General features: G+C 60.8%; 55 protein-coding genes (1 of these 55 only partly in view). 31 read left to right on the top strand and 24 right to left on the bottom strand.

Annotation, left to right across the window (positions count from 1 at the left end; all coding sequences use genetic code 11):
* On the bottom strand, nucleotides 1-615 hold the 5' portion of the coding sequence (locus tag DW58_RS04710; RefSeq protein ID WP_024548750.1) for an EAL domain-containing protein. The gene continues 1,173 nt to the left of window position 1, outside the view; 615 of the gene's 1,788 nt are visible here — the first part of the coding sequence; the start codon lies at nucleotides 613-615; the stop codon falls past the left edge of the window.
* A 116-nt stretch (nucleotides 616-731) separates the two neighbouring features.
* Nucleotides 732-1,385: an epoxyqueuosine reductase QueH gene (locus DW58_RS04705; protein WP_024548749.1), complete on the bottom strand. Its 654-nt coding sequence runs from the start codon at nucleotides 1,383-1,385 to the stop codon at nucleotides 732-734.
* Between the two features lie 152 nt (nucleotides 1,386-1,537).
* Between DW58_RS04705 and DW58_RS04700 the strand changes: the two genes are divergently transcribed.
* A complete protein-coding gene (locus DW58_RS04700) occupies nucleotides 1,538-1,981 on the top strand; it encodes a hypothetical protein (protein ID WP_024548748.1) in 444 nt (147 codons plus the stop codon).
* A gap of 170 nt (nucleotides 1,982-2,151) precedes the next feature.
* Here DW58_RS04700 and DW58_RS04695 read toward each other — a convergent pair whose 3' ends face one another.
* The gene (locus DW58_RS04695; protein WP_024548747.1) at nucleotides 2,152-2,946 is read right to left on the bottom strand and encodes a MerR family transcriptional regulator; all 795 of its coding nucleotides are present in this window, start codon (nucleotides 2,944-2,946) and stop codon (nucleotides 2,152-2,154) included.
* Between the two features lie 357 nt (nucleotides 2,947-3,303).
* Here DW58_RS04695 and DW58_RS04690 point away from each other — a divergent pair, with 357 nt between their 5' ends.
* Complete coding sequence (locus DW58_RS04690; protein WP_024548746.1) at nucleotides 3,304-4,407, top strand: cobalamin-independent methionine synthase II family protein; 1,104 nt, start codon at nucleotides 3,304-3,306, stop codon at nucleotides 4,405-4,407.
* An 89-nt stretch (nucleotides 4,408-4,496) separates the two neighbouring features.
* Here the strand turns inward: DW58_RS04690 and DW58_RS04685 are convergent, their stop codons facing one another.
* Entirely contained in the window at nucleotides 4,497-5,537 is a 1,041-nt protein-coding gene (locus DW58_RS04685) for an NAD(P)-dependent alcohol dehydrogenase (protein WP_024548745.1), read from the bottom strand.
* A 342-nt stretch (nucleotides 5,538-5,879) separates the two neighbouring features.
* Here DW58_RS04685 and atzF point away from each other — a divergent pair, with 342 nt between their 5' ends.
* The 10 genes from atzF (at nucleotide 5,880) to DW58_RS04635 (ending at nucleotide 18,443) form a co-directional block, all read left to right on the top strand.
* Nucleotides 5,880-7,697 carry an allophanate hydrolase gene (gene atzF / locus DW58_RS04680; protein ID WP_024548744.1) on the top strand — a complete coding sequence of 606 codons (1,818 nt, stop codon included), beginning with the start codon at nucleotides 5,880-5,882 and terminating at the stop codon, nucleotides 7,695-7,697.
* A 9-nt stretch (nucleotides 7,698-7,706) separates the two neighbouring features.
* A complete protein-coding gene (gene uca / locus DW58_RS04675; protein WP_024548743.1) occupies nucleotides 7,707-11,324 on the top strand; it encodes an urea carboxylase in 3,618 nt (1,205 codons plus the stop codon).
* A 282-nt stretch (nucleotides 11,325-11,606) separates the two neighbouring features.
* Nucleotides 11,607-12,308, top strand: coding sequence for a GntR family transcriptional regulator (locus tag DW58_RS04670; protein WP_024548742.1), 702 nt, complete (start codon nucleotides 11,607-11,609; stop codon nucleotides 12,306-12,308).
* Between the two features lie 30 nt (nucleotides 12,309-12,338).
* A complete protein-coding gene (gene urtA / locus DW58_RS04665; protein WP_024548741.1) occupies nucleotides 12,339-13,610 on the top strand; it encodes an urea ABC transporter substrate-binding protein in 1,272 nt (423 codons plus the stop codon).
* Between the two features lie 87 nt (nucleotides 13,611-13,697).
* Complete coding sequence (urtB, locus tag DW58_RS04660; protein ID WP_024548740.1) at nucleotides 13,698-15,263, top strand: urea ABC transporter permease subunit UrtB; 1,566 nt, start codon at nucleotides 13,698-13,700, stop codon at nucleotides 15,261-15,263.
* Nucleotides 15,263-16,336, top strand: a complete 1,074-nt coding sequence (gene urtC / locus DW58_RS04655) for an urea ABC transporter permease subunit UrtC (protein ID WP_024548739.1) — start codon at nucleotides 15,263-15,265, stop codon at nucleotides 16,334-16,336. Before urtB ends, urtC begins: the two co-directional genes overlap by 1 nt.
* Nucleotides 16,336-17,133 carry an urea ABC transporter ATP-binding protein UrtD gene (gene urtD, locus DW58_RS04650; RefSeq protein ID WP_024548738.1) on the top strand — a complete coding sequence of 266 codons (798 nt, stop codon included), beginning with the start codon at nucleotides 16,336-16,338 and terminating at the stop codon, nucleotides 17,131-17,133. The genes urtC and urtD overlap by 1 nt, the downstream gene beginning before the upstream one ends.
* 26 nt (nucleotides 17,134-17,159) lie before the next feature.
* Nucleotides 17,160-17,858 carry an urea ABC transporter ATP-binding subunit UrtE gene (gene urtE, locus DW58_RS04645; protein ID WP_024548737.1) on the top strand — a complete coding sequence of 233 codons (699 nt, stop codon included), beginning with the start codon at nucleotides 17,160-17,162 and terminating at the stop codon, nucleotides 17,856-17,858.
* Nucleotides 17,859-17,920: 62 nt separating this feature from the next.
* A complete protein-coding gene (locus DW58_RS04640; protein ID WP_024548736.1) occupies nucleotides 17,921-18,169 on the top strand; it encodes a type II toxin-antitoxin system Phd/YefM family antitoxin in 249 nt (82 codons plus the stop codon).
* Entirely contained in the window at nucleotides 18,159-18,443 is a 285-nt protein-coding gene (locus DW58_RS04635; protein WP_024548735.1) for a type II toxin-antitoxin system RelE family toxin, read from the top strand. Before DW58_RS04640 ends, DW58_RS04635 begins: the two co-directional genes overlap by 11 nt.
* Nucleotides 18,444-18,488: 45 nt before the next feature.
* Here the strand turns inward: DW58_RS04635 and ydeE are convergent, their stop codons facing one another.
* Complete coding sequence (ydeE, locus tag DW58_RS04630) at nucleotides 18,489-19,688, bottom strand: efflux MFS transporter YdeE (RefSeq protein ID WP_024548734.1); 1,200 nt, start codon at nucleotides 19,686-19,688, stop codon at nucleotides 18,489-18,491.
* A 207-nt stretch (nucleotides 19,689-19,895) separates the two neighbouring features.
* On the opposite strand from ydeE, the gene eamA reads away from it, so the two are divergent.
* Entirely contained in the window at nucleotides 19,896-20,795 is a 900-nt protein-coding gene (gene eamA, locus DW58_RS04625; protein WP_024548733.1) for an O-acetylserine/cysteine exporter, read from the top strand.
* A gap of 33 nt (nucleotides 20,796-20,828) precedes the next feature.
* On the opposite strand, the gene marB is transcribed toward eamA, so the two are convergent.
* Genes marB through marR form a run of 3 tightly spaced genes read right to left on the bottom strand, consistent with a single transcriptional unit; the run spans nucleotide 20,829 to nucleotide 21,928 of the window.
* Nucleotides 20,829-21,044 carry a multiple antibiotic resistance protein MarB gene (marB, locus tag DW58_RS04620; protein ID WP_024548732.1) on the bottom strand — a complete coding sequence of 72 codons (216 nt, stop codon included), beginning with the start codon at nucleotides 21,042-21,044 and terminating at the stop codon, nucleotides 20,829-20,831.
* A 57-nt stretch (nucleotides 21,045-21,101) separates the two neighbouring features.
* Nucleotides 21,102-21,476 (bottom strand): MDR efflux pump AcrAB transcriptional activator MarA, encoded by a 375-nt coding sequence (gene marA / locus DW58_RS04615; protein WP_024548731.1) that lies wholly within the window; start codon nucleotides 21,474-21,476, stop codon nucleotides 21,102-21,104.
* A gap of 17 nt (nucleotides 21,477-21,493) precedes the next feature.
* A complete protein-coding gene (gene marR, locus DW58_RS04610) occupies nucleotides 21,494-21,928 on the bottom strand; it encodes a multiple antibiotic resistance transcriptional regulator MarR (protein WP_024548730.1) in 435 nt (144 codons plus the stop codon).
* A gap of 273 nt (nucleotides 21,929-22,201) precedes the next feature.
* On the opposite strand from marR, the gene DW58_RS04605 reads away from it, so the two are divergent.
* Nucleotides 22,202-22,870, top strand: a complete 669-nt coding sequence (locus DW58_RS04605; protein ID WP_024548729.1) for a MarC family NAAT transporter — start codon at nucleotides 22,202-22,204, stop codon at nucleotides 22,868-22,870.
* 45 nt (nucleotides 22,871-22,915) lie between these two features.
* On the opposite strand, the gene DW58_RS04600 is transcribed toward DW58_RS04605, so the two are convergent.
* A complete protein-coding gene (locus DW58_RS04600; RefSeq protein WP_024548728.1) occupies nucleotides 22,916-24,112 on the bottom strand; it encodes a sugar transporter in 1,197 nt (398 codons plus the stop codon).
* A 220-nt stretch (nucleotides 24,113-24,332) separates the two neighbouring features.
* Here DW58_RS04600 and DW58_RS04595 point away from each other — a divergent pair, with 220 nt between their 5' ends.
* Nucleotides 24,333-25,121 (top strand): PhzF family phenazine biosynthesis protein, encoded by a 789-nt coding sequence (locus tag DW58_RS04595; RefSeq protein ID WP_024548727.1) that lies wholly within the window; start codon nucleotides 24,333-24,335, stop codon nucleotides 25,119-25,121.
* A 30-nt stretch (nucleotides 25,122-25,151) separates the two neighbouring features.
* Here DW58_RS04595 and DW58_RS04590 read toward each other — a convergent pair whose 3' ends face one another.
* Nucleotides 25,152-25,574, bottom strand: coding sequence for a DUF2000 domain-containing protein (locus DW58_RS04590; RefSeq protein ID WP_024548726.1), 423 nt, complete (start codon nucleotides 25,572-25,574; stop codon nucleotides 25,152-25,154).
* A gap of 166 nt (nucleotides 25,575-25,740) precedes the next feature.
* Between DW58_RS04590 and DW58_RS04585 the strand changes: the two genes are divergently transcribed.
* Nucleotides 25,741-26,205, top strand: a complete 465-nt coding sequence (locus DW58_RS04585) for an Lrp/AsnC family transcriptional regulator (protein WP_024548725.1) — start codon at nucleotides 25,741-25,743, stop codon at nucleotides 26,203-26,205.
* A 15-nt stretch (nucleotides 26,206-26,220) separates the two neighbouring features.
* Here the strand turns inward: DW58_RS04585 and DW58_RS04580 are convergent, their stop codons facing one another.
* Nucleotides 26,221-27,165 (bottom strand): L-lactate dehydrogenase, encoded by a 945-nt coding sequence (locus tag DW58_RS04580; protein ID WP_024548724.1) that lies wholly within the window; start codon nucleotides 27,163-27,165, stop codon nucleotides 26,221-26,223.
* A gap of 74 nt (nucleotides 27,166-27,239) precedes the next feature.
* A complete protein-coding gene (gene ptrR / locus DW58_RS04575) occupies nucleotides 27,240-28,112 on the bottom strand; it encodes a putrescine utilization regulator PtrR (protein WP_024548723.1) in 873 nt (290 codons plus the stop codon).
* A 100-nt stretch (nucleotides 28,113-28,212) separates the two neighbouring features.
* On the opposite strand from ptrR, the gene DW58_RS04570 reads away from it, so the two are divergent.
* The 9 genes from DW58_RS04570 (at nucleotide 28,213) to DW58_RS04530 (ending at nucleotide 38,795) form a co-directional block, all read left to right on the top strand.
* Nucleotides 28,213-29,598 carry an aldehyde dehydrogenase family protein gene (locus DW58_RS04570; RefSeq protein WP_029592568.1) on the top strand — a complete coding sequence of 462 codons (1,386 nt, stop codon included), beginning with the start codon at nucleotides 28,213-28,215 and terminating at the stop codon, nucleotides 29,596-29,598.
* Between the two features lie 100 nt (nucleotides 29,599-29,698).
* Entirely contained in the window at nucleotides 29,699-31,300 is a 1,602-nt protein-coding gene (locus DW58_RS04565) for a methyl-accepting chemotaxis protein (RefSeq protein WP_029592566.1), read from the top strand.
* Between the two features lie 37 nt (nucleotides 31,301-31,337).
* Complete coding sequence (gene glsB, locus DW58_RS04560; RefSeq protein ID WP_024550947.1) at nucleotides 31,338-32,264, top strand: glutaminase B; 927 nt, start codon at nucleotides 31,338-31,340, stop codon at nucleotides 32,262-32,264.
* 12 nt (nucleotides 32,265-32,276) lie between these two features.
* The gene (locus DW58_RS04555) at nucleotides 32,277-32,645 is read left to right on the top strand and encodes a DUF4186 domain-containing protein (protein WP_024550948.1); all 369 of its coding nucleotides are present in this window, start codon (nucleotides 32,277-32,279) and stop codon (nucleotides 32,643-32,645) included.
* Nucleotides 32,646-32,787: 142 nt separating this feature from the next.
* Complete coding sequence (locus DW58_RS04550; RefSeq protein WP_029592564.1) at nucleotides 32,788-34,227, top strand: GGDEF domain-containing protein; 1,440 nt, start codon at nucleotides 32,788-32,790, stop codon at nucleotides 34,225-34,227.
* A gap of 353 nt (nucleotides 34,228-34,580) precedes the next feature.
* Nucleotides 34,581-35,573 carry a diguanylate cyclase gene (locus DW58_RS04545; protein ID WP_024550454.1) on the top strand — a complete coding sequence of 331 codons (993 nt, stop codon included), beginning with the start codon at nucleotides 34,581-34,583 and terminating at the stop codon, nucleotides 35,571-35,573.
* 70 nt (nucleotides 35,574-35,643) lie between these two features.
* A complete protein-coding gene (locus DW58_RS04540) occupies nucleotides 35,644-36,624 on the top strand; it encodes a sensor domain-containing diguanylate cyclase (RefSeq protein WP_024550455.1) in 981 nt (326 codons plus the stop codon).
* Nucleotides 36,625-36,705: 81 nt separating this feature from the next.
* A complete protein-coding gene (locus DW58_RS04535; protein ID WP_024550456.1) occupies nucleotides 36,706-37,227 on the top strand; it encodes a GNAT family N-acetyltransferase in 522 nt (173 codons plus the stop codon).
* 116 nt (nucleotides 37,228-37,343) lie between these two features.
* Entirely contained in the window at nucleotides 37,344-38,795 is a 1,452-nt protein-coding gene (locus DW58_RS04530; protein ID WP_024550457.1) for a tagaturonate reductase, read from the top strand.
* Between the two features lie 163 nt (nucleotides 38,796-38,958).
* Here the strand turns inward: DW58_RS04530 and DW58_RS04525 are convergent, their stop codons facing one another.
* A complete protein-coding gene (locus DW58_RS04525) occupies nucleotides 38,959-40,602 on the bottom strand; it encodes an alpha,alpha-trehalase (protein WP_024550458.1) in 1,644 nt (547 codons plus the stop codon).
* 469 nt (nucleotides 40,603-41,071) lie between these two features.
* Between DW58_RS04525 and DW58_RS04520 the strand changes: the two genes are divergently transcribed.
* On the top strand, nucleotides 41,072-41,629 hold the full coding sequence (locus tag DW58_RS04520; protein WP_024550459.1) for a sterol desaturase family protein: 558 nt from the start codon (nucleotides 41,072-41,074) through the stop codon (nucleotides 41,627-41,629).
* On the opposite strand, the gene crtB is transcribed toward DW58_RS04520, so the two are convergent.
* From crtB to DW58_RS04480, 8 genes are all read right to left on the bottom strand, one after another.
* Entirely contained in the window at nucleotides 41,544-42,470 is a 927-nt protein-coding gene (gene crtB / locus DW58_RS04515) for a 15-cis-phytoene synthase CrtB (protein ID WP_024550460.1), read from the bottom strand. The two genes, DW58_RS04520 and crtB, sit on opposite strands and share 86 nt — an antisense overlap.
* A complete protein-coding gene (locus DW58_RS04510; RefSeq protein WP_024550461.1) occupies nucleotides 42,470-43,948 on the bottom strand; it encodes a phytoene desaturase in 1,479 nt (492 codons plus the stop codon). Before DW58_RS04510 ends, crtB begins: the two co-directional genes overlap by 1 nt.
* Nucleotides 43,945-45,114 carry a lycopene beta-cyclase CrtY gene (gene crtY / locus DW58_RS04505; RefSeq protein ID WP_024550462.1) on the bottom strand — a complete coding sequence of 390 codons (1,170 nt, stop codon included), beginning with the start codon at nucleotides 45,112-45,114 and terminating at the stop codon, nucleotides 43,945-43,947. The genes DW58_RS04510 and crtY overlap by 4 nt, the downstream gene beginning before the upstream one ends.
* A gap of 31 nt (nucleotides 45,115-45,145) precedes the next feature.
* Entirely contained in the window at nucleotides 45,146-46,195 is a 1,050-nt protein-coding gene (fni, locus tag DW58_RS04500) for a type 2 isopentenyl-diphosphate Delta-isomerase (protein ID WP_024550463.1), read from the bottom strand.
* A 37-nt stretch (nucleotides 46,196-46,232) separates the two neighbouring features.
* The gene (locus DW58_RS04495) at nucleotides 46,233-47,138 is read right to left on the bottom strand and encodes a polyprenyl synthetase family protein (protein ID WP_024550464.1); all 906 of its coding nucleotides are present in this window, start codon (nucleotides 47,136-47,138) and stop codon (nucleotides 46,233-46,235) included.
* Nucleotides 47,139-47,393: 255 nt separating this feature from the next.
* Nucleotides 47,394-47,918 carry a VOC family protein gene (locus DW58_RS04490; protein ID WP_024550465.1) on the bottom strand — a complete coding sequence of 175 codons (525 nt, stop codon included), beginning with the start codon at nucleotides 47,916-47,918 and terminating at the stop codon, nucleotides 47,394-47,396.
* A 25-nt stretch (nucleotides 47,919-47,943) separates the two neighbouring features.
* On the bottom strand, nucleotides 47,944-49,773 hold the full coding sequence (locus DW58_RS04485; RefSeq protein ID WP_024562555.1) for a glycoside hydrolase family 15 protein: 1,830 nt from the start codon (nucleotides 49,771-49,773) through the stop codon (nucleotides 47,944-47,946).
* Between the two features lie 76 nt (nucleotides 49,774-49,849).
* Complete coding sequence (locus DW58_RS04480) at nucleotides 49,850-50,743, bottom strand: SDR family oxidoreductase (RefSeq protein WP_024550983.1); 894 nt, start codon at nucleotides 50,741-50,743, stop codon at nucleotides 49,850-49,852.
* Nucleotides 50,744-50,946: 203 nt separating this feature from the next.
* Here DW58_RS04480 and DW58_RS04475 point away from each other — a divergent pair, with 203 nt between their 5' ends.
* The 4 genes from DW58_RS04475 (at nucleotide 50,947) to DW58_RS04460 (ending at nucleotide 54,066) form a co-directional block, all read left to right on the top strand.
* Nucleotides 50,947-52,500 (top strand): sensor domain-containing diguanylate cyclase, encoded by a 1,554-nt coding sequence (locus DW58_RS04475; RefSeq protein ID WP_024550984.1) that lies wholly within the window; start codon nucleotides 50,947-50,949, stop codon nucleotides 52,498-52,500.
* Between the two features lie 263 nt (nucleotides 52,501-52,763).
* Nucleotides 52,764-53,258 carry an Hcp family type VI secretion system effector gene (locus DW58_RS04470; protein WP_024550985.1) on the top strand — a complete coding sequence of 165 codons (495 nt, stop codon included), beginning with the start codon at nucleotides 52,764-52,766 and terminating at the stop codon, nucleotides 53,256-53,258.
* Nucleotides 53,255-53,617 carry a tlde1 domain-containing protein gene (locus DW58_RS04465; protein ID WP_024550986.1) on the top strand — a complete coding sequence of 121 codons (363 nt, stop codon included), beginning with the start codon at nucleotides 53,255-53,257 and terminating at the stop codon, nucleotides 53,615-53,617. The genes DW58_RS04470 and DW58_RS04465 overlap by 4 nt, the downstream gene beginning before the upstream one ends.
* Nucleotides 53,618-53,628: 11 nt before the next feature.
* Nucleotides 53,629-54,066 (top strand): hypothetical protein, encoded by a 438-nt coding sequence (locus DW58_RS04460; RefSeq protein WP_235047740.1) that lies wholly within the window; start codon nucleotides 53,629-53,631, stop codon nucleotides 54,064-54,066.
* A gap of 130 nt (nucleotides 54,067-54,196) precedes the next feature.
* Here DW58_RS04460 and DW58_RS04455 read toward each other — a convergent pair whose 3' ends face one another.
* The 3 genes from DW58_RS04455 to DW58_RS20840 all read right to left on the bottom strand — a co-directional run bounded on the left by DW58_RS04455 (nucleotide 54,197) and on the right by DW58_RS20840 (nucleotide 55,753).
* Complete coding sequence (locus DW58_RS04455; protein WP_024550988.1) at nucleotides 54,197-54,574, bottom strand: DUF4440 domain-containing protein; 378 nt, start codon at nucleotides 54,572-54,574, stop codon at nucleotides 54,197-54,199.
* Nucleotides 54,575-54,700: 126 nt separating this feature from the next.
* Entirely contained in the window at nucleotides 54,701-55,489 is a 789-nt protein-coding gene (locus tag DW58_RS04450; protein WP_024550989.1) for an OBAP family protein, read from the bottom strand.
* A 132-nt stretch (nucleotides 55,490-55,621) separates the two neighbouring features.
* A complete protein-coding gene (locus tag DW58_RS20840; RefSeq protein WP_106878085.1) occupies nucleotides 55,622-55,753 on the bottom strand; it encodes a 30S ribosomal protein S22 in 132 nt (43 codons plus the stop codon).
* A gap of 210 nt (nucleotides 55,754-55,963) precedes the next feature.
* Between DW58_RS20840 and DW58_RS21335 the strand changes: the two genes are divergently transcribed.
* Nucleotides 55,964-56,160 (top strand): hypothetical protein (locus tag DW58_RS21335; protein ID WP_035894725.1); only part of this gene is annotated, 197 nt, incomplete at its 3' end.

The raw sequence follows: 56,160 nt of genomic DNA, 5'->3' as shown, positions 1-56,160 counted from the left end.
AATCTCAATGCAGTCGAAGATGATCAGCATCAAGGGAGTATCATCCTGCTCTGCGGTCAGGCGATCCATCTCGCGCAGCAGGCTCTGACGATTCGGCAGACCGGTCAGGGGATCGATGCGGCCGACGGTATACCAGGCTGTGAGATAGGCGCTGGCAAGCCCGGCGAGGTGCACGAACCACTCAATCTGCTGCGCGTTCGGCGTGACGGGCGAGGTATGGCTGACGCAGAGCGTGCCCAGCGCAAAGCCATCGGGGGTTTTCAGGGGCGCGGCGGCGTAGAAGATGACCGATCCCGTCTGCACCAGCGGGTGGTCGTTAAAACGGCTGTCCAGCCGGGTATCGCTGCAAATCACCGGCGCACAGCTGTTTACCGAGTACTGGCACATCGCTTCATCGATGGGCATCTTTTCCAGCAGGTGCGCGACGTTATCGGCGTATTTCACATATTGATAGTCGTTATCGAATACCGTCACGAAGCAGCCCTCAACCCCGAGCAGCGTGCGCGCCAGACGAGCGAAGTCACCCAGCGTTCGATCGCGAATCGCATCTTCGGTACGCAGCAGTTCCATCGCCGCCAGTTTTTTTCTTTGATGCTTATTCAACCCGGAGAACATACAAGGTTCCTGCCTGCAGAGAGAAAGTGATCGCCACGCTTATTGTTATGCAGCCCGCCCGCGAGCGTTATTTTCGGCCGCGCGGAGACTGGCGAAGAAATATCCGATCCCGGACCTTATTCATCATCGCCATAATAGAGTTTGCCCAGCTGAATTAATGCCCGGCCCTGAGACTTACGGTGTAAATTACTGTCGCGCAGCGAGTAAACGCAGCCGCAATATTCCTGCTGATAAAAACGCTCGCGCTTGCTTATTTCAATCATGCGCGACGAGCCGCCCTGTTTGCGCCAGTTATAATCCCAGTAGACCATGCCTTCATAGGGTGCCGCCGCGCGGTGGCCGCAGTCGTTTATCTGCTGCATATTTTTCCAGCGCGAAATGCCCAGCGAACTGCTGATGGCCGGGAAACCGTGTTCGTGCGCGTAGAGCGCGGTGCGCTCAAAGCGCATGTCGAAGCACATGGTGCAGCGCACGCCGCGCTCCGGTTCCCACTCCATGCCTTTCGCCCGTTCGAACCAGTTATCGGTATCGTAATCGGCATCCACAAAGGGCACCCCGTGCTGACGGGCGAAGCGGATATTCTCCTCTTTGCGCAGCAGGTACTCTTTTTCCGGATGAATATTGGGGTTATAAAAAAAGATGGTGTAATCAATACCGGAGGCGTGCAGCGCTTCCATCACTTCCCCGGAACAGGGTGCGCAGCAGGAGTGCAGCAGAAGCCGTTCGGCATTATTTGGCAGCTGAAGCTGCGGGCGGTTAATTTCGGTCATTATCTCTGCTTAATCAGGTTGCGGAACAATGATGCTCGACGATACCAGGAAAACGCCAGCCTGATAACCCTTGTGGCGGGCGCACGTAATTCATTGCTGCGACGCGAAAAAAGATGATAATAGCGCGCCTGCGTAAATTCTGATGATACCCCGTGAAAAATATCCTGCTATTTCTTTATCTGCTGTCGCAGACTGGCGTTGCCGCGTCCTTTACCGGGCGTGAATATAATATCTGGTACAATAAGGATGGCGTACGCTACGACATGACGCAAACGGCGGATTCACGTCCGGTGCTTATCAGTATCTCTCAGCCTGGCACCCCGCATGCCAATATGGTGATCTCCTGGGCCGTTGCCGGCCAGTGCCCGCGCGCGCAGGCGCTGGTGGTGGATGAGCACATTCTCAACGTAGCCTGGCAGTGCAGCAATATAGGCGAAGATAAATATGAGCATTTTATGATCGACGACGCCCGCCAGGTGAACGCCATCGTCGAGCGACTACAGGCCCAGTTCACGGTCATCATTCAGGGCGACATCAAAGTCTGGGCGTCGAATTATAACCTGCCTGAATACGGCAGCGGCCCGCGGCTGTTTTAAATGATCCCCGTCGTTTAACCGCGGTTAAGAAAGCGCGTGCTAGCGTGGGTGCAGATTTGTCGTGGGCGCTCAACGGCCCCACGGCGAAAGATCAATAATAAATCTATCCATGCAAGCATTGCCGCCGGTTACCTGGCGGTTTTTTTTTGCCTGCGGCACAGGCGCCGGGGTTATCCCACCGCTTCATCCAGCGCGCTGAAGATCGTGGTCGGGAAGGTAGCTTTGTGACGGAACCCGTTCCCTGCGAAAAACAGCGGAAGGCCCTCGGTCTCCCACTGCTGCAGCTGCACCTCCTGTAAGGGCGTGAGCGGCACATCGCTGTAGAGCATGTAGTGCTCGGCGGTAAACATTTTCAGATCCGGATGGGTGACCGCTTCGCCCAGCACATCAATACGAAACCCTTCGCTTGAGCAGCGCAACGCTTCGAGCCACACCGCCAGCGGGTCCTGCATATTGAGCGGCACCACCAGCAGGCTGTGGGTCTGACGCTTGCGAGCGGCCTGCAGTACATAGACGATGTACTCCAGCACCAGCGTATCGAACCGCACCCGACGCACATTCTGCGCGGCGGTTTGTCCCTCTTGCAGCCAGAGACGGAGCGGGACGATGATGTTGTCGATCATCAACCCGGCGGGCATCTCGCGCCCGAAGCGACGCAGCAGCGTGCGCAGCTTATCCGCAGTCGGCTTTTCCAGCGCCGCCAGCATATTCTCCTGATAGAGCATCCACTGGCTGTTAAGCGTAGCGTGTTCGCCTTTCAGCAGCTTCGCGATCTCGCTTAGCGGGATGCCGCGCTCCAGCCACTTCACAATCATTTGCGTGCGCATCAGGTGGCTGTAGTTAAAAAACCGGCGTCCGGCACCATCGCGACTGGGCCTCAACAAACCGTGTCGCTGCCAGGTCCGCAGATTCTGCATGCTGACGCCGCACTGATCGGACAGCATTTCAATGGTGAACTGAGACATATAAATCCCTGTAAGCAAAACGACGGTGGAGAAGCGGGCCTCAGTGGCGAGGAGGAGTAAGGCGTCATGCGCGATAAATTCAGCCCGAACATACAGGCTAAGTGCATAACATGCTAATAGTTTCCGTAAATGACAGTGCACCTGAGCGCACCGGCTTTCATTCGTAATGGGAATGTTCCCTTTTTGCTTTCAAATTGCAAGCCGTGAAAAAAATTCACGGCTGTTGACGTTTCTTCATTTGCCGCATCAGACAGTTCATGTCATGATTCGGACATATAGCCATCCAGAAGGCTAAAATTCAGAGTGTGAATTATCACCCAGCTAAATTAGTTAGTTAGCCGGGCAGGAGAGAGAAGAATGCAACGACAGCACGCCCCGTTCCGCGCCGATGTAGTCGGCAGTTTTTTACGTCCCGATGCCATTAAAACGGCGCGCCAGCAGTTTGCCCGCGGTGAGATTGACGCGGCCGCGCTGCGTCAGATTGAAAACGATGAAATCCGCCATGTGGTTGAGCAGCAGTGCAGCTGCGGTCTGCACGTGGTGACCGACGGCGAATTCCGTCGCGCCTGGTGGCATTTCGACTTCTTCGACGGTCTGGAAGGCGTGGAGCGCTACGATTCCCAGCAGGGCATCCAGTTCAACGGCGTGCAGACCAAAGCGCATGGCGTGCGGGTTGTCGGTAAGCTTGGCTTCGGCTCGCACCCGATGCTGGAAGACTTTCGCTATCTGAAAAGCATCAGCGGCAACGCAGAGCCGAAGATGACCATCCCGAGCCCCAGCGTGCTTCACTTCCGCGGCGGCCGTAAGGATATCGATGCCACCGTCTACCCCGATCTCGACGTTTACTTTGACGACCTCGCTACCACCTGGCGCGATGCGATCCACGCGTTCTACGAGGCGGGCTGCCGCTATCTGCAGCTGGACGATACCGTCTGGGCCTATCTCTGCTCGGATGACCAGCGTCGTCAAATCCGCGAGCGCGGTGACGATCCGGACGTGCTGGCGCGTACCTACGCCCGCGTTCTGAATAAAGCCCTGGAAAACAAACCCGCCGACCTGACCGTCGGGCTGCACGTGTGCCGCGGCAACTTCCGCTCCACCTGGATCTCCGAGGGCGGCTACGAGCCGGTGGCCGAGGTGCTGTTCGGCAGCGTCAACGTCGATGCCTTTTTCCTTGAGTATGACAACGATCGCTCCGGGGACTTCGCACCGCTGCGCTTCATCCGTCCGGGTCATCAGCAGGTGGTGCTGGGCCTGATCACCACCAAAAACGGCGAGCTGGAGAACCCGGAAGGGGTGAAAGCGCGGTTACAGGAAGCGGCGAAGTACGTCCCGCTCGCCCAGATTTGCCTCAGCCCGCAGTGCGGATTTGCCTCGACGGAAGAGGGGAATACCCTGACGCCAGAGCAGCAGTGGGACAAGGTGCGTCTGGTCACCTGCATTGCCGGAGAAGTGTGGTAGCCCTTACGGGCAGCCATAAAAAAAAGGATGCACAGCGTGCATCCTTTTTTGTTATGCGGACCCGGCACCCGCCGGGTTCAGGCGTAGCCTTACAGGCTCGCCATATCGATCACGAAGCGATAGCGCACGTCGCTTTTCAGCACGCGCTCGTAGGCGTCATTGATCTGATCGATAGTGATGGTTTCAATTTCGGACACGATATTGTGTTCGCCGCAGAAATCCAGCATCTCCTGGGTCTCTTTGATAGAACCGATCATCGACCCGGAAATGGTACGACGGGCGCTCACCAGCGGCATGGCGGAGATGGGGATCTGCTGCTCCGGAATACCCAGCACCACAAAGGTGCCGTCCGGCTTCAGCAGCTGCAGGTAGGCGTTCCAGTCGATGTTGGCTGAGACGGTGCAGATGATGAGATCGAAATGGTTCTGCAGTTTTTCAAAGGTCTCTGCATCGCGGGTGGCGTAGTAATGATCGGCCCCCAGACGCAGCCCGTCCTCTTTTTTCGACAGCGACTGGCTGAGCACGGTGATTTCCGCCCCCAGCGCATGACCGAGCTTCACGCCCATGTGCCCGAGGCCGCCCATACCCACGATGGCGACTTTTTTGCCCGGACCGGCGTTCCAGCGCTTCAGCGGTGACCACAGCGTAATACCGGCGCACAGCAGCGGGGCGGAGGCGTCCAGAGGCAGGTTGTCCGGTACGCGCAGCACGTAGCCCTCTTTCACCACGATATGATCGGAGTAGCCGCCGTAGGTCGGCTTGCCGGTGCCGACTTCCGGACTGTTATAGGTCATCACCAGACCCGGCAGATACTGCTCAATATCTTCGTCGCGATGGTTGCAGGTGGTGCAGGAGTCCACAAAGCAGCCCACGCCGACCTTGTCGCCCGCCTTAAATTTGGTGACCTTCGCGCCCACTGCTTTCACCACGCCGACAATTTCATGGCCCGGCACCATCGGGTAGCTTGCGCCGCCCCATTCGTCGCGCACCATATGGATATCGGAGTGGCACACGCCGCAGTATTTGATATCAATCACCACATCATCTTCGCGCGGCTCACGGCGTTCAAAGGAGAACGGGCCAAGGGGCGTGGTGGCGGAAAACGCGGCGTAACCTTTTGCATTAGACATCGTTATTACCCTGTAGTGATGGCAGAAATAAGAATCAGGTCAACTATAGTACATGCTGAATATTCCCCGCGTGGCGTGACAGGTCGATGAACGCACATCTTGCTAACAAATATAAGCGAATCGCATCATAAATAACCGAGTAATGCGTTTTTATTATCCTGCCAGCACATTCACAACGCAGCGTGCACCATAATTGCGCGGCTGCGTTTAACTTCCCTCGCTAAAATAAGGCGTAATAGCCGATGGGTAATAAGTAACCGACTGAAATAGCGTTACTTATTATTTCTGGCATCACCTTTGCAACAGGTATCCCAACTTGTATACCAGAAAGGATGCCGTTGCATGACACGCTCTCGATCATTATTTCAGGCATATACCCTTACGCAATGGCAGGAATATTATGCCGCGGAGCCTGAGCGTATTGAGGATGTTTTCCTGGCCTTTAGCGAACAGGCAAATACGCCCGACAACGCGTGGATTTATCGCGCCGACGCCGCCGCGGTGAAGGCGCAAATTACCGCCCTGCAAACGGCGCTGCGCCAGGGCGATCGCACGCTGGCGGATTTTCCGCTCTACGGCGTGCCCTTTGCGGTGAAGGACAATATCGACGTGGCGGGCATGCCCACTACCGCCGCCTGTCCGGCCTTCAGCTACCGGCCAGAGCAGGACGCCACCGTGGTGGCGCGGCTCAAAGCGGCGGGAGCCATCGTGGTCGGGAAAACCAACCTCGATCAGTTCGCCACCGGGCTGGTCGGTACCCGGTCACCCTATGGCGCCGTGCCTAACACCTTCAACGAGACGTACGTCAGCGGCGGCTCCAGCTCCGGCTCCGCTTCCGCGGTGGCGCGCGGGCAGGTGGCGTTTGCGCTGGGCACCGATACCGCCGGTTCAGGGCGCGTCCCGGCGGGCTTCAACAACATCGTCGGACTGAAACCCACCAAAGGCTGGCTCTCGACCCGGGGCGTGGTGCCTGCCTGCCGCCTGAACGACTGCGTGTCGGTGTTTGCCCTTACGGTTGAGGATGCCTGGACCGTGGCGTCGTTGGCGAGCGGGTTCGATGCCGCCGACCCGTATTCCCGGCCTCATCCCGGCACCGCGCCGGCACGGTTCAATCCCACACCGCGTATCGCGGTCCCGGACAGCCTTGAGTTTTACGGCGATGCCCGGAGCGAGGCCGCTTTCCAGCGCAGCCTGACGCAGCTTGCAGCCCTTGGCGCCACGCTGGAACCCATCGATTTCACCGCTTTTCGCGCCCTGGCCGCCCAGCTCTATGCCGGTGCCTGGGTGGCGGAGCGTACCGTCGCTGCCGGAGCGATGCTTGACCGGGACGCCAGCGAGATGGACCCGACGGTGCGCGGCATCATCGAGGGCGGGCGGGCGTACAGCGCCTGTGACGCCTGGCAGGCCGAGTACACCCGGGCTGAACTGGCGCGCCGTATCGTGACGCAGCTCGACGGGTTCGATGCGCTGGTGGTGCCGACCTCGCCGACCATTCGTACCCTCGCGGAGATGGCGCAGGAGCCGGTGCGCTACAACTCGCAGTTCGGCACCTACACCAATTTTACCAACCTCGCCGATCTCAGCGCGCTGGCGCTGCCCGCCGGGTTCCGCGACGACGGGCTGCCGTTCGGCATCACGCTTATCGCCCCGGCCTGGCACGATCTGGCCCTGAGCGCCTTTGGCGCGCGCTGGCAGCAGGCGCACGCGCTTCCGCTCGGCGCGACCGGGCAACCCCTGGCCGCGCAGCGCACCCCCGCGCCGGAGAGCCACCATGTGCGCGTGGCGGTGGTCGGAGCGCACCTGCGCGGCCAGCCGCTTAACCCGCAGTTGCAACGCCGCCAGGCTCGCTTCGTCTGCGAAACCACCACCCGCGACTGTTATCGCCTGTATGCCCTCGCCAATACCACGCCGCCGAAGCCGGGCCTGGTGCGCAGTGCAAGCGGGCAGTCCATCGCGCTGGAGCTGTGGGATATCCCGCTGGCGCGCTTTGGGGAGTTTGTCGCAGAGATCCCGGCCCCGCTGGGCATCGGCACGCTGGAGCTGGCCGATGGCAGCCTGGTGAAGGGCTTTATCTGCGAACCACAGGCGCTGAAAAACGCCACCGATATTACGTCCTGGGGCGGCTGGAAAGCCTGGCTTGCCCGTCACCACAGCGCCTGAGGAGCCACTATGTTCAGCAAAGTGTTAATCGCCAACCGGGGCGAAATCGCCTGCCGCGCCATCCGCACCCTTGATGCCATGGGCATCGCCAGCGTGGCGGTATGGTCCGATCCCGATCGCAATGCGCAGCACGTTACCCAGGCCAGTGAAGCGCAGGGGCTGGGCGGGGAAAAGGCCGCCGACAGCTATCTGAATATCGAAAAGATCCTGGCCGCGGCCCAGCGCAGCGGCGTGCAGGCCATCTTTCCCGGCTACGGTTTTCTCTCCGAGCGGGCCGAATTTGCCCAGGCCTGTGAGGCGGCCGGTCTGGTGTTTATCGGCCCGACGCCACAGCAGATTGCCGACTTTGGCCTGAAGCACCGCGCCAGAGCGCTGGCCGCCGCGGCCGGTGTGCCGATGACGCCCGGCACCGGGCTGCTCACCTCGCTGGAAGAGGCGCAGCACGCCGCGGCGCAGATGGGTTACCCGGTAATGCTGAAGACCACCGCCGGCGGCGGCGGCATTGGCCTGACCCGCTGCGACAGCGCCGCCGACCTGGCCGACGCCTGGGAGAGCGTGAAGCGACTGGGCGCGCAGTTCTTCAGCGACGACGGCGTGTTTCTGGAGCGCTTCGTCGACCGGGCGCGGCACCTTGAAGTGCAGATCCTCGGGGATGGCAACGGCACGGTGGTGGCGCTCGGCGAGCGCGACTGCACGCTCCAGCGCCGGAATCAGAAGGTGGTGGAGGAGACGCCGGCTCCCTGTCTGCCCGATGCCACCCGCGCCGCGCTGCATCGCGCCGCCGTGGCGCTGGGGGAGTCGGTTAACTATCGCAGCGCCGGCACCGTGGAGTTTATCTATGACCCGCAGCAGGACCGCTTCTATTTCCTGGAAGTGAATACCCGGCTGCAGGTGGAGCACCCAGTCACCGAGATGGTCACCGGTATCGACCTGGTGGCGTGCATGGTTAACATCGCCGCCGGCGTGGCACCCGACTGGGCACGCCTTCGCCAGCCGCCTCAGGGCGCCTCGATTGAAGTGCGCGTCTATGCCGAAGATCCGCTGAAAAACTTCCAGCCCAGCCCCGGCGTCCTGACCGACGTGGCGTTTCCCGAGACGGTGCGGGTCGATACCTGGGTCAGCACCGGCGCGGAGATAAGCCCGTTTTACGACCCGACCATTGCCAAAATCATCGTCAAGGGCGACACGCGGCAGGAGGCGCTCGACAAGCTTGATGCGGCGCTGGCGGCCACCCGGCTGCACGGCATTGCCACCAACCTTGATTACCTGCGTCAGATTGTGCGCCTCGATGCATTCCGGGCCGGCACGATGTGGACGCGGCTGCTGGATGCGGTGAGCTGGCAGGCCAGCGTGATCGAGGTGCTGGAGCCGGGCACCTGGAGCAGCGTCCAGGATTATCCGGGGCGCACCGGCTACTGGGACGTTGGCGTTCCGCCGTCCGGCCCGATGGATGACTTTGCCTTCCGGCTGGCGAACCGCATCGTAGGCAACCATCCGGAAGCGGCCGGGCTGGAGTTCACGCTTCAGGGGCCGACCCTGCGTTTTCACACCGATGCGACTATTGCGCTGACCGGGGCGCTATGCCCGGCGGACATTGACGGGGAGAGCGTCCCCTGGTGGCAGCCGGTGAGCGTCAGCGCCGGGCAGACCCTGACCCTGGGGCGCGCCGTGTCCGGGTGCCGTACCTGTCTGGCGGTGCGCAACGGCATAGACGTTCCGGTCTGCCTCGGCAGCCGGGCGACCTTTGCGCTGGGACAGTTCGGCGGCCACGCCGGACGCACGCTGCGCCCGGGGGATCTGCTGGCCATCTCCCAGCCGGCGCTGCCCGCCTGCACCACGCCTGCGCCCGTTACGCTGCCGCAGGCCGCCGATCCGGCGTTGATCCCGCGCTACGGCGAGGTGTGGGATATCGGCGTGCTGTATGGCCCGCACGGCGCGCCGGACTTCTTTACCCCGGATTCGATGGCGAGCTTCTTCGACGCCGAGTGGCAGGTGCACTACAACGCCAACCGGCTGGGCGTGCGTCTCGTCGGCCCGAAACCGCAGTGGACCCGCGCCGACGGCGGCGAGGCGGGGCTGCACCCCTCCAACGTTCACGACTGCGAATACGCCATCGGCGCGATCAACTTCACCGGCGATTTCCCGGTGATCCTCACCCACGACGGCCCGAGCCTCGGGGGCTTTGTCTGCCCGGTCACCATCGCCAAAGCCGAGCTGTGGAAGGTGGGGCAGGTGAAGCCGGGGGACCGCATCCGTTTCCATCCCATTACCGTTGCCCAGGCCCGGGCGCTGGAAGTGATCCAGCAGCAGACGATTGACACCCTGCGCGCGGTGCCGGTCCCGTCGGCTGTGCCGGCATCGATTGTGCCGCAGGGGACCTCCAGCGCGGCCATTCTCGCCGAACGCCCGGCACAGGGCGTGATGCCCGCCGTCGTGTGGCGTCAGGCGGGCGACAGCTATGTGCTGATCGAGTACGGCGACAACGTGATGGATCTGACGCTGCGCCTGCGCGTTCACCTGCTGATGGAGGCACTGCGCGCCGCGGCGATACCGGGCATCGAGGAACTCTCGCCGGGCGTGCGCTCGCTGCAGGTGCGTTTTGATACCCGCCGTCTCTCCCAGGGGGATCTGCTGGCGCGGCTGCTGGAGACGGAGCGCGCGCTGGGGGATGTGAGCACCCTGAAGGTGCCGTCCCGCATCGTCTGGCTGCCGATGGCCTTCGAAGACAGCGCCACCCTGGCGGCGGTGGATCGCTACCAGCAGACGGTATGCAGCGAGGCGCCGTGGTTGCCAAACAACGTCGATTTTATCGCTCGCGCCAACGGCCTGGCCTCCCGGGACGCGGTGCGGCAGATCCTGTTCGATGCCAGCTATCTGGTGCTCGGCCTCGGGGATGTCTATCTTGGCGCGCCCTGTGCGGTGCCGGTGGACCCGCGCCATCGCCTGCTCAGCTCAAAGTACAGCCCGGCGCGCACCTGGACCGCCGAAGGCACGGTGGGGATCGGGGGAATGTACATGTGCATCTACGGGATGGACTCCCCCGGCGGCTACCAGCTGGTGGGGCGCACGCTGCCGATCTGGAACACCTTTCTGAAAAACCCGCAGTTCGGAGATGAGCCCTGGCTGCTGAAGTTCTTCGACCAGGTGCGCTTCTACCCGGTTTCTGAGGCGGAGCTGACCACCTTCCGGGAGGCGTTCCGCGAGGGCCGGGCGTCGATCCGCATCGAAGAGAGCCTGTTTGACGTGGCGCACTATCGCCAGTTCCTGGATGACAACGCGGCGGAGATCGCGGCGTTCAGGGCGTGCCAGCAGGCGGCGTTCAGCGCCGAGGTGGCGCACTGGCAGGCTCACGAGGGCGACGCAGAGGCCGCGTTTGCCGCGCCGGCGGAGCCGGACGTGCAGCCCGAGGGCCAGCGGGTGAGCGCCGATCTCAACGGCAATATCTGGAAGATCCTGGTTGAACCCGGCCAGACGGTGAAGCAGGGCGATCCGCTGATCGTGGTGGAGGCGATGAAGATGGAGCTGACGATCAGCGCCCCCTGCGCGGGCACGGTGTCGCATATCCGCTGCCAGCAGGGGCGCACCGTGGTGCCTGGCGATGCGCTGCTGTGGCTGGTGGGCGCCTGACCTGGCTTACGGGTGCCAGACCTGGCTCACTGGCCAGCTCGCGCCTGGGCTGTACTCCCGAGGGTCACGTACTGCGTGTACGCTCCCCTCGGTCCGTGCAGTCCGCGCGCAATCTGCCTGCGCCGCCGACGGTCAGACGTTCATCTGGCCTCGTTTTTACTCTGGTGACTGAAGGTGGGTACGCGTTGCTTACCCACCCTACGTACTGCACCTCGTACTCCCGGTTTGTAGGGCGGGTAAGCGTAGCGCACCCGCAATGGCACACGACTCAGGAGCATCACCATGCCCGTGCAAAAAAGGGATAAACCGCTGAACGCCGAAGGCCAGGCCGATCGGATTTACCGGCTGCTTAAACAGGCGATCTTCGATTTCCAGCTGCTGCCCGGCGATCGCTTTAGCGAGAACGACATCGCGCTGCGCATGGCGGCGAGCCGTACCCCGGTGCGTCAGGCGCTGTATGCCCTGGAGCAGGAGGGCTATCTGGCGGTGCAGCCGCGCAGCGGGTGGCAGGTGAAGCACATCGACTTCGACTACCTGGAGGCGCTGTACGACCTGCGCATTGTGCTGGAGTGCGAAGCGGTGAAGCGGCTGTGTGAACGGGCGCCAGACGCCATGCCGCCCGCGATCCACACCCTGAAAGCGTTCTGGATTGATGCGCCGCCGCTGCCCGAAGGCGAGAGCGTGGCGGGGCACGACGAGGCGTTTCATATGACGCTGGTGAACGCCGCCGGCAACCCGGAGATGGCGCGGGTGCATCGCGACCTGACCGACAAAATCCGCATCGTGCGCCGCATGGACTTTACCCAGCCGGCGCGCGTGAAGGCCACGTACGACGAGCACAGCTGCATCCTGCTCGCCATTCTTAACCGTCACCAGGAGGAGGCGCAAACCCTGTTGTCCGGGCATATCGCCCACAGTCAGAAAGAGGTTCGCAAAATAACACTTCATATGCTGCACGACGCGCGGCAATCGAAGTTTCGCTAATTACGCACAGCTATTTTTCAGGAGTGAACTATGCATCGACGTACATTACTTAAAGCGTTTGCCCTTTCCGCCTCGGTCATCAGCATGGGATTCGCCTTCAGCGCGCAGGCGGCAGACACCATTAAAGTGGGCATCATGCACTCCCTCTCCGGCACCATGGCGATCTCCGAAACGCCGCTCAAGGACGTGGCGCTGATGACCATCGCCGAGATCAACGCCAGCGGTGGGGTGCTCGGGAAACAGCTCGAACCGGTGGTGGTGGATCCGGCCTCCAACTGGCCGCTGTTCGCCGAGAAGGCGCGCCAGCTGCTGAGTCAGGATAAGGTTGCCGCGGTGTTTGGCTGCTGGACGTCGGTCTCGCGTAAATCGGTGCTGCCGGTGTTTGAGGAGCTGAACGGCCTGCTGTTCTACCCGGTGCAGTACGAAGGGGAAGAGATGTCGCCGAACGTGTTCTATACCGGGGCCGCCCCTAACCAGCAGGCCATTCCGGCGGTGGAGTATCTGATGAGCGAGGACGGCGGCGAGGCTAAACGCTTCTTCCTGCTCGGCACCGACTATGTCTACCCGCGTACCACCAACAAGATCCTGCGCGCCTTCCTGCACTCAAAAGGGGTGAAGGACAGCGACATTCAGGAGGTCTACACCCCGTTCGGCTACAGCGACTACCAGACCATCGTCAGCGACATCAAAAAGTTCTCCGCTGGTGGGAAAACCGCCGTGGTATCCACCATCAACGGCGACTCCAACGTCCCGTTCTATAAAGAGCTGGCAAACCAGGGGCTGAAGGCGACCGATGTGCCGGTGGTGGCGTTCTCGGTGGGCGAAGAGGAGCTGCGCGGCATCGACACCAAACCGCTGGTCGGCAACCTCGCCGCCTGGAACTACTTCGAGTCGGTGGATAACCCCGAGAACCAGAAATTCGTCGCGGATTACCGCGCTTACGCCAAAGCGCACAAGCTGCCGAACGCCGACACCGTGGTGACCAACGATCCGATGGAAGCGACCTACGTCGGGCTGCATATGTGGGCGCAGGCGGTTGAGAAGGCGGGCACCACGGATGTGGACAAGGTGCGTGCGGCGATGGCCGGGCAATCCTTCAGCGCGCCATCGGGCTTTACTCTGACCATGGATAAGACCAACCACCACCTGCACAAGCCGGTGATGATCGGCGAAATCGAAAGCAACGGCCAGTTCAACGTGGTGTGGCAGACCGAACAGCCGGTCCGCGCCCAGCCGTGGAGCCCGTATATCGCCGGTAACGATAAAAAGCCCGACACGCCGGTAAAAACCGCCGCGCAATAACGACGCGCCTTCGGTGCGGCGGGCACGCTCGCCGCACCGGAACCGGCCCGTCCGCAAGCGGTTTCGCGCCGTTTACAGGAGAAGACCATGCAACTTTTACGCTGGCTGTTGATAGCCACCTGGCTGATGTCCGGCCTGGCCCAGGCGGCAGACGCCGATGACTTTGCCGCTGCCGGTCGCAGTCAGCAGAGCACGCTGCTGCAACGCTGGGCGACGTCACCGGATCCTGCGCGGCTGCCGCTGCTGATGGCGCTGGGCGAGGAGAGTCTGGTGGTGGATGAGGCGAAACATCCCTTTACCCGGCGCGACGGCACGTTGACGCCGCTGGGCGCGGCCACCTCACCGCAGGGCGCGCTGAAAAAAGTGCGCCTGACCAATCGTCTGCGCAACGAGACGGCGTTGGCCATCGCGACCCATCGGCTTGTAAGTGACAACGTCACGGAGCGTGAGGCGGCGGCGCGTGAGCTGAGCCGCGATCCCCAGCCTGCGCTCCAGCCGCTTATCGCGGCGTGTCTGGCGGCGGAGCAGGATGAGCAGGTGCGCGCGGCGTTGACCGGGGCGCTAGCCGGGCTACAGCTCGCCAGTCCCGATGCGGCGCTGCGCCTGAATGCCGTGACGCTGCTCGGGCAGACCGCCGATCCGCAAACCCGCGCCCGGCTGCAACCCTTTACCGACGCCCGGCATGAACCGGACGCCAGAGTGCGCGAGGCGGCGGCGCAGAGCGTGCGCAAAATCGAACAGCGCCTGAAAGTGGGTGAGCTGCTGGGGCAGGCGTTTATGGGCGTTTCGCTGGGCTCGATTCTGCTGTTAGCCGCCCTGGGCCTGGCGATCACCTACGGTCTGCTCGGGGTCATCAACATGGCGCACGGCGAGATGCTGATGCTCGGGGCCTACAGCGCCTGGCTGGTGCAGAGCGCCTTCAGCCAGTTCGCGCCGCAGTGGCTGACGCTGTATCCGCTGGCAGCCCTGCCGGTGGCGTTTGTGGTCACCGCCGGGATCGGCATGGCGCTGGAGCGCACGGTGATCCGCCATCTCTATGGTCGCCCGCTGGAGACCCTGCTGGCGACCTGGGGGATCAGCCTGATGCTGATCCAACTGGTGCGCATGACCTTTGGCGCACAGAACCTCGAAGTGGCGAACCCGGCATGGCTGTCGGGCGGGTGGCAGGTGCTGCCGAACCTGATCCTGCCGTGGAACCGGCTGGTGGTGGTGGGCTTTGTGCTGCTGGTGCTGCTCTTTACCTGGCTTATCCTGAGCCGAACCCGGCTGGGGATGCAGATCCGCGCCGTTACCCAGAACCGCGCCATGGCCGCCTGCTGCGGCGTGCCTACCGGGCGCGTCGATATGCTGGCGTTTGGCCTCGGGTCGGGGATCGCCGGGCTGGGCGGCGTGGCGCTGTCGCAGCTTGGCAACGTCGGACCTGAACTGGGCCAGGGCTACATCATCGACTCCTTCCTGGTGGTGGTGCTGGGCGGCGTCGGGCAGCTGGCGGGCAGCGTCGCGGCGGCGTTTGGGCTGGGCATCTTCAACAAAATTCTTGAACCGCAGATCGGCGCGGTGCTGGCGAAAATCGCCATTCTGGTGCTGGTGATCCTGTTTATTCAGAAACGCCCGCAGGGGTTGTTTGCACTCAAAGGGAGGGTGACAGACTGATGAGCCAGCCGCTGACGTTAACCCTGACGCGCCGCGCGCCGCGCCTGAGCATGCTGCTCGGTTCGGTGCTGGTGGCGCTGCTGTTGATTATGCCGTTTCTCGCGCTGCTGCCGGCCGCGCATCCTCTGAGCCTCTCCACCTACACCCTGACGCTGGTCGGTAAAGTGCTGTGTTACGCGGTGGTCGCTGTGGCGCTGGATCTGGTGTGGGGCTATGCCGGGCTGCTCTCTCTGGGGCACGGGCTGTTCTTTGCCCTCGGCGGCTACGCCATGGGTATGTACCTGATGCGCCAGGCCGCGGGCGACGGGCTACCGGCGTTTATGTCGTATCTCTCCTGGCGGGAGCTGCCCTGGTTCTGGTGGGGCACCGACCATTTCGCCTGGGCGATGGTGCTGGTGGTAGCGCTGCCGGGCCTGCTGGCGCTGGTGTTTGGCTGGTTTGCCTTCCGCTCGAAAATCAAAGGGGTCTACTTCTCCATTATGACCCAGGCGCTGACCTGGGCCGGGATGCTGCTGTTCTTTCGCAACGAAACCGGGTTCGGCGGCAATAACGGCTTTACCGGTTTCACCACGCTGCTCGGCCAGCCGGTTACCGCGGTGTCGACGCGTATCGGCCTGTTTCTCGCCAGCGTCATCCTGCTGCTGGCCGCGCTGCTGGTGGGCTTTGCGCTGGCGCGCAGCAAGTTTGGCCGCATCCTCACCGCCGTGCGCGATGCGGAAAACCGGCTGATGTACTGCGGCTACGATCCGCGCGGGTTTAAGCTGCTGGTCTGGACGCTGTCGGCGGTGCTGTGCGGGCTGGCGGGGGCGCTCTACGTCCCGCAGGTCGGGATTATCAATCCTGGCGAAATGTCCCCCACCAACTCTATCGAAGCGGCGATCTGGGTGGCGCTCGGTGGCCGTGGGACGCTGATTGGCCCGGTGCTGGGTGCCGGTCTGGTCAACGGGGCGAAAAGTTTCTTTACCGTGGCGATGCCTGAGTACTGGCAGCTGTTCCTCGGACTGATTTTTATCCTGGTGACGCTGTTTTTACCGCGCGGCGTTATTGGCCTGCTGCGCAGAGGAGAGAAATGATGCAGCCTTCAGAAGGACTCTTTACCCGTCAGCAGCCGAGCGATCGGTTTCGTGAGCAGACCGACCCGGTGCTGCAGCTCGAGGAGATCAACGTCAGCTTTGACGGATTCAATGCGCTGACCAATCTGTCGATGCGCATCGGCGTCGGGGAGCTGCGCTGCGTGATTGGCCCGAACGGCGCCGGGAAAACCACCCTGATGGACGTGATCACCGGTAAAACGCGGCCCCGCAGCGGACGGGCCTGGTACGATCAATCTACCGACCTGACCGCGCTGGAGCCGGCGGACATCGCCCGACGCGGCATTGGCCGTAAGTTTCAGAAGCCCACGGTGTTTGAGGCCCTGACGGTGTTTGAAAATCTTGAGATCGCCCAAAAGGGCGACAAGAGCGTCTGGGGCACGCTGCGGGCGGTGCTCAACGGGGAGCAGCGCGATCGGATCGACGAGATGCTGACGCTACTGCGTCTTGGCGGCGAGCGGCATCGTCGCGCCGGGTTGCTCTCCCACGGACAGAAGCAGTTTCTGGAGATCGGCATGCTGTTGGTGCAGGAGCCGCACCTGCTGCTGCTCGACGAGCCGGCGGCGGGCATGACCGACGCGGAGACGGAATATACCGCCGAGCTGTTTCGCACCCTCGCCGGGAAGCACTCCCTGATGGTGGTGGAGCACGATATGGGCTTTGTGGAAACTATCGCCGATCGGGTGACGGTGCTGCATCAGGGCCAGGTGCTGGCCGAGGGCTCGCTGCGCGAGGTGCAGGCTAACGAGCAGGTGATCGAAGTCTATCTCGGGCGTTAAGGCGCAGGGCTAAAGGGGAGTAACAGATGCTACAGGTCAACGAACTCAATCAGTATTACGGTGGGAGCCATATATTACGCGGCGTCTCCTTTGAGGCGCGCATCGGCGAGGTCACCTGCCTGCTGGGGCGCAACGGCGTCGGGAAGACCACGCTGCTGAAGTGTCTGATGGGGCTGGTGCCGGCGCGCTCGGGCAGCGTGACCTGGCAGGATAAGCCCATCACCACGCGCAAACCGCACCAGCGGGTGCAGGCCGGGATGGCTTATGTGCCCCAGGGGCGTGAAATCTTTCCTCGTCTGACGGTGGAGGAGAACCTGCTGATGGGGCTGACGCGCTTCCCGGCCCGCCACGCCCGCCAGGTGCCGGAGGAAATCTATCAGCTGTTTCCGGTGCTCAGTGCAATGAAGCACCGGCGCGGCGGGGATCTGTCCGGCGGCCAGCAGCAGCAGCTGGCCATCGGGCGGGCGTTAGCCACCCGGCCACAGCTGCTGATCCTGGATGAGCCCACGGAAGGGATCCAGCCCTCGGTTATCAAGGAGATTGGCCTGGTTATCCGCCAGCTGGCAAACCGGGGCGATATGGCGATTCTGCTGGTTGAGCAGTTCTATGACTTTGCCGCCGAGCTGGCGGACAGCTATCTGGTGATGTCTCGCGGCAGCGTGGTGCAGCGCGGGAGCGGGGCGGACATGGCGCGCGATGGGGTCAGGGGGCTGGTGACGATATAGGATGGGGATGGCATTACGCACTTTTTATAGTACACTTAAAGGTGCTTTTAAGAGGGCCATTTATGACATTCCAAATATTGTCAAAAACCGCAGCGAGCATCACCGATCTTAAACGCAACCCCATGGGTACGGTCCTTGAGGGGCAAGGCGATGCCGTGGCAATACTCAATCGCAATGAACCGGCATTTTATTGTGTTCCCCCGGCGCTCTATGCCCGTCTGCTGGAACTGGCAGAGGATGCGGAGCTGGCGCAGATTGCGGAAACACGTAAAAACGGCGATACCGTCGAGGTAAGTCTGGATGACTTATAAACTTCATTTTGAAGTACATGCCCTGGCAGAATGGAAGAAGCTGGGGCATACCGTCAGAGAAGAATTTAAAAAATCCCTCGCCAAACGTCTAATCAATCCCCGCGTCCCTTCGGCACGTCTTCACGGCTATAAAGATTATTACAAGATCAAGCAACGGGCCTCAGGGTACCGCCTGGTCTATCAGGTCCGGGACGACGTTGTGACGGTGCTGGTGCTGAGCGTGGGAAAACGTGAACGTAGCGCGGCCTATACGGTACTTGAAGACAGAAAGTAAGCCCGCCGGGGCGGGCCACCTGGCTCAGTCGACCAGACCCATCTGTTAAACCGACTTCAGCGACGGCATATCCCATGTCCGGCCGCTCATCCCTTTCAGCATGCAGAGCCACGCCAGCACGATGGCGCCAATCAGGATCGCGAACAGCGACCAGGCGGGCAGGGTCGTGAGGATTACCCCGGTGACCAGCGGGTTCAGCGCGCCGCCGAGCCAGCCCAGCGACTGGGCGGAGAAATAGCTCGACTTCATGCCCGCCGGGGCAATGTGATCGATCAGCATATATTCACCGGGGGCATAGATAAGCTCTCCGACGGTGAAGACCGCTACGGAAACACCCCACAGCACCAGGTTAGTGTCCGACACCATAAAGCCTGCCAGACCCAGGATAAAACAGATCGTACCGAGGCCCATCAGCGGGCGCAGGTTCTGCGGCGTCAGCCGACGTCCCACCGCATACTGCAGCAGTACCACCACGGCGGCGTTCACCGGCAACACCAGCCCGACCGCCTTCTGAGCGAAATCGCTGTCGGCCACCGCCAGCAGATACTGTGAGATACAGGAGGCGAATGAGCCACCCACCAGCGATCCGAGAAACGCCGACAGGGTAAACCACATCAGCGCCCGGTCGTGCAGCATCACCGACGGCGACCAGCTCACCGCCGGGCTGTCCGGGCTGGGCGCGGCGACTTTACCGGGCTGAACGAAACGCTGGATCAGAAACAGCGGCAGCGTCGAGGTGCATACCGCCATCCAGAACGGCATGTCGATGCTGTAGATCACCAGCATGGTGCCGAGCGGGGGACCGATGGTCCAGCCGATGTTCAGAAAGGTGTAGTTGAGCGAGAAAATCTTCGCCTTGGTGCCGGGATCGAGGGTGTCGGAGAAGTAGCCTTTGAGGACCGTCGAAAACACCGAGTAGGCGCAGTTGATAAGCGAGAAAAAGATCACCACCAGCACCGCGTTGTGCACCAGCGGAATGGCAATAAAACCGATGATAAAGACCAGCACCGACAGCAGCATATAGCGCTTCTTATCGAAGCGGTCTGCCAGAATGCCGAACAGCAGGCTGAACACCACGCCCACCGTCAGCGCCACGCTCATCGCCACGCCGACGATATCAACGCCCATGCCATATTTGCGTGTCAGATAGATCGCCATAAAGGGAAGCGTCGCGCCGCGACCAATGGTGAGCAACAGCGACGAGAGCAGCAGCCCGCCGGTGGAGATGGTAGTTTTTGATAACATTTTCTTATCTTTTTCCCTGTGGCATTGAAAGCACTTATCTGAAATAAGCTGACTATTTAGCAATACCATGTGAAATCAGGGCTGTATAGACAGCCAGGTGGCAGTAAGTGCCCTTTCTGACCTGCCAGATTTAGGGGGGGAAGGCTGTACACCGCCTCCGATTCCCGATAAGTTTTAACAAATTATTAAAAAAAGGCAGGGGCGGGTATGACGCGCAAAGACGGGTTGTTGGCGTTGCTGGTGGTGGTGGCCTGGGGGCTGAATTTTGTGGTGATCAAGGTTGGGCTGCATAACATGCCGCCCCTGATGCTGGCCGGCCTGCGCTTTATGCTGGTGGCGTTTCCGGCGCTGCTGTTTGTGGCGCGGCCAAAAATTCCGCTGCGCCTGATGCTCGGGTACGGGCTGACGATAAGCTTCGGGCAGTTTGCGTTTCTGTTCTGCGCCATTAATTTCGGTATGCCGGCGGGGCTGGCGTCGCTGGTGCTGCAGGCGCAGGCGTTCTTCACCATCATTCTTGGCACGGTGGTGTTCGGGGAGCGACTGCAGGCGCGACAGCTTATCGGCATCACGCTGGCGGTGTTCGGCGTGCTGGTGCTGGTGGAGGGCAGCCTCAACGGGCAGCACGTGGCGCTGCTCGGCTTTATGCTGACGCTGGCGGCGGCATTTAGCTGGGCCTGTGGCAACATCTTTAATAAGAAGATCATGATGCTCACGCAGCGCCCGCCGGTGATGTCGCTGGTGGTGTGGAGCGCGCTGATCCCCATCGTCCCGTTTTTTGTGGCCAGTCTGATTCTGGATGGCCCGGCGGTGATGCTCAGAAGCCTGGTGGACATTGATGTCACAACGGTGGCCTCCCTGGTCTACCTGGCGTTTGTCGCCACCATTATCGGCTACGGGATCTGGGGGACGCTGCTGGGGCGCTACGAAACCTGGCGCGTGGCGCCGCTGTCGCTGCTGGTGCCGGTGGTGGGCCTGGCAAGTGCGGCGCTGCTGCTCGATGAGCATCTCTCGCTGCTGCAGATGGCGGGAGCGGTGCTGATTATGGCGGGGCTTTACATCAACGTGTTTGGTCTGCGCCTGCGTCGTCAGGTGCGCGCGCGGGGATAAAAAAAGCCCCACCAGAAGGTGGGGCGGTCACGCTTACTGCCGGGTGTTGTAGTACGGCACCCCGAGCTCGTCGGACTTATCGCTGCCGGCGCCCATATGGTTGAGATCCCACTGGGACTCATTATGGGGGGCGGGGGCGATCAGGGTCTCACGCGACGGCAGCATCGTGGTGCTGGCGGACTGTTCAGCCAGCACCGAACCCGAGGCCAGCAGCAGTACTGCACCGGCCACACAGGTATAACGTTTCATGATTTCCTCGGTTACGTCTCGCGACGATAGCGGGGGCATCGCCCCCTGGGTTCGCTATTAGTGATTTAGCGGATGCAAATATTTTGCTTCGCCGGGCATGTCCGTAATGCGGAACTTGTGCGGCGGCACGGAAAAATAGTTCTTAAAGGTACGCGTCAGGGTCTGCTGTGATTCAAACCCGTAGCGCTCCGCCAGATACAGTATCGGTTCATTGCTGTGCTTGAGCTTGCGGGCAATCTCCGTCAGCTTGCGGTTCCGAATGTACTGGCCTAACGAGTGACCGGTCTCTTTCTTAAACATGCGTTGCAGATGCCATTTGGAGTAACCCGAGCGCTCGGACACTTTCTCAAGCGACAGCGGGGACTCCAGATTGTCTTCGATCCAGTCCAAAATGCTAAGGATTGTGACAGCATCATTATTACGTCTGGACATTGTCATACCTCCTGGTTTCAGGGCAGCACCTTCTTGAGCAGGTATTCAAGCGATGCCACTTCCTCATTTGTCAGATTTTTTGTTAGTTCCTGATGCAGCGTCTGCCCCACTAAACGGTGGCATTGCTCGCACAGCGCGGCGCCGTCTGCTGTCAGCCGGACCAGCACACCGCGCTTATCGTTGGGGTTAGGCAGACGTTCAATCCAGCCTTTACACACCAGACGGTCAACCATACGCGTCAGCGCACCGAGATCGACCGATAAGATTTTTTTCAACTCCACCGGCGTAATGCACACTTCGCAGCGAATGGAACACAGCACCTTGAACTGCGCCGCGGTGATGTCCAGAGGCGAAAGATACTCGTTAAGCAGGCGGTCCTTTTTCTGATTCACCAGATGGATCAAACGTCCAAGAGGGATGATGTCATTAAACAGGTCGCTTGTGCTTTTCACAGAGGTTGCCCCGGCAAGTAGTTAGTCACGCGAGATATTATTGCCGCGGCAACCATTTGTCAAATGAATGAATCGCGCGATGCCACGATTAGCTAAACCGTTTCAGTTAGGGAGACAAAAGCTTGATTCAGTGACGTTTATTTGCGCAGCGCGGCCCGGATGATGCTCTGTTTTAAGTGACATTGTCACGCATTGCGCCGCGCGCCGGTGGTATTTACACCCGTTTCATTTATATACTTCGGAACCGCTTCCGGTTCGGACAAGGAGAGAATCATGCTGGAATTAGTGAAAGCCATTGGACTCGGCCTGGTGGTGTTGCTGCCGCTTGCCAACCCGCTGACCACTGTCGCCCTGTTCCTCGGGCTGGCTGGCAATATGAACACCGCCCAGCGTAACGAGCAGGCGCGTATGGCCTCGATCTACGTCTTTATTATTATGGTCGTCGCCTGGTATGCCGGGCAGCTGGTGATGAACACCTTTGGCATTTCGATTCCCGGTCTGCGTATTGCCGGTGGGCTTATCGTCGCGTTTATCGGCTTCCGGATGCTGTTCCCGCAGCAGCAGGCGCACGATACGCCGGAGGCAAAGAGCAAAACCGAGGAGATGACGCAGGAGTCCAACGTCAACATCGCCTTTGTGCCGCTGGCGATGCCAAGCACCGCCGGGCCGGGTACCATTGCGATGATCATCAGCTCTGCGTCAACGGTGCGTCACGGGGCAGAGTTTTCTAACTGGGTGGTGATGCTGGCGCCGCCGCTGGTGTTTGCCGCGGTCGCGCTGATCCTCTGGGTTTCGCTGCGCAGTTCCGGGGCCATTATGCGGCTGGTGGGCAAGGGCGGTATCGAGGCGATCTCTCGCCTGATGGGCTTTCTGCTGGTCTGCATGGGCGTGCAGTTCGTGATCAACGGCGTGCTGGAGATTGTCTCGAGCTACCACGGCTAGCGCGTCAGCCCCACTAAAAAAGGGTGGCTCAGGCCACCCTTTTTTTCACACCGCCGAGTGCTGCTCTTCGAGCTGCGCGGGCCAGCGGCGAAACACCATCACCGACCAGATAAGCGCCGCCAGCGCCGGTAGCGCGCCGACATAACCGATCGAGGCCATCGACAGGTGCTGGCTGACCTGGCTCCCCACCAGCGCGCCCGCCCCGATGCCAATGTTAAAGATGCCCGAGAACAGCGACATCGCCACATCGGTGGCATCCGGCGCCAGCGCCAGCACTTTTACCTGCATCCCAAGACCAATCACCATCATGGCAATGCCCCAGAAGGCGCTGAGGATCAGCAGCGTGGTGGGGTTGCTGGCGGCCGGCATCAACAGCGCCAGACAGAGCGCCAGCAGGCCGATGGCGCCGCTGACCAGCGTGGATCCGTGGTTGTTGCCGAGCTTGCCGAACAGAATGCTGCCGAGAATACCGGTGCTGCCTAACAGCAGCAGCAGGACGGTGGCGAAGTTGCCGCTCAGTCCGGCCACGGTCTGTACAAAGGGTTCGATATAGCTGTAGGCCGTATAGTGCGCGGTCACCACCACGGCAATCAGCGCGTAAATGTTGAGCAGCGCCGGGCGGCGGGCCAGCATCGGCAGGCTTTTCAGCGATCCCGAGTGCTCGCTTGGCAGCGACGGCAGCAGTTTAATCAGGCAAATCAGCGTAACCAGCGCGCCGACGCCGATAACAAAGAAGGTGGTTCGCCAGCCGAAATACTGCCCGACAATGCGCCCGATTGGGATGCCAAGCACCATCGCCAGCGCGGTACCGGTCGCCAGCAGGCTCAGGGCCTGGGCCTTTTTACCTGCCGGCGCGAGGCGGATTGCCAGCGAGGCGGTGATCGACCAGAAGATAGCGTGGGCGAAGGCAATGCCGATACGGCTTATCACCAGCACGGTAAAGCTCCAGGCGAGGAACGACAGCACGTGGCAGACGATAAACAGCACAAACAGCGCAATCAGCAGCCTGCGGCGTTCCACCTGGCTTGTCAGCAGCATAAACGGCAGGGAGAGCAGCGCCACCACCCAGGCGTAGATGGTGAGCATGATGCCGACCTGCGCCGTTTCCATATTGAAGCTTTGCGCGATATCCGAGAGTAACCCGACCGGCACAAACTCAGTGGTGTTAAAGATAAACGCTGCGACCGCAAGCGTAACCACCCGCAACCACGCCACACTGCGTGGGACTGTGTTAATCGTCATAGTCGTTAATATCGCGTTGGTGAGAAGAAAGGTAAGGGGGCGATCTTAAAACCTCCGCTGGCGCAAGTTCAACCATTTTGTGATCTAAATCTCATTTTTGGCCGGGAAACGCGGCGGTGAGAAGATGTGATGAATACAGGGGCTGCTTCGCCTGTTAAAAGGGAAAGGCGACGGGCGCAAATCTGCCATCCTGCTGCACGGAAAAATGGAGAGTAACCTGATGAACACCATCGATTTTTATATGGTAGATGCCTTCAGCCAGACCACCTTTGGCGGCAACGCGGCGGCGGTGTGTCCGCTGGTGGAGTGGTTGCCCGATGAGACGCTGCTGAGCATGGCGCAGCAGCATAACCAGTCGGAAACCGCGTACTTTATTCGTACCGACAGCGGGTTTGACCTGCGCTGGTTCACAACCCAGGGTGAGATCGACCTGTGCGGTCACGCCACGCTTGCCGCTGCCCACGTTATTTTTGAGTACCTCGATTACCCGGAAACCACCGTGCGCTTCTCGACGCGCTTTGTGGGGGAGCTGAGCGTCACGCGCGCCGGCGACTGGCTGACGCTCGACTTCCCGGCATGGAAAACCGAGCCCTGTGACGTCCCGCCGCTGCTGCTCGACTGCCTCGGCATCACCCGGTATCACGCCGTCAGCGCCGGGCGCGACTACATGGTGGTGCTGGAGAATGAGCAGCAGGTGCGCGACCTGACGCCGGACATCCACCGCCTGAAGCCGCTGGATAAGATGGTGTGCGTCACGGCGCCGGGCGACAGCGTGGATTTTGTCAGCCGCTTCTTCTGTCCTGGCGAAGCGGTGGCGGAGGATCCGGTCACCGGGTCGACGCACTCGATGCTGATCCCCTACTGGGGCGAACGGCTGGGGAAAACCACGCTGCTGGCGCACCAGGTATCGGCCCGGGGCGGGGAGCTGCGCTGTCAGTGGCAGGGCGATCGGGTGCTGATCGGCGGCCAGGCGACCACTTACCTTATCGGGAAAATCTTTCTGCGCTGAAGATCGGGCGGCACCCGTCCGCCCTTATCGTTAGCGATACAGCTTCAGGTTACCGCTCAGACGAGTAATCGTCTTCTTCGGCCCCATCAACCCCAGCGCGACCAGTTCAATCTGATCGCTGGGGGCCGTGCTAATCCGCTCCCCATACTCATCGTAGGTCTTGCACGACTGGGCCAGCGCGCTGAACGGCATGGCGAGCAGCGCCGCATCCTCACTGCTTTGCAGATGCAGCTGGCGCAGATACGCCCCGGAGGCCAGCAGCACCGGCAGCGGGGCGGTGATCACACCGGGATACACCACGCCGTCGAGGCTATGCAGATCGGGCCCGACCAGGTTGTCGGTCAGCCGACCGAGGCTGATCCCGATAACACTGGCGGCATTCATGGCCAGCCCTGGGCTGAGATGCTGCTCGATAACAATAATGCAGCGGTGGCTGCTGGCATCAAATCTCATAGTGGTTCCTTGTCAGTCAGATCGGGGCGTGAGACGCGACGCCCTCACGCGCTTGGCTATTATCGACCGGCGCGTGAGGAAAAGGTTGTCTGATTTGGTTGCCAAAAGGGAAAAATAGGGCAGGATTATCCCTTTGGGGAAATATTACAGAAAGGAGTATCCCTCTATGGCGCTTGGACCGACAGATAAACGTATTCTCAGCCTGCTGCAATCGGACGCGCGGATGACCAACCAGACGCTGGCCGACGAGATCGGCCTCTCTCCCTCACCGTGCTGGCGCAAAGTGCGCAAGCTGGAAGAGGACGGGGTGATTCAGGGCTATCGCGCAGTACTCAACCGTAAAAAGATAGGACTGGGGGTGATGGTGTTCGTGCGCGTCACCATCGACAGCCACAGCGAGGCGGACGCGCGCCGGTTTGAGCAGGAGGTCGCAGCCCTGGATGACGTGGTGGCCTGCTACAGCATCGGCGGCGACGCTGATTTTCTGTTACAGGTGGTGGCCCCGGATCTCGATGCCTACGCCGAGTTCGCCATGGCGGTGATCCGCCGCCTGCCGGGTATCAAAGAGATGCAGAGCATGTTCGTGCTTAAAGAGATCAAGGCCCTGGCGGCCTGGCCGGTAAAGGCATAGCCCAGGGCCAGTGGGTCAGGGCAGGCGGGCGATATTGCTTTTTATAACCGACACCGCATGGCTGAACTTCGCCTGCTCGTCCGGGGCGAGCTGCAGTTCGATAATCTGCTGCACGCCGGACTGGGCCAGCACGGCCGGGACGCCAATCGCCAGCCCGCGCTCGCCGTACTCCCCGTCGAGTATGCAGGAGATAGCCAGCGCGCGGTGGCTGCCGGTAAAGATATTGCGGCAGATCTCCGCGATGGTGGCGGCGATGCCGTACTCGGTGCAGCCTTTGCGGGCATAAATCTCAAACCCCAGCTTGCGCACCGTTTCGGCCAGCGCGTCGCGATCCAGCGGTTGACCGGTCTGCTTCAGGCAGACGTCACTCACCGGCGAGCCGTAGACCGACGAGTGGGACCAGACCGGAAACTGCGCGTCGCCGTGCTCGCCGAGGATAAAGGCGTCGATGCTCTGGGCGCCAATCTCCAGCTTTTCCGCCAGAGTACGGCGCAGGCGAGTGGTGTCGAGCCAGACGCCGGTGCCGATCACCTGGCTGCGCGGCAGGCCGGAGAGCTGCCACACTTGCCAGGTAATGATGTCGCAGGGGTTAGTGGCGACGAGGAAGATACCGTTGAAGCCGCCCGCCATCATCTGCGGAACGATTTTTTTCACGATCTGCGCCGTGTTGGTCAGCTCGTCCAGCCGCGTCTGACCGGGCTTCAGCGCCCCGCCCGAGACGGTCAGCACCGCGATATCCACATCGGCGCAGTCGCCCGCGTCGCGGACGTCAATCGACATCATGCCGGGCATAAAGGCCGCGGCGTCGCGCAGATCCTGACAGTGGCCCTCAACGCGCGCGGTGTCGAGATCGACAAGCAGCAGCGCTTCACAGATGTTCTGGTTCAATAGCGCGTAGGCCGCCGACGTACCGACATTTCCGCTGCCAATAATCATCACTTTACGGGGTTTTGTGTTCATTTCGCTTCCATACTCAGTCAGTTACGCTGCCACGACCCTACACCATGCCGTGCGGATGAGGTAATTGCCTTTACTTATACGCCCGCGCTTTTCATTTCGGCAAGCAGGGCGGTGAAGGCTTCCAGCGTCGGCGTCAGCGCGCCGCGCCGCCAGATAAGCCAGGTAGCGAGATAGCGCCAGTGCCCCGCCAGCGGCCAGACGCTGACCTGATCGTGAGCCGGCATGCTCTCCAGCATGCTGCGCGGCATCAGCGCCAGGCCAGCCCCGGCGATCACGCAGGCCAGCATACCGTGATAGGACTCCATCTCATGGATGTGGCCAGGGCGCGCGCCGTCATCGTGAAACCAGCTCTCAAAATGGCGTCGGTAGGAGCAGTTGGCGCGAAACGCGTAGACCTGCTCGCCGTCGGCGTCACGGGCGCGGGTCAGCGGGGCGTGCTCTGCCGGGGCAACAATCACCATCTCCTCCTCGAACACCGGTACGCCGTCCAGCTGCGGATGCAGTAGCGGTCCGTCGACAAACGCGGCGCTCAGTGACCCGTCGAGCACCGCGTCGATCATGGTACCGGAGGGGCCGGTGACCAGATTGAACTGGATTTTGGGGTAGCGCTGCTTAAAGCGCGCCAGCGGCAGCGGCAGCCTGACCGCGGCGGCGCTTTCGAGCGATCCCAGCGCGAACAGGCCTTCCGGCTCATCTCCGGCCACCACGCGGCGCGCCTCGTCCACCAGCCCGGTGATGCGCTGGCTGTAGCGCAGAAAGCTGTGCCCGGCCGACGAGAGCCTCAGCCGCTGATTTTCACGAATGAACAGTGCTACCCCCAGCTCCTCCTCAAGCTTCTGAATGCGGGTGGTGAGGTTGGACGGTACGCGATGGACGCGTTTCGCCGCCGCGGTAATGCTGCCGCTTTCGGCAACGGCGTTGAACATCTCCAGCTGGGTCAGATCCATGTTGTTCTCAATTCGTGAATGGTGTGCTTAATATTATTCACTTTTAACGAACATGAAAAGCGGGCAGGCTGGCGTCATCGTTTTTTGCCAGGAGTTCATCATGTCGTCATCCGCACCCCATGCGCAGTCCCGCAACCCTTATACCGGTGAGATCATCGGCGCGTATCCCTGGGCCGACGCCCATCAGGTTGAGGCGGCGCTGGTCAGCGTCGCCCGCGGCGCGGCGGCGATGCGCGCGCTCAGCCCCGACCAGCGCGCCGCGCTGCTGATCCGTCTTGCCAGCGCGATACGCGAACGCAGCGAAGAGGTGGCGCAGACCATCACCGCCGAGATGGGCAAACCCATCCTCCAGGCGCGCGCCGAATTCGAAAAATCCGCCTCGCTGTGCGAGTGGTACGCCACCCACGGCCCGGCTATGCTGGCAAGCGAGCCGACGCTGGTGGAAAACAACCAGGCCGCGATCGAATATCGCCCGCTTGGCCCGGTGCTGGCGGTAATGCCGTGGAACTTCCCGCTGTGGCAGGTGCTGCGCGGGGCGGTACCCATCCTGCTGGCCGGGAACAGCTATCTGCTCAAGCACGCGCCAAACGTCACCGGCAGCGCGCTGCTGATTGAAGAACTCATGAACGCGGCGGGCTTCCCGAGCGGCGCGTTTGAGGTGATGGTAGCGGATAACGATGCGGTCAGCACCGCCATCAACGACGCGCGCATCGCCGCGGTCACCGTCACCGGCAGCGTGCGCGCCGGCGGGGCTATCGCGGCGCAGGCCGGGGCGGCGCTGAAAAAATGCGTGCTGGAGCTGGGCGGCAGCGACCCCTTTATCGTGCTCAACGATGCCGATCTCGACACCGCGGTACGCGCAGCCGTCGCGGGGCGCTACCAGAACACCGGGCAGGTGTGCGCGGCAGCCAAACGCTTCATTATTGAAGAGGGCATAGCCCCGGCGTTTACCGCACGTTTCGTGGCGATGACCCGCGAACTGGTGCTCGGCGATCCGCGTGACGAGACAACCGGGATCGGCCCGATGGCGCGCGACGATCTGCGCGAGGAGCTGCATCAGCAGGTGCAGGCCACCCTGCGTGAAGGGGCGACCCTGCTGCTGGGCGGCGAAAAGCTCGACGGGCCGGGTAACTTCTACGCGCCCACGGTGCTGGCCGACGTCACCCCGCAGATGACCGCGTTTCGTCAGGAGCTGTTTGGCCCGGTGGCCGCCATTAGCGTGGCAAAGGACGCGGAGCATGCGCTGGCCCTGGCGAACGACAGCGACTTTGGCCTGAGCGCGACGATCTTTACCGCCGACGAGGCGCTGGCCGACACGCTGGCGCAGCGTCTGGAGTGCGGCGGCGTGTTCATCAACGGCTGGTCGGCCAGCGATCCGCGCGTCGCCTTCGGGGGCGTGAAGAAGAGCGGCTACGGGCGTGAGCTGTCACACTTTGGCCTGCGCGAGTTCTGCAACGTGCAGACGGTGTGGAAAAACCGCCGTTAACCCAGCGCGCCGCCGCCCGGCGGCGCCATCATGCCCCTGCAATAAATATGACATTTTTATTCAGTAGACTCGCCCTATCTGGCTTTTACTGAAGAATATCATGAACCTAAGTCAAATTTCCGGCGCGATGCGCCGCCTTCTCCGGCCCCGGCAGTTCGGATTACTGGCCGGGATTTTGTGCGTCATCGCGCTCTTCTCCGCCCTGCAGATCCTCTCCACCGTGCTGGTCTCCTCGCTGCTGCACGATACCCGGCAGAGCGTGGAGCTGCGTGAGCAGCAGCGCCAGCAGCAGATGAAGATGGACGAGGCGCGCGTGGCGCTGCTTACCGCCAGCGATCTGCTAAACCGCGGCGGCGTGTGGTTTATGCAGGATAAAGAGACCGGCTCCGACGGGAGCTGGGTGAGCCTGACCGAAGAGGCCCAGCGCGCGCTGGCGCACTCTCAACAGGCGTTCACCGCCTTCAGCGCCGGCTACCCCAGGAAAGACGATCCGCTACTGGCCAGCTATCAGCAGTTCTATGGCGCGCTCAAGGAGATGGCCGACAGCATGCAGAAGGATAAGAGCATCGACGCCTTCTTTATCGTTCCCGCCCAGGCGTTCCAGACCGACTTCAACGAGCAGTACGCCCAGTACCAGCGGGCCACCGCCCGGCAAACCGATGCCGCCAGCCACGCCCTGATGAGCAGCCTGGCCTCGGCGAAAAATCTGTTTATCGCGGTGCTGGTCGGGCTCGGGGTGATTGCGGTGCTGGTGTGGCGCGGGGTCGCGAGCTGGGTGATCCGCCCGCTCCGCCAGCTGATTGTGCATATTCACGTGCTGGCGGCGGGGGACCTCGCCACGCCGCTGCCCGCCGTCCCGCATCGCAGCCGCGAAGTCGGGGAGCTGCACGCCAGCGTGCGGGAGATGCAGCAGGGACTGCGTCGCCTGGTGCAGGACGTGCGCGACGTGACCGGGGCGATGATCGATAACATCAACCAGTTGGCCGAGGACAACCAGCAGCTCTCTCGCCAGTCGGCGCGGCAGGCGCAGGAGCTGGAAAACGTCACCACCCACATCGCCTCTCTTGAGTCGCACGTGGAGGAGAACAGCGAGTATGCGCGGGTGGCAAATCAGCGCGCCGACGAAGCGCGGGTCATTGCCAGCGGCGGCGATACCATGATGCAGACCGTTAACGACTCGATGCAGGATATCGTCGCCCGATCCGACGAAATGCGCGGCATCGTGGCGCTTATCGATAACGTCGCGTTTCAGACCAATATTCTGGCGCTTAACGCGGCCATCGAAGCGGCCCACGCCGGCAACCACGGGCGGGGCTTTGCGGTGGTGGCGCGCGAAGTGGGCCTGCTGGCGCGTCAGAGCAGCCAGTCCACCAGCACCATTCAACAACTGATCCATCACTCTTTGCAGGGCATTGAAGCCGGCTCTCAGGCAGTCTCACGGCTGGAGAGCAACCTGCAGCAGGTCACGGGCCTGGTGGGGAAACTGACCGGGCTGCTGAGCGAAATCTCTACCGCCACCGTCAACCAGGGGGCCAGTATTCACGCGGTGACGCACCGCATTGGCGCGCTCAATCAGGTTGCCACCCATACCGGCACGCTGGTGGAGCAGAGCGCCGACGCCTCGCGCCGCCTGCGCGATGAATCGCAGCGGCTTGATGAGGCCATTGCACGTTTCCGTCTGCCTGAGGCCGCTGCGGTCTGATATACTCCCGGCCGTTTTAACAGGGAGGAGCGCGCAGGTGGCAACAACATTAGACAACGGGTTACTGGACGATATTCTGCACCAGGTGCGTCCGCTGATTGGGCGCGGCAAGGTGGCCGATTACATTCCGGCGCTGGCGGAAGTATCGTCGAACAAGCTCGGGATTGCCATCTGCACCGTTGAGGGCGACTGCTTCAGCGCGGGCGACGCGGCGGAGCGCTTCTCGGTTCAGTCGGTGTCGAAGGTGCTGAGCCTTGTGGTGGCGATGGGCCTCTACGACGACGACGAGATCTGGCAGCGCGTCGGGAAAGATCCCTCCGGGCAGCCGTTCAACTCGCTGTTGCAGCTTGAGCTGGAGCAGGGCAAACCGCGTAACCCCTTTATCAACGCCGGTGCGCTGGTGGTGTGCGACATGCTTCAGTCGCGGCTCAGCGCCCCGAAGCAGCGTATGCTGGAAGTGGTGCGCCGCCTGGCGGGGGTCGATGACCTGGTGTACGACACCCGGGTTGCCCGCTCTGAGTTTGAGCACGCCGCGCGCAATGCGGCCATCGCCTGGCTGATGAAGTCCTTCGGCAACTTCAATAACGATGTGATGACCGTTCTGCAAAGCTATTTCCACTACTGCGCCCTGAAAATGAGCTGTGAGGAGATGGCGAAGACCTTTCTGTTCCTGGCCTGTCAGGGGCGCGCGCCGCACCTGGATACGCCGGTTATCACGCCGCTCCAGACGCGGCAGATCAACGCCCTGATGGCGACCAGCGGCATGTATGAAAACTCCGGCGAGTTTGCGTGGCGGGTCGGGATGCCGGGTAAATCCGGCGTTGGAGGCGGTATCGTCGCGATTGTCCCGCACGAGATGTCGATTGCGGTATGGAGCCCGGAGCTGGATCATGCCGGTAACTCGCTGGCCGGTATTGCGGCGCTGGAGATCCTCGCCGGGCGCATCGGCCGTTCCATTTTTTAACCGGGAGGCAGCATGCAAAACATTGACGCGGTGTTCAGCCGCCTGCAGCGCTCGACCTTTCGTCAGCGCTTTCACCTCGGCGCCAAAGAGCGTCAGTACTGTCTCGATAAGGGCGCAGAGACCATCGATCGGCACGCGGCAGACTTTGTCGCCCAACGGCTGGCCGCGGCTTTGCCCGGCAACGACGGCAAGCAGACGCCGATGCGCGGCCACCCGGTGTTTATCGCCCAGCACGCCACGGCCACCTGCTGTCGCGGCTGCCTCGCGAAGTGGCACGCCATCCCGGCAGGGCAACCGCTCTCTGAGCGTCAACAGGCCTGGATCGTCAGCGTGATCCATCGCTGGCTGGTAATGGAGATGAATACCCCCGCGCGGCCGTAATTTTACCCGGTGTTAATCCCGGAAATAGAGCGGTTAATTATCCTGTTTGCGGCGACTAAACTTGCCCGAACATGCTAAGCTAAACGGTATTTTAGGATCGAGCGCGATAATTGCACGGGGCAATTACTTGGATTCCAATCGAATGACCACGGCTTATTCTGGTAAGCGTTATTTTTTTAGCGAAGATAAACTTTTAATAAACGTGGCCGGTGTTTTTATCCTGACCACGTTATTTTATTTTTTTGGCGCCATGCTGCGGCTGGTGGATGAGCTTTCGCTGTTCTGGCCGCTGAATGGTGTGATGGCCGGCATTTTTGCCCGCTACGCCTTTCTTAACAAGCCGCTCTACTATTTCATCTGCTATCTGGCGATGATCGTCTATGACTCGGTGACCACCAACTGGGGCATCTCGTCGCTGGCGGTTAACTTCTCGAATATGATTTTCATCGTGCTGGTGGCGCGCCTGCTGATCCGCGATCAGGTGCGCTCCAGGGGAACGCCGCGGGCGATTAACGCCCTTAACCTGTTTAATTACTGTCTGATAGGCGCGCTGCTCAGCGCCTTATTCGGGGCGGTGGCGTCCATTGATATCGACGATCGCAATTTCCTGCCGCTGTTCGCCGACTGGTTCAGCGAGCAGTTTGCCACCGGGGTACTGATTCTGCCCTGCATGCTGACCATGAAGCGCCCGCTGTTTAAGGAGAAAATCTCCGCGGACAAAATCTACCCCTTGCTGGGAGTGGCGGTTTCGCTGTTCGCCTCGGTGATGGTGGGCGGGGCGGGGAGTCTGGCGTTTCCGCTGCCGGCGCTGATCTGGTGTGCGGTGCGCTTTACGCTGCCGGCCTCCTGTCTGGTGACCTTCCTCACCGGCGTGATTGAGATCGTGCTGGTCGCCAACTCGATTATTGAAATCAACAGCCACGCGACGGTGGTGACCAGCCAGATGTTTTCGGCGCGGCTTGGCATCGCCACCATTGCCATCTGCCCGCTGATTGTCTCGATCAGCGTCGCGGCGATCAATAAGCTGATGGCGCAGGTATCGCGCCGGGCGGATTACGACTATCTCACCGGGGTCTACTCCCGTTCCGGGCTGCACGAGACGCTGAAGAGCATGGATGAAAACGGCAACGTCCCTCAGGAGATGAGCGTGATGCTGCTGGATATCGACTATTTCAAAGGCATCAACGACAGCTACGGCCATGAGTGCGGCGACCTGGTGCTGGCGGCGTTTGCCAATAAGGTCAACCAGATCGTCGGGGAGCGCGGGCTGGTGGCGCGCATGGGCGGCGAGGAGTTTGTGGTGTTCTGTCCCAATGCGGCGGCTGAAGAGGGCTACCAGATAGCGGAAGAGATCCGCACCGCGGTGGCCCAGCACCCGTTCGAATGGAAAAAGAACCGCCTGTGGCTTACGGTCAGCATCGGCCTGGGTAGCCAGGCCCGGCTGTGGAGCTCGTACACCGACGCCTTTATTCAGCTGATGCCTAAGGCTGACCGCTACCTCTACCTCTCTAAAAACGCGGGCCGCAACCGTACCAGCGCGGAACCGGACGTCCTTGAATCGGCGGCGCAGCGCGCGGGCTGACAGCCTCCGCGTTTCGTCATTGACGTTACCTCGCCACGGGAATTATTTCCGTGGCGCCGGGTACGGCTTAACGTTTGCCGCTGCTATTTTCTGCAAATAACCCTTCGGCTTAGCCTGATAATTAATCCCACCGCTTCACAGAAATAACCGCCCTGAAAGAAATCCTTATTATTAGTGTGTTATTATAAGGATAATCTTAAAGCGCTTAATAAGCGGGAAGGCGCAAAACGCTTGCCAGAAGAATATATCGTTTATAAGATGGCGCGGTTTAAACGTGGAAACGTTACATGATGCGCAGTCCTGAGCGACGCCGAAAAAATGAAAAAATCCCGGGGCTCAGGTTTGTCAGACGAATGTTTCTGATGAGAATGCTGGGCACGTTTCTGTGTTTTTTCCCCATCCTTTCCGTTCTTCACGAGCAGCATACCGAGCGCTGGCATTGGCTTCTGCTGGCAGCTAACGCTTTTCTGTGGCCCGGATTCGCCTTCTGGCGCGCCAGGCGCGCGGTTACGCCGCTGCGAGCCGAGCATCAAAACCTGATTTTTGACGCCGCCGCCGGCGGGTTCTGGATCGCCATGATGCATCTGAACCCGCTACCGTCGGTGGTGATCGCCACCATACTGCTGGCGGACCGCCTGTCGGCCGGGGGCTATGCGCTGATGCGCAAAGCGGCTATCGCGCTGGGATTGACCTTTGTATTCAGCTGGGCCTGGCTTGGCATGCCGGTGGCGGGTTACGTGACGCAGCGAACCATGCTGGCCACGCTGCCGCTGATCGCTATTTATTTATTAGCGCTGAGCGCACTGACGGACTGGATTGCCACGCGGTTACGCGAGAAAAGCCGCGAGCTTGAGCATATTGCGATGATGGATCCGTTTCTGGATATCGCCAATCGCCGTCTGCTGGAGATCAAAATTAATTCCGAGCTGAATAAGCTCAACGGCGACTGTCACCACTCCACGCTGATGTATATCGACATTGACGATTTCAAAAGCGTGAACGACCGGTTCGGCCATAAAGTGGGGGATACGCTGCTGATAGCGGTCTCTGATATTTTGCGCATCGTGACGCGTCAGACCGACACCCCGGCGCGTCTCGGCGGCGATGAGTTTGTGGTGCTGCTGCCGGAAACCACGCTGGAGCAGGCCTATGACGTCGGGCGACGCATCATGGACGCGGTGACGCTTTTGCGTCTCTCTCCGGACCGGGCGCTGGATTTCACCCTCAGCATCGGTATTGCCAGCGCCACCCATACCATGGCGGACGTCACCGACTGGCTGAAAGCGGCGGATGACGCGCTTTATCAGGCTAAACGCCAGGGTAAAAATCGAATTTTTGCGCATTAACCGCGCATCGACAGGACAGGCAGGTCCGATACGCTATTCTTAGATTAAACCGTGTCTTACAGGTACTAAAATGAAGATACCCGCAACGCCCTACAACGAAGCCGAGCGCCTGCGTTCGGTACAGGAATCCGGTCTGCTCGATAGCGGTCCTTCCGAACGTTTCGATCGCCTGACGCGTCTTGCCCGCCGTCTGTTCAACGCGCCGGTGGCGCTGGTGAGCCTGGTGGATCAGGAACGGCTGTGGTTTAAGTCCTGCGACGGCTACTGCGTTCAGGAGGTGCCGCGTGACATCTCCTTTTGCGCCCACGCCATCCTGAAAAACGAACCGCTGATCGTGCCCGACACCCATAACGACGAGCGGTTTTTCGATAATCCGCTGGTGACCGGGGAGACCAACGTGCGCTTCTATGCCGGCTGCCCGGTGCATCTGCCCGACGGCGCGACCGCGGGGTCGTTCTGCATCATCGATAACGTCCCGCGCGAGTTTGGCGCGGAAGAGGTGGCGATGTTGAAAGATCTGGCGGCGATTGTTGAGGATGAGTTTGCGGTGGTCAACGCTGCCACGACCGATGAGCTGACCGGGCTGCTGAACCGCCGCGGCTTCAAGGACATGGCGACCTACGCGTTTTCCAGCTCGCGCCGTCGCGCCGAGCCGCTGACCCTGGCCTGTATCGATCTTGATAAGTTTAAGGCGATCAACGACACCTGGGGCCATAAAGAGGGTGACGACGCGCTGCTGGCGATGGCGGAGCTGATGAAAGGCTCCTTCCGCGGCGCCGACCTGCTGGCGCGTCAGGGCGGGGATGAGTTTGCCATCCTGTTTGCCGATACCGATGAGAAGGGCGCGTGGATTGCGATGCAGTATCTGACCGAGAAGGTCAACGCGTTCAACGCCTGCACCGAGCGTCCGTGGCGGCTCAACTTTTCCTGGGGCGTGACCGAGTATGATGAGATTGAGCACGGCTCACTGGCGGCCCTGTTCCAGACCGCCGATCAGCGGCTGTATCACATGAAGGCCAAACGCGAGAAGGGCGAGCCCGACGCGTCATAACCTTTTCCTCTGACGCGCCTGATTGCGTTACCGACAGGTCATTGGCATAGTGAATGCCTCTGTTTCAGTCAGGCGCGTACTATGTCCTTTACCTTCTCCCGTCTCGCTTCGCACCAGATTCTGACCCGTCTTGATGAACTCGTGGACCTGTTAATCGACAGCGTCCACAGCGGCGCATCGATTGGCTTTATGTCGCCGTTAAGCCGGGAGCGGGCCGCCGCGTTCTGGCAGCAGATCGCGCTGGGCGTCGCCGGGCACGAGCGTGTGGTACTGATTGGCGAGGATGCTTCAGGGCAGGTGGTTGGCACCGCGCAGCTTATCACCGGCCAGCCGGACAATCAGCCGCACCGCGCCGACGTGGCGAAGCTGCTGGTGCACAGCCGCGCGCGTCGTCAGGGCGTGGCGCAACAGCTGATGGCACAACTCGAAGCGGCCGCACGCGACGCGGGCAAAACCTTGCTGGTACTCGACACTGCCACCGGCAGCGGCGCAGAAACCTTCTATACGCGCACAGGCTGGCAGCGTGCCGGCGTCATCCCCGATTACGCCCTGATGCCGGGCGGCGAACCCTGCGCTACAACTCTTTTTTATAAAGCCTTATAAATTTTTTAATATGTCTGCCCGAATTGATCAAAACGGGGTTTCACTTTAATCGTTTCTGATACGGTGGTCCGGCAATGCCTTACATTGTCTGATAATAATTCACCAAGGAATCGACTGTGAAAACTTTGAATCGTCGCGATTTTCCCGGTGCTCACTATCCTGAACGTATCATTCAGTTCGGTGAGGGGAACTTCCTGCGTGCTTTTGTCGACTGGCAAATCGATCTGTTAAATGAAAACACCGACCTGAATGCCGGTGTGGTGGTAGTGCGTCCCATCGACAGCACCTTCCCACCGTCTCTCAGCACCCAGGATGGGCTCTATACCACTATCATTCGCGGTCTGAATGAGAAAGGGGACGCGGTCAGCGATGCGCGCCTTATTCGTTCGGTGAATCGTGAAATCAGCGTGTACGGGCAGTATGACGAGTTTCTGAAGCTCGCCCACAACCCGGAGATGCGCTTCGTGTTCTCCAACACCACCGAGGCGGGCATCAGCTATCACGCCGACGACAAATTCGACGACGCGCCGGCGAGCAGCTATCCGGCGAAGCTGACGCGTCTCCTGTTCGAGCGCTACAGCCATTTCAGCGGAGCGCAGGACAAAGGCTGGGTGATCATCCCCTGTGAGCTTATCGACTATAACGGCGAGGCGCTGCGCGAGCTGGTGCTGCGCTATGCCCACGACTGGGCGCTGCCGGCGGCGTTTATCGCCTGGGTGGAGTCGGCAAACACCTTCTGCTCTACCCTGGTTGACCGCATCGTGACCGGTTATCCGCGCGACGAGGTCGCCGGGCTGGAAGCTGAACTGGGCTACCACGACGCGTTTCTCGATACCGCTGAACACTTCTATCTGTTTGTGATTCAGGGCCCCACCTGGCTCGCCCGGGAGCTGCATCTCGACCAACTGCCGCTGAACGTGCTGATTGTCGATAACATCAAGCCCTATAAAGAGCGTAAAGTCGCGATCCTCAACGGCGCGCACACTGCGCTGGTGCCGGTGGCCTGGCAGGCCGGGCTGGATACCGTGGGTGAGGCGATGGACGATGCGCAGATCTGCGGCTTTGTAGAAAAAGCGATTCATGATGAGATCATTCCGGTGCTCGACCTGCCTGCGGATGAGCTGAAGTCGTTTGCCGATGCGGTGGTAAGCCGTTTCCGCAACCCGTACATCAAACACCAGCTGCTCTCTATTGCCCTGAACGGCATGACCAAGTTCCGCACCCGTATTCTGCCGCAGCTGCTGGCAGGGCAGAAGGCGGCGGGGCTGGTGCCACCGCGCCTGACCTTTGCGCTGGCTGCGCTGATTGCGTTCTACCGCGGCGAGCGTGACGGTGTCACCTATCCGTTGCAGGACGATGCCCACTGGCTGGAGCGTTATGCCACTCTGTGGCAGATGCACGGCGATAAACAGATCGCTACCCGTGAACTGGTAGACCGCGTGCTGGCAGATGCCGACCACTGGGAGCAGGACCTGACCCAGGTACCGGGCCTGGCTGAACAGGTTGCCACCGATCTGGATGCGATTCTGAGTAAAGGCATGCGCAGCGCGGTTGCCCCGCTGTGCTAATAAGCGACCCGGCACAGGCCGGGTTGTTTTTCACCCTTCATTAGTTACAACATACTTATTGTTTTAGTATTGCAGCACAACTTCAGCATCAGTGCCGCAAGCGCTTAGCAGCAAAAAAAGCCCGCGGGTTACGCGGGCTGATAAGCAGATAACGGAAGGGGGCTCAGGACTTATTGTAGAGGCCTAACAACCGGCGGGTGACGCCGTTGGTCCAGCCGAAACCGTCCTGGAGCGGGTATTCGCCGCCGCCGCCGGGACGCGCCTGGGAGTTACCGATGTGATATTTCTCAATTAGCTTGTGGTGCTGGGTGTAGAACCGCGTCACCGTCGCTAGCCAGTTCTGGGCAATTTCGTCGGAAAGCTCATCGAGGTGATAGTTTTTCAGCCCCTGAATCGCCATCCACTGCAGCGGCGCCCAGCCGTTGGGTTTGTCCCATTGCTCATCACTCTCTACCTCGGTGGCAAGAATACCGCCCGGGGTCAGCAGGCGTTCGCGGATGTGGCGCGCCAGCAGCTGCGCCTGTTCATCCGACGCCATACCAACATAAAGCGGCACCACGCAGGCGGCCGAGAACGACGCCAGCTCATTGCGTCGCCAGTCGTAGTCGCGATAGCAGCCGGTCTGCACGTCCCACAGATAGCGGTTCACCGCTTCAAGGCGGTCGGCCGCTTTGCGCCGGAAGCTGGCGGAAGTCAGCTCATCTTTTTTCAGACCGGCGATGTTAGAAATGGCGGTTTCCAGCTTATAGAGGAAGGCGTTCAGATCCACCGGAATAAACTGGGTGGTGCGAATGCTCGCCAGACGGTGCGGATCGCGCAGCCAGCGGGTGGAGTAGTCCCAGCCCGATGCCGCACCCGCACGCAGGTCGCGGTAAACTTCCGCCGCCGGGCGCCCCGACAGTTTCGCGGTCTGCACGTCTTCCAGCCAGGACTCATCCCGCGGCGTGTCGCGGTCGTCCCAGTAGCGGTTCAGCAGGGACCCGTCCGGGAGTCGCACCACGTGACGATAGGCCTGGTTATTGGCCAGCGATTCGGCGCCGTCCATCCAGAAGGCGTACTCTTTCAACAGATGATCCAGATAGCGTCGCGCACCGCGTACGCCATCCTCTTCAAACAGCTCCACCATCAGCGCGAACACCGGCGGCTGGGAGCGGCTCAGATAGTAGGTGCGGTTGCCGTTGGGAATATGACCGTAGGTCTCAATCATCCAGGCAAAGTTGTCGGCCATGCAGCGCAGCAGATCGTCGCGCCCGCTCTCGGCCAGACCCAGCATGGTGAAATAGGAATCCCAATAGTAGGTTTCACTGAAGCGACCGCCCGGCACAATGTAAGCCTGGGGCAGGGGCAGCAGCGAGGAGTATTCAATATGGTCCTGCGGTTCGCGGGTTAATATCGGCCACAGACTATCAATATGTTCCTGTAATGTATTTTCAGGATTTGAAACATAATGACGCCCGCCGGTTTCAGGCAGATAAAAGTTATCCTCTACAAATTTACGCAGGTCGAAATCTTTGCTGCGTTTAACCTTACGATAGTTAATGAGAATATCGAGCGGGTCGCCTTTTGGCGCGCAGTCGGGAAAGGTTTTGCTGTCGGGAAAAATACGAGACGACTGCACATGCTCGAAGAGTTCGAGATAGCGATCGGCCGGGGTCAACGCGTCGGACGCCGGCATCCCTTCGATCATCTCCGGCTGCGGCTCCGCATCCATCATCTCGTCAAGTTTCAGTTCACAGGGGTCCAGCTCATAACGAACGTCTCTTTCTGACTCCCTGGATAGCGGTAAGCGTGTCGCCTTATTAAACATACAGATTATTACCTCCAGGTTGTGTATCAGTGTAGAGCTAATTTTAGCATCCCTGTTTATCATCTTTTCTAAGAATTCATGCTGAATTGTAATAATTAACTGACGCCACGCGAAAAAAACGCACCAGGGATAACCTCAAACGAAGCGGTACGTTACGGCAATAATTCAGGTTAGATCGAGTATATGACAAGAATAAAAAAGGGTAGCCTTTTCGGGCCGCCTTTTGAGAGTAAGTTTTAGTGCGTTGACGCCGCGCACACCGGGCGATGACGCGCAGAAACCGGACGCGTTTATCAGCCGATGCGGCTGCTGCCGCGCGGTGAGCAGGGCGTCACGGCGTGAACGTGGCGCGATGAATAATTGTCATGAATGCTTTTACGCCTGAAAAGCGCATTATCCCCGAGGTTACGCTTATGTTTCCTGGCATTCCAGGCTACGCTTTAGGGGCTGTCAACTACAGGAAAAACCTATGCTTGCGTTGTGGAATACCGGGATCGTGCTACTGACTATCATCATCATGGAAGGGGTGGCAACGTTCGCACATAAGTACATCATGCACGGCTGGGGATGGGGCTGGCATCACTCGCACCATACCCCGCGCACAGGGGCGTTTGAGCGTAACGATCTCTATGCGGTGGTGTTTGCGCTGCTGGCCATTGCGCTGATTTACGCGGGCAGCGAAGGGTATTGGCCGCTTCAGTGGATTGGCGCGGGAATGACCGGCTACGGCGTGATCTACTTTATCGTTCACGATGGTTTAGTCCACCAGCGCTGGCCGTTCCGCTACGTGCCGCGCCGCGGCTATCTGCGCCGCCTCTACATGGCGCACCGGCTGCATCACGCGGTGCGGGGGCGCGAAGGGTGCGTCTCCTTCGGGTTTATCTACGCCCCACCGGTGGACAAGCTGCAGGCGGTGCTGCGCGAACGTAACGGCAGACCCGCTAGCGCGGGCGCTGCCAGAGGTGCGGATCGCGCGGCGGCCAGCTCGCCTTCCGGGAAGCCATCGCCTGCTTCGCGCCGGAAATAACCAGCGCCAGCTTCTCCGTGCGCGTCGTGCCCTGGCGGGTATCCCAGGCTTTTTCACCCGCCATCAGCACCTTCACCCCGATCTCACGATACACCCCGTGCGCGGTGGCAATCGCCCAGGCGGAGCGCAGGGGCAGATCCCCCAGCCCGGCAAGCGCTGACTGATAATAGGGCTCAGCCTCGGTCACCAGCCGCGCCGCCAGACGCGCCAGCGCCGGACGGTTGGCCCGCACGGTGCAGGTCTGTTCATTGAGTCCGACTTCCGCCAGCCACTGCTGCGGCAGGTAGCAACGTTCCACCTGCGCATCGTCAACGATATCCCTGGCGATATTAGTGAGCTGAAAGGCAATACCCAGATCGCAGGCGCGATCCAGCGTGGCTTCGTCCCGCACCCCCATCACCCTGGCCATCATCAGGCCGACCACGCCCGCCACGTGATAACAGTAGCGGAGCGTATCATCGAGGCTGTAATAGCGCTCGTTGCGCACGTCCATCGCATAGCCTTCCAGGTGGTCGAAGGCCTGAGTAGGCGGAATGGCATGGGCGAGGGCAACCTCCTGAAACGCGGCGAACGGCGGCTCTTGCATGGTTTCCCCGTCGTAGGCGCGGCGCGTCATCTTACGCAGCCGCTGCAGGCGCGCCTCGGGCGTGTCGCTCTGCTCGGTCGGGGCAGCAAAACCCGCCACCTGTCCGTCGATAACATCGTCGCAATAGCGGCACCAGGTATAGAGCATCAGCGCGCTGCGCCGGGTGCGTTTGTCAAACAGCTTTGAGGCGGTGGCGAAACTTTTAGAACCGGCGGTCATGGTGGCGCTGGCGTGTTCGAGAAGCGGCTGGGACATTACGCTAAATCCTTTAACATTAACTGGGCCGTTGCCTTGGCGGAGCCGATCACGCCCGGCACGCCAGCGCCGGGATGCGTTCCGGCGCCGACCAGGTAGAGGTTGTCAACCACGCTGTCGCGGTTGTGCGGCCGGAACCAGGCGCTCTGGGTGAGGATCGGCTCCAGCGAAAACGCCGACCCCTGCCAGGCATCGAGCGTATCGCGAAAATCTTCCGGCGTGAACATGCGGTGCGTCACCAGCTGGGAGCGCAGCCCCGGCATATAGCGCGCTTCGAGATAATCAAAAATGCGATCCCGCAGGCGCGGCCCTTCCACGCTCCAGTCGAGCGGGGCGTTACCGAGGTGCGGCACCGGCGCGAGCACATAGTAGCTGCCGCACCCCGGCGGGGCCAGCGACGGGTCGGTCACGCAGGGCGCATGCAGATAGAGCGAAAAGTCTTCCGAAATGGTGTCGGCGCTAAAAATTTCATCGATTAGCGCTTTATAGCGCGGGCCAAAGCAGACGGTGTGGTGCGCCAGCTGGGTGTGATGGTGATCCAGACCAAAATAGAGCACGAACAGCGAGTTGCTCATGCGCTTGCGTTTCAGCTTCTTGGCCGTAGCGGCGCCGTGCGGGTGATGGCCGAGCAGTCGGGCATAGGTATTCACCACGTCCGCGTTCGAGGCCACCGCCGCGGCTTCCAGCCGTTGCCCGTTAACCAGATGCACGGCCTTCACCTGATTGTCCACCGTCTCCAGCCGCTCAACCTGGGCGTTAAGGGTGAGGGTGCCGCCAAGATCCTGAAACAGCTTCACCATGCCCTGAACCAGCGCACCGGTGCCGCCGCGCGGGAACCAGACGCCCCATTCCCGCTCCAGGGCGTGGATCAGGGTGTAAATAGAAGACGTGGAGAACGGGTTGCCGCCCACCAGCAGCGAGTGAAACGAGAATGCCTGGCGCAGGTGCTCGTCTTCCACGTAGGCCGACACTTTGTCGTACACGCTGCGCCACGCCTGCAGTCGCGCCAGCTGAGGGCCGGCGCGTAGCATGTCGCGAAACGAGAGAAACGGCACCGCGCCGAGCTTCAGATAGCCTTCGGCAAACACCGCCCGGGAGTAGTCGAGGAAGCGGTGATAGCCCGCCACGTCGTTCGGGTTAAAGGCGGCGATCTGCGACTCAAGCGCCGCCTGATCGTTGGCGTAGTCGAAAACCTTGCCGTCTTCCCAGCACAGGCGGTAGAACGGCGTCACCGGCATCAGCTCGACATAGTCCTCCAGCCGTTTTCCGGCGAGGGTGAACAGCTCCTCAATGGCGGAGGGATCGGTGATGACGGTGGGACCCGCGTCAAAGGTAAAGCCGCGATCTTCATAGACATAGGCGCGGCCGCCGGGTTTGTCGCGGCTCTCCAGTAGCGTGGTAGGAATGCCCGCCGCCTGGAGGCGAATCGCCAGCGCCAGTCCGCCGAACCCGGCGCCAATTACAATGGTTTGTTTCATTTATGATGGGCTCGCAGAGAAGAATGAGTGTGGAGCAGGGCTTTGATCGCCCCGACAATCGGCACCGGCGGTTTGCCAAGCAGCAGGCGCGCGCGGTCGGCGGAGCGAAGCTGGCCGGCATAAAAGCGGGCGATCAGCTGCTCGTCAAGCTGGTAAAACCGCTGCATCACGCGCCAGCGCTGGTCGGGTGTGCCGGCCAGGAACAGCATGCGATTAAGCAGTCGGAAAAAGCGTTGTGTCTGCCAGTGATGCGCCGCGAAATCGGCGATCAGCTGATAGAGCGCGCCCTGATGCAGTCCCGGCGCGTTGGCGATGCGGTCCGCCAGCCGAACCGCCAGCGGCAGCGAATAGCCGGTGGTGGCATGGAACAGACCGGCGCGCAGGCCGCTGACCGGCTGATGATGGAACTGGTGCCAGAAGGCGGCCGGATCGCCGGACAGGGTAATCGGCAGCGCCCCCTGTTCCTCACGCACCAGCCGCGCAAGCTGCCAGCCCTGCTGACGGGCGTAATCGGCAATTCGCGCGCGGGCTGAATCGGCGTCGAGCGTCGGGCCATCAATGTAGTGCGTGTCTTCGATAAGCAGGGTGTCGGCGCTGAGCGGCAGGGTATAGACAAAGCGGTAGCCGTTGCCCTGGGCGACGCGGGCATCCATCAGGATCGGGCGCGTTAACCCGTGGGGCGCGGCCAGCTGCCACTCCTGGCCGATGAACGCCTGATAGCCAATGCTAAGGTGCGGCGAGGGCTGATAGCCGCGGCCATCAATCACCGCCCCGGCGGTAAAGCGTCGTCCGTCGCTGAGGGCCACTTCCTGACCGATCACCCGTGACACGGTCACGTTTGTCAGCAGGTTCTCTTTCATCAGCCCGCGCATCGCTTGGGCAAAACGCGTGGAGGTGATGGTCAGGTAGCCGTCGTGCAGGGTACGCGACACGTCCGGAAAGTGGACGTCGTATCCGTCCCAGCGATGGGCCACCAGCGGTGCCAGCCAGGCGTGCTGGGCTGGCGTGATATCGTGCTGATGAAAGGACCAGGTGTGGTTTCCGCCGGGCGCGTCGCCGCACTCCAGCATTAACACGGCAAGCGTCGGATGACGCTGCTTCAGTCGCCAGGCGATAAGCCCGTTGGCCAGCCCCGCGCCGACCAGAATCAGATCCCATTTTTTCATACCGCTCCCCGGTATAAGGCGCCGTACTGCGTCACAGGGATGCGCCGCCGTTGACCGGAAGCAGCGTGGCGTGTCGCAACGCCTTCAGGTTTGCGCTGCCGGTACAGAAACAGGCGACCCGCAGCTGCGCGATCAGGGTGCGGAAATGGGCAATTGCCGCGTCGCCGGAGGCGTTGGCATGCGCCAGCACCGCCGCGGCCTGGCCCACCAGATCTGCACCCAGCGCGATGGCTTTCGCTGCGTCAATGCCGTTGGCGATGCCGCCGGAGGCGATAAGCGGGATATCAGGCAGCGCAAGATGGACGCGACGCAGCGCATCGGCAGTAGGAATGCCCCAGTCGGCAAAGGCCATCGCCACGTTTCGCGCCTCGGGGGTTGGGGCGCGTTCAGCTTCCACCGCCGCCCAGCTGGTGCCGCCCGCGCCGGCGATGTCGATCATCGTCACGCCGACGTCCGCCAGCCGGCAGGCAACGTCCGGGGAGATCCCGGCGCCCACCTCTTTAACCACCACCGGTACCGGCAGGTCGCGCACCAGCTGCGCAATGGCGTTGAGGATGCCGCGCCAGTCGCGATCGCCCCCGCCCTGGAGCGCCTCCTGCAGCGGGTTCAGATGCACAATTAACGCGTCGGCGTCGATCATGTCCACCGCGCGCCGGGCGTAGTCCAGCCCCTGCGCACCGCGGATCTGCGCCGCGCCAAGGTTAGCCAGCAGCGGCACGTCCGGGGCGATATGGCGTAGCTGGGCATCCAGCCCGTGCTGCGCGCCGTCCTCCAGCGCCACGCGTTGGGAACCGACGCCCATCGCCAGCCCGAGGGTTTGCGCCGCCTGGGCCAGATGACGGTTAATGTCTCTGGCGCGCGCCGCGCCGCCGGTCATGGAGCTGATCAGCACCGGGGCTTTCAGCGGGCGGGAAAACAGGGTGGTGGAGAGATCGATACCGTCGAGATCCAGCTCCGGGAGGGCGCAGTGTTCAAAACGCCAGGCGTCAAATCCGGTGCGAATGGTACTCATCGCCCGGTCAGGGTGCAGCACGATATCCAGGTGGTCATTTTTACGCTGAACCAGATGCGCGTCCTTCATGTGATCTCCACAAATATTACCGGGGTGTATCCGTTGCTCAGCTAAACGCGGCCAGCTGTTTGGAAAACCAGGCGTGCATAAAGCGTCGCGTGGCCTGGTTTTTTCCGCAGGCGCGTGAAAAATGGGCGTCTGCGCGGCGCAGATGGGTGTCGAGCCGCTCGCGCACCGCGTCGCTGCCGAGCATCGCCACCAGCGTGGACTTACCCGCGTCCTTATTGATGTCTTTGCCGGTCCCGGCATGGCCGTCCGCCAGGTCGTCCAGCAGCTGGAACGCCTGGCCTAAATCCTGCGCAAAGCAGCGCATTTTCTGGCGCGCCGCCGGCGAGGCGCCTGCCGCCAGGGCCGCAATTTGCAGCGTGGCGCCAAACAGCACGCTGGTTTTCAGTTCGTTGGTGGTGGCGATCTCCTCGGCGCTGCGCGGGGCGGTGCCTTCACGCAGATCCTTATACTGACCCTGTACCAGACCCTGGGTACCGACCGCCATCGACAGCTCTGCCACCGCCTGGCTACGGCACTCGGGAGACAATCCCTGCGCCGCGACCATCACGCCAAAGGCGCTGCTGAGCAACGCTACCGCAGCGAGAATTGCCACGTCTTCACCATACTGGCGATGAATGGTAGGACGACCGCGCCGGAGCGCCGCGTTATCCATGCAGGGAATATCATCGAGGATCAGCGACGAGGCGTGGACCATCTCCACCGCGCAGGCCATATCCAGCAGGCCGGGGTGGTCGCGATCGCAGCCGAGGTCGCGGGCGGCGAGGATCAGGAGCAGCGGGCGAATGCGCTTCCCCGGTGCCAGTACGCCTTCGCGCATTGCGCTGCTGACCCGATCCCGTTCATCGCCAACGGGCAGCAGTTCATCCAGGCGACGTTGCAGGGCAGCGTGCAGCTCATGCAGTTCCCCGTCGTGACCGGGATGTGTTTCAAAGGGTCTTGTCATGGTTGGTACCCGGCGTCTCGCAGATGAAATGGAAATAGCGCTGACCCGCAACGGGTGTCGCAGTCTGAGCCTGTGTGCAGCGGTATGCAAAGTTATACATCAATGTTTTTCTTGTATAGGTTTAGACGAAAATAAATGTCATGGCGACGCTATGTGCTTAAAGTCTGGCTGAAAAATGAAAATTTATTGTTAATTTTTGTCAGGACGGTGACGAGGGTATGACAACGCGGGCGATGCCCGCGTGGGAGAGGCCTGTCAGCGCTGGGGGATCCTGCGGGTTTGCTGCGCCTGCGCATCGTAGCGAAGCGGCGAGGGAAGGGAGATGAGTTCAATCAGCAGGCCAAAAGGCGTGCGGCAGAACCAGGTCTGGTTGCCGCGGCCCTCTTCCTGAGCAAAGCAGTCGCTCGGCCCGTCAAACAGCGTAGCGCCCTGTGCTTTTACCCGTGCGCCGGCCTGCTGAATGTCGTCCACGTAAACCGACAGGTGGTTCAGGCCCGCCTGGCTGATATTTCCGGGCGCGTCCGCCACGCCGGGATCGATCTCAAACAGCTCGATATTGCAGCCGTTGCCGAGACGCAGCATGGCCAGGCCGGTAACCCGCATCTCCGGGGGAAAGCCATTAAGCCGCGTCATCTGGTCGCCGCTGATGGTGTTGTCCGCCGCGCCGGGCGGCACGATGCGGTAGAGCACGCTGGCATCCAGCGCCTCGATGAAAAACCGCTCCGCCCCGGCGAGGTCGGCGACGGTAATACCAATATGTTCGATACCTCTGATGGTCATCGTCTTCTCCTTAGCTACGCGTGCGTCAGTCGCGTGTGGCGCGGCATTTTTCCGAAAGCGCCTGCGCGGCGCAGATCAGCGCCAGATGGCTCAGCCCCTGAGGAAGGTTGCCGCGCCACTCGTCGGTACGCACATCAAACATCTCGTTAAAGGTTTCAACATTGCCCCGGTCGCAGATCCTCTCCAGGATCCCGGTCATGGCCGCCTGGGCCTCGTCGGTTTCCCCCATCGCGGCGAGGGCTTCCACCAGCCAGAACGAGCAGGCGACAAAGGTGCTTTCTTCCTTTTCCACCTCGCTGTAGCGGTACAGCATCGGCGTGTCGTGTCCCAGCTCCGCTTTGATGGCGCGATAGGTAGCCAGCATGCGCTGAGGGTTAACGCTGTTGCCGTAGTCGTGCACCAGCGTCAGCGCGGCATCCAGCCGCTCGTCGTCCCCGACGTAAAACACGTAGGCCTGTTTTTTCTCCGACCAACAGTGGGTTTCGATCCAGTCGCGGATCCGATCGCGCTCGCGCTGCCAGCGCCCGACCCAGGTCGGTTCGATGTGCTTCTGTTCCGCCATCGCCACGGCGCGATCCAGTGCCAGCCAGCAGGCCATCTTCGAGTGGGTATAGTGCTGCTCGTCCGGTAACTCCCAGATGCCGGAGTCCTTCTGCCGCCAGCTGTCGGCGCAGCAGTTCGCCAGTTCGCCAAGCAGGCGCGAGGTGGCGAGATCCAGCACGTGTCCCGCCTCAATAAACAGCTGCGCGGTGGCGAGCATGTCGCCGTACATGCTGAGCTGGATCTGGTTGCGGGCGTTGTTGCCCACCCGCACCGGGCGGGAATCCCGATACCCGCGCAGCGGCGGATAGTACTCGGCCGGCACCTCGTCGCCCTCAAGCGTATAGCAGGCGCGCAGCTCAGGCCCGTGGCGAATAATGGTTTTTGACAGCCAGGAGAAGGCGGCTTTGCAGTCCTCCAGCGCACCGAGGAACACGAACGCTTTGATGATCAGACAGGCATCGCGCACCCAGGCATAGCGGTAGTCGTAGTTTTTCTCCCCGCCAATGCCTTCCGGCAGCGAGGTGGTGGCCGCCGCCGCCAGCGCGCCGGTCGGGGAGTACCAGAGAAACTTCAGCGCCAGCGCGGATCGTTTGACGTGTTTGTCGTAGAGACCGTGGTAGCTGAGGCTGCGGGTCCAGTCGCACCAGGCAAGGTGGCTGGTTTCGATGCGGTCGTCGATGGCAGAGAGATCCGGCACCGCCAGCGGCTCTTTCTCGGTAACCAGCAGGGCGACCAGCGAGCGTGACCCCGGCGAGGTCATCAGCTGGGCGGTAATTTTTTCATCGTCGCAGTGGGTAATCTCAATGTCATTGCTGGTGCGCAGCATCGCCATCAGATCGGCAATGTGAAACACATCGCCCTTAAAGGTGTTCGCCATCCACGGGGAGCGCGTCTCGGCAGCGGTACCGAAACGCAGGCTGACGTTCAGCGTCACGTGGCCCTCAATACCGTCGATGCGGCGGGCCAGTTCGCTCCAGGGCAGCCTGCCGGCAAGCGTGCTGTTCAGCGACTCGGTGATCAGCACCGACCCGGTTTCCGTCTCAAAGCGGGTCTCCAGCACGTTGCTGTCTTCGCGGTACTGACGGGAAACGCAATACGGCAGCGCCGGCACCAGCTGGAAGTAGCCGCCAATGCCAGGGTCGAGGATGCGGTCAAACAGCGGAGGGGAATCAAGGTTCGGGGCGCACCACCAGTCAATGGAACCGTCCGGCGCAATCAGCGCCACCGATCGTCCTTCCCCAATGGCAGCATAGTCGCCCAGCCCGGCGAACCCGTCCTGCCTGACGGGCGAGTGATAGTTTTTATTTTTCACGTGTTGTCGTCTTTGTCGGGCACCAAAAAAAACGTGGCTACAATACGTAGCCACGTGGATTCATGCGAAGCGTGCGTTACAGCGTGCCGGTACCGCCGTCGGAGCACCATACCTGGCCGGAGCTGAAGCTGCTCTCCTGCGAGGCCATGGTGACGTAGAGCGGTGCAATCTCAACCGGCTGACCCGGACGGCCCAGCGGTGCGCTGGCCCCGAACTGCATCACTTTTTCCTGCGGCTGACCACCGCTGGACTGAAGCGGCGTCCAGTAAGGGCCTGGGGCGATCGCGTTCACGCGGATACCCTCTTTACCCAGCTGTTTGGCCAGCGATTTGGTAAAGGCCACGATGGAGGCTTTGGTCTGGGCGTAATCCAGCAGGATATCGCTCGGGTTGTAGGCCTGCACCGACGAAGTGTTGATGATCGAAGCGCCGCGCGGCAGGTGATCTACCGCTGCTTTGGTGATCCAGAACATGGCGTAGACGTTGGTTTTAAACGTCGCGTCAAAATCTTCGGTCGACAGGGTGCGGATCGATTCATTGAACTGCTGGCGACCGGCGTTATTCACCAGGATATCCAGCCCGCCCAGCTTTTCGACGGCCTCTTTCACCAGCTGCTGACAGAAGGCTTCGCTGCGAATATCGCCCGGAATGGCAATCGCTTTACGGCCTTCAGCTTCGATAAGGCGAATCACTTCGATGGCATCCGGCTCTTCTTCCGGCAGATAGTTGATGGCGACATCCGCGCCTTCACGCGCATAGGCAATCGCCACCGCACGTCCGATACCTGAATCGCCGCCGGTGATCAGCGCTTTGCGCCCGGTCAGACGACCGCTGCCGCGATAGCTCTTCTCACCGTGATCCGGAACCGGGATCATCTTGCTGGCAAGACCCGGTGCAGGCTGCGGTTGCTCGGCAAATGGCGGGGTGGGGTAGTCGGCTGAGACGATGGATTTGTTCGCTTGCGTCGTCATATAAGGCTCCTTGAACGTCGTTTTCAGGTGACTTTAAGCCTGGCACAGATGTGATATTTGTCACATTCGACGTTAAATTTACGGGGAAAAAGCCGTCAGACAGGGTGAATCGCCGCCGCCTGCATCGCGCCGGAACGCAGGAAAGCTGTCGCATCGCCAGCCTCTGTTATGCTTATGTCAGGCTGAATCCGGGAGAGATCGTATTGCCACTCACAAAACAGATATCGGGCGCGCTGGCGCTGAACTCCTCACTGGGACGGACGATCGCGCTGTTCATCCTGGTGCTGCTGTTTGCCGGCATCCTGACCAGCGCCTGGACGCTCGACCGATCCTGGGAGCGCACGGTGGAGGACACCAAGCGCAACGCGGTTAACCTCTCGATCTCGCAGGCCCGCCAGGCGGAAGATACCTTTCTGCAAATTGAGCTGGCGCTGACGGACATCCGCCGCACCCTGGCGAACGAAGACACTAACGCCATCGACGCGGAGAAGTATCACCGGCTGCTGGTAGAACTGCGCGACAAATTACCCCAGCTTCACGGGCTGTTTATCTATGATGCCCAGGGGAACTGGAAAGCCACCTCGTATGACCATCCCCCGTCACGCAACAATAATGCTGACCGGGAATATTTTCGCTACCACCGCCAGAACGGCCATAACGGCATCCATATCGGCCACGTCATCCGCAGCCGGACCACCAACGATCTGATTATCCCGGTGTCGCTGCGCCTTAACGATGCCGCCGGGGGCTTCAACGGCGTATTGCTCGCCACCGTCACCATCGACTATTTCCGTCACTTTTATAACTACTTTGAGCTGGAGGGGCGCGACCTGCTGGCGATGATGAACCTCGACGGAACGGTGATTTATGTCCGGCCGTTCCCGGATTCGGTGATCAACCGCAACCTCTCCCAAAGCCCGCTGTTTACCCGGGAGCTGACCCAGAAGGATCACGGCAGCGCGACCTGGACCTCGGCGGTGGACAACGTTGACCGTATCTTCGGCTTTGCCCGGCTGCAACGCTACCCGCTGGTGGTGGCCGCCGGATACGATAAGCCGGCGCTGTGGTCGAACTGGCTGCATGACAGCCTGCCGGAGATTGTGCTGAGCATTATGTTTTCCTTCGGCGTGCTGGTCATCGGCGGCGTCGTCTTCCGCCAGGTGCGGCTCAACGTGAAAAATCAGGTGGAGCTTGCCACCCTGCGGGATGAGCTCACCAGCATCAACCATACCCTGCAAACCATGGCGCTGGTCGACGGCCTGACCGGGCTGGCCAACCGCCGTCAGTTTGAGCTGACCCTGACCACGCAGCTCAGGCACGCCGAGCGTAACGGCACCCCGCTGTCGCTTATCATGGTGGACGTCGATTTCTTTAAAAATTACAACGACACCTACGGACACGTGGCGGGGGATGAGTGTCTGCGGCGGGTCGGGGAAGCGCTAAACCGCATCGCCATTCCGGACGGGGCGCTGATTGCGCGCTACGGCGGGGAGGAGTTCGCGATGATCCTGCCGGATACCGATGCCGGAGCGGCGCTGGCTTTCGCACATCAGGCGGTAGAGAACGTGCGCGCGCTGCGTATTCCCCACAGCGCCACCCAGCTCGCCCGACAAATCGTCACCATCAGCGCCGGGTGTTTCACCCTGACCCAGGGCGTGACGGAGCAGGATGGTCTGCGGCTCAAACAGGGCGCGGATAATGCGCTCTACCAGGCCAAAACCGCAGGTAAAGACCGGGCGCTGCTGGCGGAGGGGTGAGGGGTGAGGGGCCGTCCTGCGGTTTTGCTCCAGGAGCGCGGCGGCTGCGTAAAAATTGCGCCGCCGCCTTTTCCAGTGCGGCAGGCAGGCGTTTCAGGCGGCTTCAGAAGCGGTCTGTTGCGCGCGCCCCTTTGCATCACAGCCAGAATCTGAAAACGTTGCGGTCTGTTAATCCAGGTCAACGAATCCCCACACGACGTTTCCCCCACCAGGAACCCGACCGCCATAATTGTCTCTTCTGAACAGGAAAAGGAGTTCGTTTTATAGCTATACCGGTCTATTTATGGCTGAAGGATGACGGTGGAAACCCGGTCAAAGGTTCCGTCGAGGTGCACCAGCGTGAGGGAAGTATTGAGATTACCGCGCTGGCTCATGGCGTTTCACTTCCCGTAGACAACCTGTCAGGCAGGGTCACGGCAACGCCGGAACATTCGCCCTTTATTCTCACCAAGTCGCTCGACGCCTCCAGCCCCTACCTCTATCAATTCGTGAGTTCAGGGAAATGCCTCTCTTCCGCCGAGCTTAAATTTTATCGAATAAATTACGCTGGTCAGGAAGAAGAATATTTTAGTGTTTTTCTCGAGAATGCCCGCATTACCTGCATTGTTCCTGTCATGGAGGACGTTAAAGATCCGCATTACGAGCATCACGATCATGGTGAAGTGCTCGAATTAACTTATGAAAAAATCACCTGGAAATATCTCGACGGTAACCTTGTTCACTGTGATTTATGGAAAGCTCAGGAGGGCAGTTTATGACATGGATATACTCTCAAAGTACGGGCGAGTTGTGGCATGACGACAAGCTCATAGGTAAAGGCTATTCGGGGAATCTGACGAATAAAAACAACCCGGATCGGCAGCATGTTAGGGGCATGGGACCTTTACCACGCGGGACTTATCACATCACCGGGCATTCACGCTCAAAGGGACCCATGACCATTATTTTGAAACAGATAGCTGGCGATAGCTTTGGGCGCTCAGCTTTTCGTATTCATGGCGAAAAGGTCCCACCAGCCTTGCCGGGGTTTGCTTCCGAGGGCTGCATCATCATGCAACCTACCGTTCGCGCCAAAATCATCCTGTCAGGAGATCATACGCTGGAGGTGATCAGATGATCGTACGGTGCATGCTTATTCTCCTCTCGCTTTTTTCGGCATCGTGTATAGCTGCATCGAACGAATGGAACGCTTATATTCGGCTGATTGAGCGCGCGAATATTGAGACGCTCCGGGCATTGCCAGACACGATTAACCGCATTGGCGTTACCCTTGATGACGACCAGTCGGAAACGCTGGCTATCGCGCTCAGCGTGGCGTTGATTAAGGATCCCGTCTCCGTCATTAACGCCACGGCACCGCTCGAACAGAGTTCCGATGCGCTAAAAAACCGTTTTGGCACATCGCTCATATGCAGCCTGCCCGGCATGCTTCGCTTTACGCCGCCACAGATTGATGACTATTTTGCGAACGCCGAACCTGCGCTAGAAAGGGCGGGGCCGGCCGCGGCGGCGTGTCTTGAAAACTTGCGCGAGACTGTAGCCGAATTAAGGCATAGCGCGGGATAACGTGATTCAAAAGAATAGCCCGGCTGACGCCGGGTTAAGAGGTTGAACCTCGGAAAGATTCAGGCGGTTACCGCCACCCCAATAAACAGCCTCACCCTCGCATCAGCCACGTCGTGGCCAACTCGATGCCTTACGGGATCAGAGTTTCGTGCAGCGACAGCCAGAGGGGCTGCTGATTTTCCAGCCTGAACACGGCGGTGGACCAGCGCGCCGTGGCGTCATTTCCCGGCATGCTCTGCCGCTCCCGGTAGCGCACCACCGCGCCATCGTCCCACGCCTGTATCAGCGTCATGCTATCGATATCAATTCGCAGGCCGTCGCGCGCCGCCCGCTGGGTGGTGAACAGCGCGGTGAGCGCCTCATAGTCGATTGCCGCCCCGTTGGGGGTAATCATCGTGAACTGCGAGCTGAACCGCGCGATGAGTGCCTCCAGGCTTCCCGTTCCACGACCTAACCAGGCTTCAATAGCGACGTGCGCCTCGACGACTTCAGTAAACCAGGGATTCATTGTTTTCCTTTCCTTACGGACGCCGTGGGGCCGGTTGCGCTCGAACCAGCCGAGCCGCGCAACCCCAACGGCAAAAGCGTGATAGTAGCGTGTAACCGCCCATGGGGTCACCGGTTACGGCCAGGCTTATTGTTGACCGGTACGCTGCTCGGCGGCGGAGAACCCGGTTTTACCGTGGGCATGTTCGCCGCCGCCCTGCACGCGCTGCAGCTGGATGACGTCACCCTGCTGCCAGGCATCGGCGCCTTTCACTACCGGCCGTGCGACGATATCGCTGCGTGCGGCGCGGATCGCTTTGGTATCCACACCCAGCCGGCGATCGCGCTCGGCAACCAGCGCCGGATCGAGCTGGCCGTCGGCGGTGAAGCCCATCATCAGGGCAGGGATGCCGAGCGGCAGCGTTTTGTCCCGGTCGGTATGCCAGGTATGCCAGGTTTTACCGTAGGTGTTGACCACTTTCTCCATCAGCGCATGGTCAGCGGCCTGTGGCAGACCGGGCGCAACCAGGCTGCCGGATTTCACCTCATGCTGGTGGCTGTGCCACAGTTTTTTCTCCTCCGGCGGCAGGGTCTTAAACAGCCGTTCGCTGATGATGTACTCAACGCCCATCAGCTTGGCGTCTTTGGTATTTCCGTCGTAGATCACCGCCTGCATCACGTCCTCATTCAGAATGGTCACGTAATGATGCGCTTCCATCTGGCCGTTGCGATCCCCGTTATAGAAGTGAAAACCATCCAGCCAGGCGCTGATCGCCTCCACCGGCGGGCGGGACTGCAACACCGTCGCGCCGGTTTCCAGCGCCTGCGTTTTGGTGGTGGTGGGCGCGCCGGGGGCGGTAACGTTGGACGGCGAACGGCCGGTCTGACACCCGGCAAGGGCAACGGTAGCAAGCAGAACAAGTGGACTGAGTTTCATAGCGGCTCCATGTCATCGTGAAATCAACACTAACCATAGTGCATATGACAGGAAAGGAAGGGGAAAGACGCAGGGGGGGAGCGAACGCGCAGACAACAAAAAGCCCACCGGAGTGGGCTTTCTTTCATTACGTTACGCTTTTTTCTTGCGGCCGCTGCCTTTACGAATGGGCTTGCCGCTGCCGTCCGGCGAGCTGGCTTTACGGCTGTTGGAGTTCCAGTGCTCCAGGTTCAGTAACTGACGTGCCTGACGATTCGTACGCATTCATCATCTCCTTACGGGTAACTGAAACAGAAATTTCAGTCTGGCCCAGACCCGTGCCTGATACAACCCTTCGGCTTCACGGTTTGGCATTTCCAGGAATGTTTAACGTTTTTAGCCCGTCTGAACGGGTGGGCTGATGCGCCAGACGATATTTTTGCGCATTCTGCGCAACTTCTTGCTCAGTTTCTGGCATAAAAAACTTTTTGCGCAATGTCTGCAAACGAAATGCGCAGTTCGCGCAACATCTTGCGCAAAACCGGCCTGCCGCCGCGCCCGTTAAAAATAAAGTCCTTTAAATTCAGTTATATAAAAACTGGCACGCATCTTGCTTTGTATCCGGTGAAGTTCTTTCACTCATACACAAGCAAGGAGCATTACTATGCCAACCCCATGTTATATCAGCATCG

This window comes from Siccibacter turicensis LMG 23730, from assembly GCF_000463155.2.
Classification (GTDB): domain Bacteria; phylum Pseudomonadota; class Gammaproteobacteria; order Enterobacterales; family Enterobacteriaceae; genus Siccibacter; species Siccibacter turicensis.
Note: the sequence above shows the minus strand (reverse complement) of the source record. Positions and strands in the feature narration are given on the sequence as shown.

What these genes read in the sequence shown, in the direction of transcription:
- DW58_RS04540 (WP_024550455.1), top strand. Translation starts at nt 35,644, where the DNA reads ATGAAGATACCCGCAACGCCCTACAACGAAGCCGAGCGCCTGCGTTCG.
- DW58_RS04510 (WP_024550461.1), bottom strand. Translation starts at nt 43,948, where the DNA reads ATGAAACAAACCATTGTAATTGGCGCCGGGTTCGGCGGACTGGCGCTG.
- DW58_RS04520 (WP_024550459.1), top strand. Translation starts at nt 41,072, where the DNA reads ATGCTTGCGTTGTGGAATACCGGGATCGTGCTACTGACTATCATCATC.
- urtA (WP_024548741.1), top strand. Translation starts at nt 12,339, where the DNA reads ATGCATCGACGTACATTACTTAAAGCGTTTGCCCTTTCCGCCTCGGTC.
- urtB (WP_024548740.1), top strand. Translation starts at nt 13,698, where the DNA reads ATGCAACTTTTACGCTGGCTGTTGATAGCCACCTGGCTGATGTCCGGC.
- DW58_RS04525 (WP_024550458.1), bottom strand. Translation starts at nt 40,602, where the DNA reads ATGTTTAATAAGGCGACACGCTTACCGCTATCCAGGGAGTCAGAAAGA.
- DW58_RS04580 (WP_024548724.1), bottom strand. Translation starts at nt 27,165, where the DNA reads ATGAACACAAAACCCCGTAAAGTGATGATTATTGGCAGCGGAAATGTC.
- DW58_RS04495 (WP_024550464.1), bottom strand. Translation starts at nt 47,138, where the DNA reads ATGACAAGACCCTTTGAAACACATCCCGGTCACGACGGGGAACTGCAT.
- DW58_RS04545 (WP_024550454.1), top strand. Translation starts at nt 34,581, where the DNA reads ATGTTTCTGATGAGAATGCTGGGCACGTTTCTGTGTTTTTTCCCCATC.
- DW58_RS04570 (WP_029592568.1), top strand. Translation starts at nt 28,213, where the DNA reads ATGTCGTCATCCGCACCCCATGCGCAGTCCCGCAACCCTTATACCGGT.
- DW58_RS04460 (WP_235047740.1), top strand. Translation starts at nt 53,629, where the DNA reads ATGCTTATTCTCCTCTCGCTTTTTTCGGCATCGTGTATAGCTGCATCG.
- DW58_RS04590 (WP_024548726.1), bottom strand. Translation starts at nt 25,574, where the DNA reads ATGAGATTTGATGCCAGCAGCCACCGCTGCATTATTGTTATCGAGCAG.
- marA (WP_024548731.1), bottom strand. Translation starts at nt 21,476, where the DNA reads ATGTCCAGACGTAATAATGATGCTGTCACAATCCTTAGCATTTTGGAC.
- DW58_RS04605 (WP_024548729.1), top strand. Translation starts at nt 22,202, where the DNA reads ATGCTGGAATTAGTGAAAGCCATTGGACTCGGCCTGGTGGTGTTGCTG.
- DW58_RS04465 (WP_024550986.1), top strand. Translation starts at nt 53,255, where the DNA reads ATGACATGGATATACTCTCAAAGTACGGGCGAGTTGTGGCATGACGAC.
- urtD (WP_024548738.1), top strand. Translation starts at nt 16,336, where the DNA reads ATGCAGCCTTCAGAAGGACTCTTTACCCGTCAGCAGCCGAGCGATCGG.
- DW58_RS04585 (WP_024548725.1), top strand. Translation starts at nt 25,741, where the DNA reads ATGGCGCTTGGACCGACAGATAAACGTATTCTCAGCCTGCTGCAATCG.
- DW58_RS04695 (WP_024548747.1), bottom strand. Translation starts at nt 2,946, where the DNA reads ATGTCTCAGTTCACCATTGAAATGCTGTCCGATCAGTGCGGCGTCAGC.
- marB (WP_024548732.1), bottom strand. Translation starts at nt 21,044, where the DNA reads ATGAAACGTTATACCTGTGTGGCCGGTGCAGTACTGCTGCTGGCCTCG.
- DW58_RS04640 (WP_024548736.1), top strand. Translation starts at nt 17,921, where the DNA reads ATGACATTCCAAATATTGTCAAAAACCGCAGCGAGCATCACCGATCTT.
- DW58_RS04685 (WP_024548745.1), bottom strand. Translation starts at nt 5,537, where the DNA reads ATGTCTAATGCAAAAGGTTACGCCGCGTTTTCCGCCACCACGCCCCTT.
- DW58_RS04670 (WP_024548742.1), top strand. Translation starts at nt 11,607, where the DNA reads ATGCCCGTGCAAAAAAGGGATAAACCGCTGAACGCCGAAGGCCAGGCC.
- urtE (WP_024548737.1), top strand. Translation starts at nt 17,160, where the DNA reads ATGCTACAGGTCAACGAACTCAATCAGTATTACGGTGGGAGCCATATA.
- DW58_RS04690 (WP_024548746.1), top strand. Translation starts at nt 3,304, where the DNA reads ATGCAACGACAGCACGCCCCGTTCCGCGCCGATGTAGTCGGCAGTTTT.
- DW58_RS04705 (WP_024548749.1), bottom strand. Translation starts at nt 1,385, where the DNA reads ATGACCGAAATTAACCGCCCGCAGCTTCAGCTGCCAAATAATGCCGAA.
- uca (WP_024548743.1), top strand. Translation starts at nt 7,707, where the DNA reads ATGTTCAGCAAAGTGTTAATCGCCAACCGGGGCGAAATCGCCTGCCGC.
- DW58_RS04535 (WP_024550456.1), top strand. Translation starts at nt 36,706, where the DNA reads ATGTCCTTTACCTTCTCCCGTCTCGCTTCGCACCAGATTCTGACCCGT.
- DW58_RS20840 (WP_106878085.1), bottom strand. Translation starts at nt 55,753, where the DNA reads ATGCGTACGAATCGTCAGGCACGTCAGTTACTGAACCTGGAGCACTGG.
- eamA (WP_024548733.1), top strand. Translation starts at nt 19,896, where the DNA reads ATGACGCGCAAAGACGGGTTGTTGGCGTTGCTGGTGGTGGTGGCCTGG.
- DW58_RS04455 (WP_024550988.1), bottom strand. Translation starts at nt 54,574, where the DNA reads ATGAATCCCTGGTTTACTGAAGTCGTCGAGGCGCACGTCGCTATTGAA.
- ydeE (WP_024548734.1), bottom strand. Translation starts at nt 19,688, where the DNA reads ATGTTATCAAAAACTACCATCTCCACCGGCGGGCTGCTGCTCTCGTCG.
- DW58_RS04595 (WP_024548727.1), top strand. Translation starts at nt 24,333, where the DNA reads ATGAACACCATCGATTTTTATATGGTAGATGCCTTCAGCCAGACCACC.
- crtY (WP_024550462.1), bottom strand. Translation starts at nt 45,114, where the DNA reads ATGAAAAAATGGGATCTGATTCTGGTCGGCGCGGGGCTGGCCAACGGG.
- DW58_RS04450 (WP_024550989.1), bottom strand. Translation starts at nt 55,489, where the DNA reads ATGAAACTCAGTCCACTTGTTCTGCTTGCTACCGTTGCCCTTGCCGGG.
- DW58_RS04555 (WP_024550948.1), top strand. Translation starts at nt 32,277, where the DNA reads ATGCAAAACATTGACGCGGTGTTCAGCCGCCTGCAGCGCTCGACCTTT.
- DW58_RS04550 (WP_029592564.1), top strand. Translation starts at nt 32,788, where the DNA reads ATGACCACGGCTTATTCTGGTAAGCGTTATTTTTTTAGCGAAGATAAA.
- DW58_RS04480 (WP_024550983.1), bottom strand. Translation starts at nt 50,743, where the DNA reads ATGACGACGCAAGCGAACAAATCCATCGTCTCAGCCGACTACCCCACC.
- fni (WP_024550463.1), bottom strand. Translation starts at nt 46,195, where the DNA reads ATGAAGGACGCGCATCTGGTTCAGCGTAAAAATGACCACCTGGATATC.
- crtB (WP_024550460.1), bottom strand. Translation starts at nt 42,470, where the DNA reads ATGTCCCAGCCGCTTCTCGAACACGCCAGCGCCACCATGACCGCCGGT.
- ptrR (WP_024548723.1), bottom strand. Translation starts at nt 28,112, where the DNA reads ATGGATCTGACCCAGCTGGAGATGTTCAACGCCGTTGCCGAAAGCGGC.
- urtC (WP_024548739.1), top strand. Translation starts at nt 15,263, where the DNA reads ATGAGCCAGCCGCTGACGTTAACCCTGACGCGCCGCGCGCCGCGCCTG.
- DW58_RS04635 (WP_024548735.1), top strand. Translation starts at nt 18,159, where the DNA reads ATGACTTATAAACTTCATTTTGAAGTACATGCCCTGGCAGAATGGAAG.
- atzF (WP_024548744.1), top strand. Translation starts at nt 5,880, where the DNA reads ATGACACGCTCTCGATCATTATTTCAGGCATATACCCTTACGCAATGG.
- DW58_RS04490 (WP_024550465.1), bottom strand. Translation starts at nt 47,918, where the DNA reads ATGACCATCAGAGGTATCGAACATATTGGTATTACCGTCGCCGACCTC.
- DW58_RS04600 (WP_024548728.1), bottom strand. Translation starts at nt 24,112, where the DNA reads ATGACGATTAACACAGTCCCACGCAGTGTGGCGTGGTTGCGGGTGGTT.
- DW58_RS04565 (WP_029592566.1), top strand. Translation starts at nt 29,699, where the DNA reads ATGAACCTAAGTCAAATTTCCGGCGCGATGCGCCGCCTTCTCCGGCCC.